Source organism: Labrenzia sp. 5N (assembly GCF_012395805.1).
Classification (GTDB): Bacteria; Pseudomonadota; Alphaproteobacteria; order Rhizobiales; family Stappiaceae; genus Roseibium; species Roseibium algicola.
Genome location: NZ_JAAZTM010000002.1, coordinates 343,576 through 389,142, shown reverse-complemented (window position 1 = coordinate 389,142; position 45,567 = coordinate 343,576). Strand labels below are relative to the sequence as shown.

Annotated in this window: 41 protein-coding genes (1 of these 41 only partly in view); 27 read left to right on the top strand and 14 right to left on the bottom strand. The window is 59.8% G+C overall.

What is annotated here, in order from left to right; translation table 11 throughout:
• Nucleotides 1-76: 76 nt before the first annotated feature.
• Nucleotides 77-1,297: a sodium/glutamate symporter gene (gene gltS / locus HEP89_RS02575; RefSeq protein WP_168691279.1), complete on the top strand. Its 1,221-nt coding sequence runs from the start codon at nt 77-79 to the stop codon at nt 1,295-1,297.
• Between the two features lie 9 nt (nt 1,298-1,306).
• Here the strand turns inward: gltS and HEP89_RS02570 are convergent, their stop codons facing one another.
• On the bottom strand, nt 1,307-2,749 hold the full coding sequence (locus HEP89_RS02570) for an EAL domain-containing protein (RefSeq protein WP_208993386.1): 1,443 nt from the start codon (nt 2,747-2,749) through the stop codon (nt 1,307-1,309).
• A 355-nt stretch (nt 2,750-3,104) separates the two neighbouring features.
• Here HEP89_RS02570 and glyS point away from each other — a divergent pair, with 355 nt between their 5' ends.
• Both glyS and HEP89_RS02560 read left to right on the top strand, forming a co-directional pair.
• On the top strand, nt 3,105-5,192 hold the full coding sequence (gene glyS / locus HEP89_RS02565; RefSeq protein ID WP_077290700.1) for a glycine--tRNA ligase subunit beta: 2,088 nt from the start codon (nt 3,105-3,107) through the stop codon (nt 5,190-5,192).
• A gap of 249 nt (nt 5,193-5,441) precedes the next feature.
• Nucleotides 5,442-5,849, top strand: coding sequence for a type II toxin-antitoxin system death-on-curing family toxin (locus HEP89_RS02560; protein ID WP_077290699.1), 408 nt, complete (start codon nt 5,442-5,444; stop codon nt 5,847-5,849).
• Nucleotides 5,850-5,898: 49 nt separating this feature from the next.
• Here the strand turns inward: HEP89_RS02560 and HEP89_RS02555 are convergent, their stop codons facing one another.
• On the bottom strand, nt 5,899-7,134 hold the full coding sequence (locus HEP89_RS02555) for an MFS transporter (protein ID WP_077290698.1): 1,236 nt from the start codon (nt 7,132-7,134) through the stop codon (nt 5,899-5,901).
• A gap of 462 nt (nt 7,135-7,596) precedes the next feature.
• On the opposite strand from HEP89_RS02555, the gene nadA reads away from it, so the two are divergent.
• From nadA to nadC, 3 genes are all read left to right on the top strand, one after another.
• On the top strand, nt 7,597-8,679 hold the full coding sequence (gene nadA / locus HEP89_RS02550) for a quinolinate synthase NadA (protein ID WP_055657911.1): 1,083 nt from the start codon (nt 7,597-7,599) through the stop codon (nt 8,677-8,679).
• Nucleotides 8,680-8,778: 99 nt separating this feature from the next.
• Entirely contained in the window at nt 8,779-10,380 is a 1,602-nt protein-coding gene (locus HEP89_RS02545) for an L-aspartate oxidase (RefSeq protein ID WP_077290697.1), read from the top strand.
• A 12-nt stretch (nt 10,381-10,392) separates the two neighbouring features.
• Nucleotides 10,393-11,256: a carboxylating nicotinate-nucleotide diphosphorylase gene (nadC, locus tag HEP89_RS02540; RefSeq protein ID WP_077290696.1), complete on the top strand. Its 864-nt coding sequence runs from the start codon at nt 10,393-10,395 to the stop codon at nt 11,254-11,256.
• Between the two features lie 209 nt (nt 11,257-11,465).
• Here the strand turns inward: nadC and HEP89_RS02535 are convergent, their stop codons facing one another.
• Nucleotides 11,466-12,059, bottom strand: coding sequence for a HupE/UreJ family protein (locus HEP89_RS02535; protein WP_077290695.1), 594 nt, complete (start codon nt 12,057-12,059; stop codon nt 11,466-11,468).
• A 285-nt stretch (nt 12,060-12,344) separates the two neighbouring features.
• Between HEP89_RS02535 and HEP89_RS02530 the strand changes: the two genes are divergently transcribed.
• Nucleotides 12,345-13,397 carry a GlxA family transcriptional regulator gene (locus HEP89_RS02530; protein WP_209014396.1) on the top strand — a complete coding sequence of 351 codons (1,053 nt, stop codon included), beginning with the start codon at nt 12,345-12,347 and terminating at the stop codon, nt 13,395-13,397.
• Between the two features lie 6 nt (nt 13,398-13,403).
• On the opposite strand, the gene HEP89_RS02525 is transcribed toward HEP89_RS02530, so the two are convergent.
• Nucleotides 13,404-14,060: a GntR family transcriptional regulator gene (locus tag HEP89_RS02525; RefSeq protein ID WP_077290694.1), complete on the bottom strand. Its 657-nt coding sequence runs from the start codon at nt 14,058-14,060 to the stop codon at nt 13,404-13,406.
• Between the two features lie 133 nt (nt 14,061-14,193).
• Between HEP89_RS02525 and dctP the strand changes: the two genes are divergently transcribed.
• From dctP to HEP89_RS02495, 6 genes are all read left to right on the top strand, one after another.
• Nucleotides 14,194-15,180 (top strand): TRAP transporter substrate-binding protein DctP, encoded by a 987-nt coding sequence (gene dctP, locus HEP89_RS02520; protein WP_023001933.1) that lies wholly within the window; start codon nt 14,194-14,196, stop codon nt 15,178-15,180.
• 75 nt (nt 15,181-15,255) lie between these two features.
• Entirely contained in the window at nt 15,256-15,804 is a 549-nt protein-coding gene (locus tag HEP89_RS02515; protein WP_077290693.1) for a TRAP transporter small permease, read from the top strand.
• Entirely contained in the window at nt 15,804-17,120 is a 1,317-nt protein-coding gene (locus tag HEP89_RS02510) for a TRAP transporter large permease (RefSeq protein ID WP_023001931.1), read from the top strand. Before HEP89_RS02515 ends, HEP89_RS02510 begins: the two co-directional genes overlap by 1 nt.
• Nucleotides 17,120-18,385: a malonyl-CoA decarboxylase gene (locus HEP89_RS02505; RefSeq protein ID WP_077290692.1), complete on the top strand. Its 1,266-nt coding sequence runs from the start codon at nt 17,120-17,122 to the stop codon at nt 18,383-18,385. The genes HEP89_RS02510 and HEP89_RS02505 overlap by 1 nt, the downstream gene beginning before the upstream one ends.
• Before the next feature lie 92 nt (nt 18,386-18,477).
• On the top strand, nt 18,478-19,995 hold the full coding sequence (locus HEP89_RS02500) for a malonyl-CoA synthase (protein WP_077290691.1): 1,518 nt from the start codon (nt 18,478-18,480) through the stop codon (nt 19,993-19,995).
• Between the two features lie 125 nt (nt 19,996-20,120).
• Nucleotides 20,121-20,624, top strand: coding sequence for a YqhA family protein (locus tag HEP89_RS02495; protein WP_062491880.1), 504 nt, complete (start codon nt 20,121-20,123; stop codon nt 20,622-20,624).
• 87 nt (nt 20,625-20,711) lie between these two features.
• On the opposite strand, the gene HEP89_RS02490 is transcribed toward HEP89_RS02495, so the two are convergent.
• The 5 genes from HEP89_RS02490 to HEP89_RS02470 all read right to left on the bottom strand — a co-directional run bounded on the left by HEP89_RS02490 (nt 20,712) and on the right by HEP89_RS02470 (nt 25,420).
• Complete coding sequence (locus HEP89_RS02490; protein WP_209014394.1) at nt 20,712-21,881, bottom strand: cell wall hydrolase; 1,170 nt, start codon at nt 21,879-21,881, stop codon at nt 20,712-20,714.
• 313 nt (nt 21,882-22,194) lie between these two features.
• Nucleotides 22,195-23,238 carry an NAD regulator gene (locus tag HEP89_RS02485; RefSeq protein WP_075282304.1) on the bottom strand — a complete coding sequence of 348 codons (1,044 nt, stop codon included), beginning with the start codon at nt 23,236-23,238 and terminating at the stop codon, nt 22,195-22,197.
• Nucleotides 23,239-23,258: 20 nt separating this feature from the next.
• Nucleotides 23,259-23,765 (bottom strand): tyrosine phosphatase family protein, encoded by a 507-nt coding sequence (locus HEP89_RS02480; RefSeq protein WP_055659417.1) that lies wholly within the window; start codon nt 23,763-23,765, stop codon nt 23,259-23,261.
• Between the two features lie 54 nt (nt 23,766-23,819).
• Nucleotides 23,820-24,482, bottom strand: coding sequence for an HD family hydrolase (locus HEP89_RS02475; RefSeq protein WP_055657932.1), 663 nt, complete (start codon nt 24,480-24,482; stop codon nt 23,820-23,822).
• Nucleotides 24,483-24,505: 23 nt separating this feature from the next.
• Complete coding sequence (locus tag HEP89_RS02470) at nt 24,506-25,420, bottom strand: folate-binding protein YgfZ (protein ID WP_286201019.1); 915 nt, start codon at nt 25,418-25,420, stop codon at nt 24,506-24,508.
• A 195-nt stretch (nt 25,421-25,615) separates the two neighbouring features.
• On the opposite strand from HEP89_RS02470, the gene HEP89_RS02465 reads away from it, so the two are divergent.
• The 4 genes from HEP89_RS02465 to HEP89_RS02450 all read left to right on the top strand — a co-directional run bounded on the left by HEP89_RS02465 (nt 25,616) and on the right by HEP89_RS02450 (nt 30,616).
• Nucleotides 25,616-26,947 (top strand): dihydroorotase, encoded by a 1,332-nt coding sequence (locus HEP89_RS02465; protein WP_168691276.1) that lies wholly within the window; start codon nt 25,616-25,618, stop codon nt 26,945-26,947.
• 264 nt (nt 26,948-27,211) lie between these two features.
• Entirely contained in the window at nt 27,212-28,420 is a 1,209-nt protein-coding gene (locus tag HEP89_RS02460) for a L,D-transpeptidase (RefSeq protein ID WP_023001921.1), read from the top strand.
• 244 nt (nt 28,421-28,664) lie between these two features.
• Nucleotides 28,665-29,927, top strand: coding sequence for a DUF3419 family protein (locus HEP89_RS02455; protein ID WP_168686135.1), 1,263 nt, complete (start codon nt 28,665-28,667; stop codon nt 29,925-29,927).
• Nucleotides 29,928-29,959: 32 nt separating this feature from the next.
• On the top strand, nt 29,960-30,616 hold the full coding sequence (locus HEP89_RS02450; RefSeq protein ID WP_168691275.1) for a class I SAM-dependent methyltransferase: 657 nt from the start codon (nt 29,960-29,962) through the stop codon (nt 30,614-30,616).
• 48 nt (nt 30,617-30,664) lie between these two features.
• Here HEP89_RS02450 and HEP89_RS02445 read toward each other — a convergent pair whose 3' ends face one another.
• The 3 genes from HEP89_RS02445 to HEP89_RS02435 form a co-directional block, all read right to left on the bottom strand.
• The gene (locus HEP89_RS02445) at nt 30,665-32,170 is read right to left on the bottom strand and encodes a caspase family protein (protein WP_168691274.1); all 1,506 of its coding nucleotides are present in this window, start codon (nt 32,168-32,170) and stop codon (nt 30,665-30,667) included.
• A 7-nt stretch (nt 32,171-32,177) separates the two neighbouring features.
• Nucleotides 32,178-33,260 carry an OmpA family protein gene (locus tag HEP89_RS02440; protein WP_168691273.1) on the bottom strand — a complete coding sequence of 361 codons (1,083 nt, stop codon included), beginning with the start codon at nt 33,258-33,260 and terminating at the stop codon, nt 32,178-32,180.
• A 162-nt stretch (nt 33,261-33,422) separates the two neighbouring features.
• A complete protein-coding gene (locus HEP89_RS02435; RefSeq protein ID WP_023001916.1) occupies nt 33,423-34,391 on the bottom strand; it encodes a LysR family transcriptional regulator in 969 nt (322 codons plus the stop codon).
• 108 nt (nt 34,392-34,499) lie between these two features.
• On the opposite strand from HEP89_RS02435, the gene HEP89_RS02430 reads away from it, so the two are divergent.
• The 10 genes from HEP89_RS02430 (at nt 34,500) to HEP89_RS02385 (ending at nt 43,801) form a co-directional block, all read left to right on the top strand.
• On the top strand, nt 34,500-35,366 hold the full coding sequence (locus HEP89_RS02430; RefSeq protein WP_031269698.1) for an ABC transporter permease: 867 nt from the start codon (nt 34,500-34,502) through the stop codon (nt 35,364-35,366).
• The gene (locus HEP89_RS02425) at nt 35,366-36,151 is read left to right on the top strand and encodes an ABC transporter permease (protein ID WP_077290682.1); all 786 of its coding nucleotides are present in this window, start codon (nt 35,366-35,368) and stop codon (nt 36,149-36,151) included. The genes HEP89_RS02430 and HEP89_RS02425 overlap by 1 nt, the downstream gene beginning before the upstream one ends.
• A gap of 52 nt (nt 36,152-36,203) precedes the next feature.
• On the top strand, nt 36,204-37,343 hold the full coding sequence (locus HEP89_RS02420; protein WP_168691272.1) for an extracellular solute-binding protein: 1,140 nt from the start codon (nt 36,204-36,206) through the stop codon (nt 37,341-37,343).
• A gap of 86 nt (nt 37,344-37,429) precedes the next feature.
• Nucleotides 37,430-38,515 (top strand): ABC transporter ATP-binding protein, encoded by a 1,086-nt coding sequence (locus HEP89_RS02415; protein WP_168691271.1) that lies wholly within the window; start codon nt 37,430-37,432, stop codon nt 38,513-38,515.
• On the top strand, nt 38,512-39,867 hold the full coding sequence (locus tag HEP89_RS02410; protein ID WP_168691270.1) for an aspartate aminotransferase family protein: 1,356 nt from the start codon (nt 38,512-38,514) through the stop codon (nt 39,865-39,867). The genes HEP89_RS02415 and HEP89_RS02410 overlap by 4 nt, the downstream gene beginning before the upstream one ends.
• 10 nt (nt 39,868-39,877) lie before the next feature.
• Complete coding sequence (locus tag HEP89_RS02405) at nt 39,878-40,807, top strand: 3-keto-5-aminohexanoate cleavage protein (protein ID WP_062490162.1); 930 nt, start codon at nt 39,878-39,880, stop codon at nt 40,805-40,807.
• Between the two features lie 2 nt (nt 40,808-40,809).
• Nucleotides 40,810-41,298 (top strand): N-acetyltransferase, encoded by a 489-nt coding sequence (locus HEP89_RS02400; protein ID WP_168691269.1) that lies wholly within the window; start codon nt 40,810-40,812, stop codon nt 41,296-41,298.
• Complete coding sequence (locus HEP89_RS02395; RefSeq protein WP_168691268.1) at nt 41,295-42,317, top strand: histone deacetylase family protein; 1,023 nt, start codon at nt 41,295-41,297, stop codon at nt 42,315-42,317. The genes HEP89_RS02400 and HEP89_RS02395 overlap by 4 nt, the downstream gene beginning before the upstream one ends.
• Nucleotides 42,314-43,414, top strand: a complete 1,101-nt coding sequence (locus HEP89_RS02390) for an FAD-binding oxidoreductase (protein ID WP_168691267.1) — start codon at nt 42,314-42,316, stop codon at nt 43,412-43,414. The genes HEP89_RS02395 and HEP89_RS02390 overlap by 4 nt, the downstream gene beginning before the upstream one ends.
• A 36-nt stretch (nt 43,415-43,450) precedes the next feature.
• Nucleotides 43,451-43,801 carry a RidA family protein gene (locus HEP89_RS02385; protein WP_023001906.1) on the top strand — a complete coding sequence of 117 codons (351 nt, stop codon included), beginning with the start codon at nt 43,451-43,453 and terminating at the stop codon, nt 43,799-43,801.
• Between the two features lie 323 nt (nt 43,802-44,124).
• Here HEP89_RS02385 and HEP89_RS02380 read toward each other — a convergent pair whose 3' ends face one another.
• Nucleotides 44,125-44,304, bottom strand: coding sequence for a hypothetical protein (locus tag HEP89_RS02380; RefSeq protein WP_023001905.1), 180 nt, complete (start codon nt 44,302-44,304; stop codon nt 44,125-44,127).
• Nucleotides 44,301-45,567, bottom strand: the 3' portion of a protein-coding gene (locus HEP89_RS02375; RefSeq protein WP_168691266.1) for an FAD-dependent monooxygenase. Its footprint extends 341 nt past the window's final position; 1,267 of the gene's 1,608 nt are visible here — the last part of the coding sequence; its start codon lies off the right edge, out of view; it ends in the stop codon at nt 44,301-44,303. The genes HEP89_RS02380 and HEP89_RS02375 overlap by 4 nt, the downstream gene beginning before the upstream one ends.

The window sequence follows — 45,567 nt, the reverse complement described above, 5'->3', positions numbered from 1 at the left end:
GAGGATCGTCAGCTCCGCCTTGCGCAAGCTGCTTCGAACGGCATAGTGGAAGCATCAAGCAGGAGCGGGGGTGCGGATGGCCGGCGAAACAATCACGCTAACGGAGTTTGTCAGCTTCAATCTGGCAATCCTCGTCTATTTCCTGGGCGTGCGGCTGAACAAGAAGATTCTGGTTCTGGACAGGTTCAACATTCCGGAACCGGTATCAGGCGGCCTGCTTGTCGCGTTCCTGTCCCTCGTAGTCTACCTGGGGCTTGGAACGGAAATCGGGTTCTCCCTGCAGTCGCGTGATTACCTGCTGTATTGCTTCTTTACGGCAATCGGCTTGAACGCCCGCTTCATGGACCTGGCCAAGGGGGGCAAGCCGCTTCTGATCCTGCTGATGCTCACCGTCTGTTACATGCTGCTGCAGAATGCTGTCGGCTCAGGCATTGCGGCGGCGCTGGGTCTGCCCACAGGGTTCGGCCTTCTTGGAGGCACCATTTCGCTGGTTGGCGGCCACGGCACGGCAATTGCGTGGGGGCCGAAGCTGGCCACCGACTATGGCGTTCCAGGGGCGGTCGAGATCGGTGCTGCGACGGCGACGCTCGGCTTGATCGCCGCCAGCCTTCTTGGCGGTCCGGTGGGCAAGTTTCTGATCGAAAAACGGGGTGGCAAACCGGATCCGAACCGCCCGGAAGAAGCCCCCATGATCGGCCTTGAGATGGAACGAGAGGCAGACACGAGCGTGACCCACACCGGGCTGATGCGCTCGCTGCTGGTTCTCAATATTGCCATTGGCCTCGGCGTCGCGCTTCAGGAAGCCTTGAGCGCGGGAATAGGCCTCGATCTGCCGGTCTTCGTCTGCTGCCTCTTCTGTGGCATCGTGCTGTCAAACACCGTGCCGCTGGTCTTTCCGAAAATGACCTGGCCAGCCCGGTCCAAGTCCCTGGCGGTCTTGTCGGACCTTGCACTTGGCATCTTTCTGACGATGTCACTCATGAGCCTGCAGCTCTGGACCATCGCGGGACTGGCAGGGCCGATGTTGCTCATTCTTTTCACGCAGGTCGTCGTTGCGGCCGCCTTCATCATCCTGGCGCTTTATCCGTTGATGGGCCGAAACTACAACGCGGCGGTGCTGGGTGCGGGCTTTGCAGGGTTTGCACTGGGCGCGACACCGACGGCCATTGCCAACATGACCGCAATCACCAAACACTTTGGCCCGGCAACCCAGGCATTCCTGATCCTGCCGCTCGTGTCCGCATTCTTCGTGGATCTGGCCAATGCGGTCATCATCCTTCTGTTTCTCGGAGGATGAGGGGCGCGGTCAGGCGGCGTCTGTCTTCTCGCTGAAGGGAAACCGTCCGTCGACCTGGGATTCCAGCAGGCTGCAGGCTTCGTCTGAAGTAACGGCCGCGGCGTAAAGGAAGCCCTGACCGTAGTGACAGCCGTTGGAATTCAACGCGTCATGGACCGCGCTTTCCTCGATCCCTTCCGCGACGGCGTCGATGTCGAGACCCTTGGACAGAACCAGTATGGCCTCGACGATGGCGGCACACTGCTTGTCTTCCAGCATGCGTTCGGTGAAGGACTTGTCGATCTTGACCTTCTTGATCGGGAAATCGCGCAGATAGCTCAGGCTGGAATGGCCTGCGCCGAAATCATCGAGCGCAATGGAAATGCCGGCTTCCGTCAGCTCGGTCAGGATGCGTTTGGCCGATTCCGGGTTCTTCACCAGCGACGTTTCGGTGATCTCCAGCACCAGCCGTCTGGGCGGAAATTCGAATTTCTTCAAGATGGCATTGATCTGGGTCGGCAAGGCCGGATCCTGCAACTGCACCGGCGACAGATTGAAGGACAGGTAGAGATCGTCCGGCCAGGTGGTAGCGACCTTGCAGGCGTCCTCCAGCAGATGCTGGGTCAGCTCGGAGATGATGCCGCAGTCTTCGGCAATCGGGATGAACTGCAGCGGCGGTACCTTGCCGAAATCGGCATCGGTCCAGCGTGCAAGGGCTTCGAAGCCTGCGATGCGGCCGGAATCCATGTCCAGGATCGGCTGGTAATAGGCCTTCACCTCATGTTCCGAAATTGCGCGGCGCAGACGCTGTTCCAGTAGCGTGCGATGCAGGATCGAGGCATCCATGTCGACCTCGAAGAACCGGTAGGTCGAGCGCCCCGAGGATTTGGCCCGGTAAAGGGCAATATCGGCCCGGCGCAATAGCTCGGTGACCGCGTGGCCGTCATGGGGGTAGAGGGCGATGCCGATACCTGTGCCGATGGAAATCTGGCGGTCGCCGAACTCGAAACGATCGTTGATCCGCGTCAACAGTCGCCTGGCGAAGCCGGCTGCCTCGGATTTGTCCTTGAACACAGGGGAGACGATGGCAAATTCGTCCCCTCCGAGACGGGCGACAATGCCTTCCTTGCCGAGAGTTTCGGCCAGTCGGTCGGCAAAGCTTCGCAGCAGATTGTCGCCAAAGGCATGACCATAGACGTCGTTGATCGGTTTGAACCCGTCGAGGTCGAGCATCATTACGGCACGAAAGCAGTCAGGCTTCACCTCACGGGTCAGATCGGCAAAGGCCTCCAGCAGCCGGCGGCGATTTGGCAGCCCGGTCAGCGGGTCGTGCTGGGCAAGGGCCAGGGCTTCGGAATGAGCCGACGATCTTGCCTTCAGCTCCTTGCGCAAACGGCGCGTTGCCCACGTGCCATATCCCAGACTGAAGATGGCGATGCCCAGAAGGAGGCTGGTGACCACGTCGAACGTCATTTGCGAATTATGAATTTGGTAGGTCGGGAAAAGTACTGGAAGGACCTTAACCCCAGTAAAAATGACAAGAACTATCGCAAGTAACGCAACTATAGATCGTGTCATATATCTGTTGTCTGCAACTTCCCGGTTCGCCACAAGGTCGGTCCCAATACATACAACTGCTAACAAGTCGCGCAGTTTCACATGCAATCCTTGAAGAAGAGTGAAACAAAGCAGACGGACTGGCGTCAAAATGGGCAGGTCGCCCGTTGTCCGGTTCCGCGAAAGGGGGTGACAAGTCTCCGTTGTCTTGGTAACGGACGGCGCAAACCGTTTCCGGTGTTATTCCACCAGACCAAAGGTCCAGATATCCATGCCCGATCTTCTGCTTGAACTTTTCAGCGAAGAGATTCCGGCCCGCATGCAGCGCAAGGCGGCCGAAGACCTGAAATCTCTCGTGACCAATGCCCTGGTGGATGCCGGTTTGCCCTATGAGGGTGCCAAGGCCTTCGCGACCCCGCGGCGTCTGGCCCTGCATGTTGCCGGCGTTCCCGCCGGTTCTGCCGCCACACGTGAAGAACGCAAGGGACCGCGCGTCGGGTCTCCCGAAAAGGCACTGGAAGGCTTCCTGAGAGGCGCAGGGCTGACGTCGATCGATCAGGCAACCATCCAGACGGACCCGAAGAAGGGCGATTTCTACGTTGCGGTGATCGAAAAGCCTGGCCGTTCGGCGATCGACGTCATTGCCGAGTTCATGCCGGGCATCCTGCGCAACTTCCCCTGGCCGAAAGCCATGCGCTGGGGCACCGGATCCACACGCTGGGTGCGGCCGCTGCACTCAATCGTCGCGACCTTCGGTCCGGAAACGGAAGAACCGGACGTGGTTCCGTTCGAATTCGATGGCATCAAGGCCGGCAAGACTACACGCGGCCACCGCTTCCTGGCGGATGAGGCCTTCGACGTGCGCCGTTTCGACGACTATGCGCCTTCGCTTGAGAAGCACAAGGTCGTGCTGGATGCCGACCGCCGCAAGGACATCATCCAGAATGACGCCAAGGATTGTGCGCTGGCGCTAGGCCTCGATCTGGTGGAGGATCCGGGTCTTCTGGAAGAGGTTGCCGGGCTGGTAGAATGGCCTGTGGTGCTGACGGGCAGCTTCGACGAGGATTTCCTGACGATCCCGGACGAGTGCATTCAGCTGACCATCAAGGTCAACCAGAAGTGCTTCGTGCTGAAGAACCCGGCCACCGGGCGCCTTGCCAACAAGTTCGTGCTGATTTCCAACATCATTGCCGACGATGGCGGCAAGCTGATCGTGGCCGGCAACGAGAAGGTTATCCGCGCACGCCTGTCCGATGCCCGCTTCTTCTGGGAAACCGACCTGAAGTCTAAACTGTCGGACAACCTGCCCAAGCTGGATGAAGTGAAGTTTCACGAAAAGCTCGGCAGCGTTGGCGAACGGGTGAAGCGCCTTATCGCGCTTTCGGCCGAACTGGCCACGGTCGCCGGGGCGGACGAGACCAAGGCCAGACGCGCGGCGGAACTCGCCAAGGCGGACCTTGTCTCCAACATGGTGTTCGAATTCCCGGAATTGCAGGGCCTCATGGGCCGCTACTACGCAACAGCCCAGGGCGAGGATGCGTCGGTGGCAACGGCTATCGAAGAGCATTACAAGCCGCAGGGACCAAGTGACAGCGTGCCGACCGACCCGGTCGCCGTTGCCGTGGCCCTTGCCGAAAAGCTGGACCTGCTCGCAGGTTTCTGGGCGATCGACGAAAAGCCGACCGGCTCCAAGGACCCTTACGCGCTTCGCCGCGCGGCTCTGGGCGTGATCCGGATCATTCTGGAAAACAACCTCAGGATCAGGCTGGGCGATGCCATTCGTTCCGCTCTGGACCTTCAAGGTGTTGAAGCGAGTGATCCCGCAGCTCTTGTTGCCGATCTGCTGTCCTTCTTCGGCGATCGCCTGAAAGTCCACCTGAAGGATGAAGGCGCGCGCCACGATCTGATCGACGCGGTCTTTGCATTGGAAGGCCAGGACGATCTCCTGATGGTGGTGCGCCGTGTCGAGGCGCTTGGCAAGTTCGTATCGTCCGACGACGGCACCAACCTGCTGGCTGGCTACAAGCGTGCGGTCAATATTCTGAAGGCCGAGGAAAAGAAGGACGGCAGCCCTGTTTCCGGCAAGCCGCACGCCGACCACTTCCAGGAGCAGGCCGAAATCGATCTGGCCGCTGCCATCGATGTGGCCCGGGCTGAAGCGGCCGACGCCGTGGCAAGCGAGAACTTCGAAGGGGCAATGGAGGCGCTGTCGAAATTGCGTGCTCCGGTCGACCGTTTCTTCGACGATATCCTGGTCAATGCCGAGGACGCCACGCTGCGCATGAACCGCCTGCAGCTCCTTGCTGAAATCCGCGATGCGACCCACGTCGTGGCGGACTTCTCGAAGGTGGCGGGATAAGCAAAGGATTGAGAATTTTGGGATTGGATTATTTTGCGTTATCCTATTCCAAATAGAAGTAGGGATATTTGGGTTGATGGAAACGAGATCGGACGGTCGAAGAAACGAACCGATGCAACCTGAGGAAGCTTTCGCTGAAGGAGAGAAAACGTCTCCCGCAAGCAATCAAGCAACGAGGCGTCGTACTATTCGCGAAATGGTAGTTGATAACAACACCCGGTTCGCGGCGACAATGAAGTCCCTTGGTGAATGACAAGACTGATTGAGCCGGTCTGGTTGTCACTTGATGAAACAGAAGAAATAATTCAAGCAGTTGGGGACCTCTATCCGAAGCATCGGGTCGAATTGGTGCGGCCAAACGAATTGGCTGCTGCATTGGAGCGCCCTGTAAATCGGTTTCATTATGCAGGCGAAACCAACCTCTTTATGCTCTCGTGTGAATATGTTTATGGTATCGGCAAGGCGCATGCCTTAGTGGACGGCAATAAACGTATAGCTTTTATGGCAGCACTAGTTTTTCTTGAATTTAACGGCATCAAGCTCAATGAGCCGGCTGACGAGTTTTTTGCCGTCTATATAAAAGCTTTGATGTCAGACAGAATAAACCTGCAGATGCTTGCGACAGTGTTTTCTGTCTTTTCAGTACAACTTTCCTGAATGGCCGCGCTTCCATTAAGTGGAAGCGCGGCTTCTTGGATGCAGCGCCTCACTCGGCAGGTGCAGCAGCGAGCCGGTCAACTGGTTTTTCCTGGATCGGCCAATGCACGATGGCGGCGAAGATGCCGAGGGCGATGCCCAGCCACCAGATGGCGTCATAGGAGCCTGTTTCGTCGTAGATCTTGCCGCCGAGCCACACACCCAGGAACGAGCCGACCTGGTGCGACAGGAAGACGAAGCCGAACAGGGTTGCCATGTAGCGCGGCCCGAACATGACGGCGACGAGGCCCGATGTCGGTGGCACGGTCGACAGCCACAGGAGACCCATCACGCCGGAGAACACGAGTACCGAGGCGGGCGTGACCGGCAGCATGATGAAGGCGAAAATCGCGACGGCGCGGCCGAGATAGATCAGCGACAGGAAGATCGGCTTGGAATAGCGGCCGGAAATGTATCCTGACAGCAATGAGCCCGCGATGTTGCAAAGACCGATGAGGGCGATGGCCGTGGCACCCCAGGCGGGGTCAAGGCCAAGGTCGGCGATATAGGGCGGCAGGTGAACCGTGATGAAGGCGACGTGAAAGCCGCAGACGAAAAAGCCGAAGGTGAGCAGGATAAATCCGCGTGTTCCGAAGGCTTCGGAAATGGCGGAGGACAGTTTCTGGTCGTTCGCCGGATTGCTATCTTTCGGCAGCTCCGACTTGCCCCTGAGCGCGATCGCCAGAAGTGGAACAATTGCCACAAGGCCGGCGAAGACGATGAGGGTCTGCTGCCAGCCGATGCTGGCAATCAGCGTGCCGCCAAGTGGGGCAAACAGGAACTGGCCGAGAGATCCGGAGGCTGTGCCGATACCAAAGGCCAGTGTTCTCTGTGAAGGCGAGACGGCACGGCCGAAAGCCGCCAGAACCAGCGAGAAGGACGAACAGGCAATGCCGAGCCCGATGAGCACACCTGCGGAAATGTGCAGGGCGACGGTGCTTTCCGCGTCGATCATCAGCAAAAGGCCGGCACAGTAGAGGACTGCGCCAAGTGTCATGGTCTTCCAGGTTCCGAACCGGTCGGCCATCATGCCGGCGATCGGCTGTCCGATGCCCCACATAAGGTTCTGGATCGCCAGTGCCAGTGCGAAGATCTCGCGGCTCCAGTCCCTGGCCTCGGTCATGGGCTGAAAGAACAGGCCCATGGCAGAACGTGGCCCGAACGAAATGAGGGCGATCAAACAGCCGCAGGAAATCACCAGCGGGATATTCGGGCCGACCCGGCCGGTGGAGGAAGCTGTTGTCATGGACGTGTCTCTGATCGTGATATTACGATAGGAATAGTCTGAAGTGAGCCAATCTCAAAACGCGTATTTTTGATGGATTGATCAGCGTTGCAAATGGAACGGAAAAACTTCGATCATGTCAGCAAGTTGCACGTTGTGGTGGAAACACAGTAACAGATGTTGCGAGAGCACGGTTGGTTTTGCCGTTTGCATCTCGTATGTGAAGGCGATAATTGTTAGCCGGCTTTCCGGAAACGGAAAAGTTGCGCCTTAAGCTCAGGAAAACAAAGGCAAATCGGATTCCGCGCGAGAATTTTTCGGATTTTTGTAGATTTTCGATTTGCTCATGACTATATAAACTCCGAAAGAGCAAAAGTATGGGCATCACCGCCCGTTTTCTTTTGTCTCTGATATGCTCAAGTTGAGTATAATTAAATAGCGGCACAAAATACCCTTCGCGCCGCGCAAAAAAGGGAGGTCGCCATGACCATTGCCCAGACCAAAGCACCGGTTGGAGCACCGATTGCCGCCGGACTGACGGCACTGGAGCGTTTCGGCAAGCTGGAGCGCCCGGACCTGCGTTATACGCCGGAGGTCGCAGAGGCGACTGCGCCGATCTACGAGAAGGTCAAGCACATCATCCCGGCCATTGAATGGCCTGCTCTGGCGCCGACCATCCATGCGATCAACAAGCTGAAGAAGCAGCGCAACGCGGTTATCCTGGCGCACAACTACATGACGCCGGATATCTACCATGGTGTTGCCGATATCGTTGGCGATAGCCTGCAGCTGGCCATCGAGGCGACCCGCACCGATGCGGAAGTCATCGTCCAGTGCGGCGTGCACTTCATGGCAGAGACCTCGAAGATCCTGAGCCCGGAAAAGACCGTGCTGATCCCGGACATGCGTGCAGGCTGCTCGCTGGCTGAATCCATTACCGGTGCCGATGTGCGGGCCCTGCGCGAGCGGAACCCCGGCATCCCGATCATCACCTATGTGAACACGTCTGCCGACGTGAAGGCGGAATGCGACATCTGCTGCACGTCTTCCAACGCGCTGCAGGTCGTGGAAAGCTTCGGCGTCGACAAGGTGTTCCTGATCCCGGACAAGTATCTGGCCGCAAACGTCGGCAACAAGACCGACGTCGAGGTTCTGGTCTGGGACGGTGCCTGCGAAGTGCATGAGCGCTTCACCGCGGAAGAGCTGCGCGACTATCGCAAGATCGAACCGAATGTGAAGATCATTGCCCATCCGGAGTGCCCGCCCGAAGTGGTCGCGGAAGCCGACTTTGCCGGTTCCACCGCGCACATGATCGACTGGGTCAAGACAAAGCGTCCGGAAAAGGTGATGATGATCACCGAGTGCTCCATGGCGGACAATGTTGCCAGCGAAACGCCGGGTGTCGACTACATCCGCCCTTGCAACCTTTGCCCGCACATGAAGCGGATCACGCTGAACAAGATCCTCGACACTCTTCTGGAGATGAAAGAGGAAGTGGTCGTCGACCCGGCGGTGGCCGACAGGGCCCGCACCGCGGTCGAGCGGATGATCAACTTGAAAATCTGACCGGCTTCGGTCTAAACCGCATCTATGCGATTGCTTCCGGGCCTGCCGGCCCGGGAGTTTCTTTGGGGCTCTTGCCCCGTCTGTTCCAGGAAGTTTCCCATGGCCGTGTCGGTTGAGGATTTTGCACCTGCCTATATAGGCAAGGATGTGGATGATGTCGTCATTCTGGGGGGAGGTCTGGCAGGCCTTTTCTGCGCGCTGAAGCTCAGCCCGCGCCCGGTCACCGTCATCACCAACGCTCCGATCGGGCAAGGGGCGTCCTCTGCCTGGGCGCAGGGCGGTATTGCCGCTGCGATCTCCGAGCAGGACTCGGTGGAAAAACACCGCGACGATACGCTGGCCGCCGGCTGCGGCATTTGCGAGGAAAAGATCGTCGAAGAGATGACCCGCGAAGGCAGTGCCCGGGTTCATGACCTCTTGTCCTATGGCGTTCCGTTCGATCAGGATCTTGAAGGCCGGCTGAAGTTTTCACGCGAAGCCGCCCATTCCCAGAGCCGGGTTGTACGTGTGCGCGGCGACATGGCAGGCCGGGCGATCATGGATGCCCTGATCGCAGCTGTTCGCAAGACGCCGTCGATCCGCATTCTGGAAGGCTACATCGGCGAAAGCTTCATTGGCGAAGGACGGTATGTAACCGGGGTCCTGGCGCGCCGGCGTGGCGGTCTGGAACGGCTGATTTTCCCGGCAAAGGCCGTGGTGCTTGCTTCCGGCGGCATCGGTCACCTCTACGAACTGACGACCAACCCGCACGAAGCCAACGGTCATGGCCTTGCCATGGCGGCCCGCGCCGGTGCGGTGATTGCCGATGCCGAATTCGTGCAGTTTCACCCGACCGCGCTTGATCTCGGCAAGGATCCGGCACCGCTGGCAACCGAAGCCCTGCGCGGCGAGGGAGCCACCCTCGTCAACAAGGACGGCGAACGCTTCATGGAAGGTGTTCACCCGGAATTGGAACTGGCGCCGCGCGACATCGTTGCCCGGGCCATTCACCGGGAGGTGTCCGAAGGCCGGGGGGCCTTCCTCGACTGCCGGACAGCGATCGGCGAAAGGTTCAAGGACGATTTTCCGACCGTCTTCGCGGCAGCCTCCGCAGCGGGCATCGATCCGGCAAAGGATCTGCTGCCCGTGGCGCCCGCGGAGCATTACCACATGGGCGGGGTCCTGACCGATGCCAACGGCCGGACGTCGCTTGACGGTCTGTGGGCCGCGGGTGAAGTGGCTTCAACCGGTGCCCACGGCGCCAACCGCCTGGCATCCAATTCGCTGTTGGAGGCGGTCGTTTTTGCCGCGCGCATCGCGGAAGATATCCAGGGCCTGATGCCGACCCCGCGCAGCGCCTACTGGAACGAGATGGACGATGCTCCAGGCTTGCCGAGCCAGCGCAACGTCGAGGAGCGGGAAGCGATCACCGTTCTGCGCAAGACACTGGCGCGCAATGTCGGCGTGCTGCGTGACGCGGCCGGCCTCAAGACGGCCCTTGCCGATATTGCGCAGGTTGAACAGAATTGCGTGCGCCAGTCGATCCTCAACATGATGGTCGCCGGGCGTATCATCACCGCGGCGGCACTGAAGCGCGAGGAAAGCCGTGGCGGGCATTTCCGCAAGGATTTCCCGCAGGAAAACCCTGACATGGCAAGCCGCTCCTACACCACCTTGAAGGAAGTCGAAGCCATCACCGCTGAGGCCCTGGAAACTGCCTGACCGGAGAGGCGCATGACCCGTAGATTTTTGCCCGAGCTGCCACGCCTGATGGTGGATGAAGCCGTCAAGGCCGCTCTTCTGGAAGACTGGGGCCGGGCGGGTGACGTCACCAGCCAGGCAACGCTGCCACCGGATGCAAAAGCCTCCGCCGTGATTGCCGCGCGCAAACCGGGGGTTCTCGCCGGATTAGCCTTCGCCGAAAGCGCCTTTCGTCAGACGGATGCCGGTTTGCATTTCGAGGCCGTTCTGGCAGATGGTGACCGGTTGTCGCCCAAGGCAGTTGTCGCCCGGATCGAGGGGCCAGCCCGCGCGCTTCTCGCTGCCGAAAGGGTGGCATTGAACTTCCTGGGTCACTTGTCAGGCATTGCGACGGCTACGTCGAAATTCGCCGATCTGATCGCACACACCAAGGCGGACATCGTCTGCACCCGCAAGACGACACCGGGTCTGCGTGCGTTCGAGAAATATGCGGTCAAATGTGGCGGCGGTTCCAACCATCGCTTCGGTCTCGACGATGCGATCCTGATCAAGGACAACCACATCGCGGTCGCCGGCGGTGTGACGCAAGCCATCGAAGCCGCCAAGGCTTTCGCCGGTCATCTGGTGAAGATCGAGGTGGAAGTCGACACGCTGGAACAGCTGGACGAGGCACTTGCCGCCGGTCCTGACGTGGTCATGCTCGATAACATGCCGCCCAAAGTCCTGAAGCAGGCTGTTGCAAAGGCCGGAGGCAAGGTTCTGCTGGAAGCATCCGGTGGAATAGAGCTCGATACGGTCAAGGCCGTCGCCGAAGCCGGGGTTGACCTGATCTCCTCAGGCTGGATCACCCATTCGGCTCCGGTTCTGGATCTGGGTCTGGATATCGAGATCGGCTGAGATCCCTTTACCGGCTACCCGTTCGGTGTTCTGCCCTGTCTGCCATCCCGTCTCTACGTCATCCTGAGAAGGACCGTCAGGTCCATCTCGAAGGATGGGCCGCTTGCTCTGAAGTTTGCCGGCCATCCTTCGAAACAGCGCTGCGCGCATGCTCAGATGAGGGGGAGCAGTGGGACGACAGTCGCGTCTGTTTTAATCAGTCACCGAACTCACGCTGCTGCAAGATACAGCCCGCCGAGTGCCGTCAGCACACCCAGGCTGCGAATGATGCGTGGTGCCCACGCGGGATCGTTCCGGGTGGCCACATTGGCGCCGTAGCCAATCAGGAGCCCGGCCGCATGCAGGAGTGCGGTCGCCAAAACAAAGCCACCGGCATAGGAAAGTTCGCCAGCCGAGCCGATTTCACCGCCGTGGGCATGGCCGTGACAAATGCCGAACCCCCCCACCAGTGCCGCACACACGCCAAGTGGCAGGCGCAAGGCAAGGGCGACGACGACACCAAGAACCACGACCGATGTCAGAATGAACGGTTCGACGTAGGGCAGCGGAACGCCGGCAAGCGAGAGCAGGAAACCGACGATCATCGCACCGACGAAGGCGGTCGGCAGAGCCCAGACGGCGCGCCCGCCAAGAAGGGCGGCCCAAAGGCCAACGGCAATCATCGCCAGCACGTGATCGGTACCGAACAGTGGATGCGTGAAGCCGGCGGCAAAGGAGCCGTGTTCTGACGGATCCAGATGGGCAAGGGCGGGAGAGGCGGTCAACAGGCCGAATGCGGTGGCAAGGCCGAGGCGGTAGAGCATGAAATGTTCCTTCGGTTGGTCACTCCGGTGCCCCGGGATGGGTCGCACCGTTCATGAAGAGCTCAAGACCCGTGTACTATCGATGATTCTGGGAGCCTGTAAACCACAACGGCGGTCTCTTTCGTGAGGCGTGTGCCGGGTAGCGCACCGGAAGAACTGCGACAATGTAGTCCGGTTTCCCGATAGGGAGCAGCTTTTCAGGCTGCTAAATTTCCGGCTGAAGGTTCTTCAAGATCGGTTCGAGCCGATCAAGATGGTGAAGGCAGGATACCTGTGAGCGCTAGATTGGACGAAGCACAAATTTCCCCAGGGCAGAAATCCTCTCCGGCACCCGGCCGAAGCGAAGGGGATGACGGCGGAGAGGCGCTTGCCTCGCGAACCGTCGAGATCTGCTTTCTGCTCATGAGAAATTTTTCCCTGCTCTCCTTTGCCTCTGCAATCGAGCCTCTGCGGATCGCGAACAAAGTGTTGAAACGCAAGGCCTTCACATATCGATGCTGCAGTCTGGACGGCAGCGATGCCATTGCCAGCAACGGCAGCACCATACGGGCCGACTGCGCCATCGGCGATGTCGAACGGCCGGATCTTCTTGCGGTCTGCAGCAGTGATGATGTGGAACGCATTGGGCTGACACTGGCCCAGAAGGTTGCCATCCGGAAACTGGCCAACCGCTCCAGCCGGATCGCAGGCATCTGCACTGGTGCCTATGTGTTGGCCGACTTCGGCCTGCTGGACAACAGGAACTGCACGATCCACTGGGAATATGCCGATTTCTTCAAGGAGCGGTTCCCCGATGCGCGGCTGGTGGACAGTCTCATTCAGACGGACGGCAAGTACATGACCTGCGCCGGGGGAACCTCCGCGCTCGATCTGATGATCGGCTTCGTGGCCCAGGTCCACGGTGGCGCGGTTGCTGCGGATGTTGCCGAAATCGCCCTTCATCACGACTGGCGCAGTGGCAATGAGCGGCAGCACAAGCACATGCGTGATGATCTGGAAACCGTCTCGCAACGGGTGCGCAGCAGCATCGCCCTGATGACGGAGAACGTCGTCGAGCCGCTTTCCTTGCAGGAAATCGCGCAGAAACTGGACGTCAGCCCCCGCCAGTTGCAGCGGGAATTCCAGAAATATCTCAAGTGCAGCCCGCAGGAATATTACGCAAAGGTTCGTCTGGACATTGCCCGCCAGCTCGTCTGCCGCACCTCAATGCGCATGATCGACATCGCGATGGCCTGCGGCTTTGCCAGCGCATCCCATTTTTCGAAACGCTACCGGTCAGCCCTCGGCACAAGCCCTGCCGCGGACCGTCAGCAGCATGGCCGGGTTTTCGAGTTCTAGACGGACTTACTCGGCTGCGGGCTTCAGGCTTGCCATCAGGTGATGGAATTTCTCGCCCTGCACGGAAACGTGCCGACGGATGGCAGCCGCCGCCCGATCACCGTCGGCAGCCTCGATGGCGGCAACGACGTCTTCATGTTCGGCCATGGATTGTTTCATGCGCCCGCGCACGCGCAACTGCACCCTTCGGAAGGGCTGCAGACGCCGTTGAAGGCGAAGGCATTCCTGCTCCAGAAAACGGTTGCCTGACTGGCGGTAGATGATGGCGTGGAATTGTTCGTTTTCCAGATAGTAGCCATCCGTGTCCTGCGCCTCGACGGCGTGTTTGCAACGCTCGTTCGCAGCGTGAAGATCGGCAAGGGCAGTTTCGGAAATACGCGCGGCAGCCAGGCGCGCACTCACGGCTTCCAGCTCTGCCATCACTTCGAACATTTCGATCAGTTCCACCGGGCCGGGTTGCCGGACGAACACACCGCGGCGGGGTATCTGCACGACCAGACCGGACTGGGAAAGCCTGTGAAGGGCTTCCCGGACCGGTGTTCTGGAAACCGAAAACCGGCCCGCAAGCTGAACCTCGTCCAGCCTGTCGCCATCGGCGAAAGTGCCGTCGAAAATCAGCCCTTCAAGCGCATCCGCGATGCGGTCGGATCGTTTTCTTTCCATGTTTCGCATTTAGCATAGGAGTTTTTCGCGCGCAATATTGTCGGTCTTGTATACAAAATGACTTGACAGAAAAACATCACATGAGGGTAAGATCGAATTCCGGTTCCCGTCCGGAACCATCAGGGAGGAAAAAATGAACTTCAAATTCTCAGCGTCGGTTGCTGCCGTGACGCTTTTCGCCAGCGCGCTCACCGCCAACGCGACCGAGCTGCGCCTGTCTCACCAGTGGTCCACCGGCGACGTTCGCCACAAGGTGGCCCAGATGGTTGCCGACGACGTGGCGGCGGCCGGTGTCGATCTCGACATCAAGATTTTCCCGTCCCAGTCGCTTTTGAAGGCGCGCGAACAGTATAAGCCGCTGTCTCGCGGTCTGCTGGACATGACCGTTCTGCCGCTCAGCTATGCCGGTGGCCAGCAACCTGCCTATAACCTCACCCTGATGCCGGGTCTGGTGAAAAACCATGACCATGCGGCCCGCATGAACGAAAGCCCGTTCATGGAGGCCATTGAGGGAATCATGGCCGAGGACGATGTGATCGTGCTGGTGCACGGTTATCTGGCCGGCGGCTTTGCAGCCAAGGACAAGTGCATCACCAAGCCGGAAGACATGCCGGGCCTTCAGACCCGCGCTGCGGGCAAGGCCTTTGAGCAGATGCTTGCAGGCGCAGGCGCTTCGATTGCCTCGATGGCGTCTTCGGAAGTCTACAATGCCATGCAGTCCGGTGTTCTGGACGCGGTCAACACCTCGTCCTCGTCCTTCGTCAGCTATCGCATTTACGAGCAGGTATCCTGCTACACCCCGGCTGGCGAATATGCGCTCTGGTTCATGTACCAGCCACTCCTGATGAACAAGGCCAAGTTCGAAAGCCTCACCGAAGACCAGCAAAAAGCGCTGCTGGCGGCTTCTGAAAAGGCGCAGGCTTTCTATCTCGAAGAAGCCAAGAAGGAAGATGCGGCCTCTGCAGAAGTCTTCCGTGAGAACGGTGTCGAAATCGCCGAAATGACCGCAGCGGACTTCGATGCCTGGCGGGCTCTTGCCAAGGAAACCTCCTACAAGGCGTTCGTGGAAGAAACCCCGAACGGTCAGCAGCTTCTCGATCTGGCATTCGCCGTCGAATAAGCGACTGAACTTGCGGGGCGGCCTGAAAGCCGCCCCGAAACCTGTTCCAAAGGACCTCATTTCAAGGAGTGACCCATGGCGGGCCACAGTACGGCTGCGGTAGCGCATGCCGGCAGCAACCCCTTCTTGCGCGTTGTCGCAGCGATTTCGACCGTGGCCGGCTGGTGTGCGGCAGCGATGATCGTTGTCGCCGTCGTCGTCACTTGCCAGATGATCTTCGTGCGCCTCGTGCTCAACGCTTCCACCGTCTGGCAGACCGAAACGGTCATTTATCTGGTCATCGCCGCAACCCTTGTGGGGCTGCCTTACGTTCAGCGGCTTCGGGGGCACGTCAATGTCGACCTGTTTCCCCTGTCGCTGGCACCACGTGCCCGCTTCGTGCTGGCCTGCATCACGCTGTCAATCTCGATCCTGGTCATGGCGATGATGCTCTTCTACGGCACTGAATTCTGGTACCTCGCCTGGTCGAAGGGCTGGACCTCAGACACAGTCTGGGGCGTCAGGCTCTGGATCCCGTATCTGTCGATCCCCGTTGGGTTCGGACTGCTGTTGCTGCAGCTCGCCGCAGATCTTTACGCGGTTCTCATCGGTGTCGACAAACCCTTCGGTCTGGAGGATAAATAATGGATCCCTTGCTGCTCGGCGCCCTGGTGGCGGTCGCCACCATCCTGGTCCTCTTCTCCGGCATTTCCGTTGCGATCGGTCTGTTGATCGTTTCCGCGGGCTTCCTGCTGGCATTCGACGGCTTCCGGTCGCTCGAACTGATGCCCGAAATCCTGTTCGGTAAACTTGATAACTTCGCCCTTCTGTCGATCCCCATGTTCATCATCATGGGCGCCTCCATCGCCTCCACTCGGGCGGGGGCCGATCTCTACGAAGCTTTGGAACGCTGGCTCACCCGGGTACCCGGTGGACTGGTCGTCTCGAACCTCGGTGCATGCGCCCTGTTCGCTGCCATGTCCGGGTCTTCACCCGCCACCTGTGCGGCCATCGGCAAGATGGGTATTCCGGAAATGCGCAAGCGCGGTTATCCGGACGGTGTCGCCGCCGGCTCCATCGCCGCGGGCGGCACGCTCGGCATCCTGATCCCGCCGTCCGTCACGATGATCGTCTACGGCATTTCAACCGAAACTTCGATCGGTCGTCTGTTCCTGGCAGGTGTTATTCCCGGCCTGATGCTGATGGGCCTTTTCATGGCCTGGTCGCTCTATTCGACCTGGCGCAGCGGCAATGCCAGCGTGCTCAGCGCGGGCAACTATTCCTGGGCGGAAAAGTTCGAGATCCTGCCGCGCGTCCTGCCGTTCATGCTCATTATTCTGGGTGTGCTCTATGCCATGTACGGCGGCATCGCGACACCGTCTGAAACCGCTGCCGTCGGCGCTTTGCTCTGTCTGCTGATCGCGGTCATCATCTACCGGCTCTGGAGCCCGAAACTGCTCTGGACCGTGCTGCGCGACAGCACGCGGGAAAGCGTGATGATCCTCTTCATCATCGCGGCAGCCGGTGTCTTTTCCTACATGCTGTCGTCGCTTTTCATCACGCAGGCGATTGCAGAATGGATCGGCACGCTGTCCGTCAACCGCTGGATCCTGATGGCGGCAATCAACGTCTTCCTGCTGATTGCCGGTTTCTTCCTGCCGCCCGTCGCGGTGATCCTGATGGCGGCACCGATCCTGCTGCCGATCATCACCACAGCCGGCTTCGATCCGATCTGGTTCGCGGTTGTCCTGACCATCAACATGGAGATCGGTCTGATCTCTCCTCCGGTCGGGTTGAACCTCTACGTGATCAACGGCATCGCTCCGGACATTTCCTTGAAGACGATCCTCACCGGGTCCCTGCCATTCGTGGCGTGCATGTTCGTGGCGATCGTCATCCTCTGTCTGTTTCCGGAACTGGCCACCTGGCTGCCGGACGTGGTGATGGGAGAAGCGCGGTGATGTTTCTGGCCGATCTGCTGACGACCGTTTTCGAACGAAGATACCTGTCGAAGGGGGCGGACAAGGCGGATGACCGTCCGCTCGAGGCGCTCGTCGCCGATTTGATCGGTGCAACCGGGGAGGTCTCCGGGCAAAATCTTGCCCGGCAGATCCTCAGCCGGTATGGCGCTCTCAATGACGAGGAAAAACGTGCCTTCTTCCGTCATCTCGCGGAAGGTCTGGCCGTATCGGCTCCGGCTGTCAGATCGGCGTTGGAGCATTATGAGAAGGGGCAGTCGAAGGCCAGTTACCGAGAATTCATGGAGGCTGTCGAACCTCCGCGGCAGGAACTGATCCGACGGCTCAACCAGGTTCCGGACGCAACCCGGCTTCTGGTCGGCATGCGCGAGGACCTGTTGCGCCTCAGCAAGGGCGATGATGTCCTTCAGGCGCTTGATCTGGACTTCCGGCATCTGTTTGCCAGCTGGTTCAACCGCGGGTTCCTGGTGCTTAGGCCGATCAATTGGGAAAGCCCGGCCCAGCTTCTGGAAAAGATCATCGCCTATGAAGCCGTTCACGCGATCGACAGCTGGAGCGATCTTCGCCGACGTCTGGAGCCTGTCGACAGGCGGTGCTTCGCGTTTCTGCATCCGGCAATGCCGGATGAGCCGCTGATCTTCGTCGAAGTTGCCCTGACAAAGGGCATTCCAGGCTCCATCCAGGGTCTTCTTGCCGAAAACAGAACGCAGATCGAAGCAGATACGGCGGATACCGCGGTGTTTTATTCGATCTCCAACTGCCAGGCCGGCCTTGCAGGGATATCCTTCGGCAACTCGCTTATCAAACAGGTGGCCGCGGATTTGTCGCTTGAGCTGCCCAAGCTCAAGACATTCGTCACCTTGTCGCCGATCCCGGGGCTGGTCCGCTGGCTGGACGGCGAGGGGATCGATCACGGCTCTGCCGACGAGGATACCTTGCGCAAGCTTGCTGCCCGGTACCTGATGACCGCAAAGCGCAAGGACGGTCTGCCGCTGGACCCTGTCGCCCGCTTCCACCTTGGCAACGGTGCATTGGTCCACCAGGTGCACGCAGGCGCGGATCTTTCCGACAAGGGAATGAAGCAGTCTGCCGGCGTCATGGTCAATTATCTCTACGATCTGGAGAAGGTAACCCAGAACCATGAGAGGTTCGCTTCGATCCGGACAATTGCCGCTTCATCTGAAATCAAATCACTCAGCACTGCTGGAGAAAATGCGTTCACTTTAGAGCTATCCGCACTGAACTGAATGCGGCTAATAAGCTCTAACAATATAGAATCGATCAGCTTTTTGGCCTTGCAAGGTTAGATCGAAAGCCTGCTGATCCAGGAGCCCCATAGATGACAAACCCACTCTACGACCAACTGTTCGGAAAGCATGCCGGCAAGAACACTCCCTTTCTGATCTTTCAGGACGGCTCCATCCTGACCCATGCTGCGTTTCTGGAAAGCGCGGCGCAGATTGCCCATGTTCTGACCGACAACGGCATGGTGGCTGGCGACCGGCTCGCCGCCCAGGTCGAAAAGTCAGCCACGTCTCTGGCTCTTTACGCGGCCTGTGCCCAGGCGGGGATCGTGTTCCTGCCGCTCAATACGGCCTACACTGTCGATGAGCTCAGCTACTTTATCGAAAACAGCGGTGCCAGGACCGTGGTCTGCGACGGTGGCAGCAAGACCTTGCTGGACCCTGTCGTCTCGAAACTCGGCGCCCGCCTCGAGACGCTCAACGCTGACGGAAGCGGGTCGCTGACGGATCAGGCCAAAGCCAAACCCTCCGAATTTGCAACGGTGGAACGGGCGCCGGACGATCTGGCCGCTTTCCTTTACACCTCCGGCACGACAGGGCGGTCGAAGGGGGCAATGCTGACGCAGGCGAACCTGTTGTCGAATGCCGCCACCCTGGCGGAACTCTGGCGCTTCACCGACAAGGATGTGCTGCTGCATGCCTTGCCGATCTTTCACACACACGGGCTTTTCGTTGCGACCAACGTGTCGCTGGCTGCTGGTGGCGCCATCCTGTTCCTGCCGAAATTCGATCTCGACGCCATGATCGAGCTGATGCCCAAGGCAACGACGATGATGGGCGTGCCGACCTTCTATACCCGACTGCTTCAGGACGAGCGTTTTACGGCGGACCTCACAAAGGGCATGCGGCTTTTCATTTCCGGAAGCGCGCCACTGCTTGCCGAAACGCACCGGCAGTTCGAGGAAAGGACCGGTCACCGGATCCTGGAGCGATACGGCATGACCGAAACCAACATGAATACCTCCAACCCGTATGAAGGCGAACGCCGCGCCGGGACGGTCGGTTTCCCGCTCCCGGGCGTGGAACTGAAGATCACGGACCCCGCGACGGGCGACACGTTGCCGGCCGAAACGGTTGGCCAGATCGAGGTGCGCGGCCCGAACGTCTTCAAGGGGTATTGGCAGATGCCGGAGAAGACCGCTGCCGAATTGCGGGAGGACGGCTTCTTCATCACCGGTGATCTCGGGATGATCGACGCAGACGGCTATGTCCATATCGTCGGGCGCAACAAGGACCTGATCATTTCCGGCGGCTACAACATCTACCCGAAGGAAATCGAGTTGATCCTGGATGCCCAGCCCGGGGTTCGGGAAAGCGCCGTCATTGGTGTGCCGCATTCCGATTTCGGAGAAACAGTGCTGGGCCTGGTGGTGCCGGATAGCCCGGAAACGCCCGATCTGGACGCGATCCTTGCTGTTGCCGGAACATCGCTCGCCCGTTTCAAGCATCCGCGGAAGCTTGTTCTGGTAGACAGCCTGCCGCGCAACACCATGGGCAAGGTCCAGAAGAACGTTCTTCGCGAGCAGTTCAAGGACACTTTCGCAACCGCTTGATCTCAACCGTTTGATCCGGCCGGCGTTAGATGCCGGCCGTGAATGCAGTTTGCAGGCCGACCTTCCGGGTTGGTCTGCAATCCATACTCGTGCTAGCTCTGAAGAAGGACAGTCGGGGCAGGCACATGAGTGAACGTGAGAACGAAGACCGCAAGATCTCGGCAAGCGATCCGGTAATCAGGCTGACCCGCTACGCGCAGGTTCCGATCCTGGCCGGTCTGTCTGTTGCCATGGTGCTGTTTCTCGTCACCTTCTTCGTCGATATCTACGACGCGATCCAGAGCTTCGAGTTTCTGGACCGCAAGAAGACGATCCTGCTGATTCTCAATCTGCTCGACATGGTGTTCATCGCCAATCTGGTGATCATGGTGGCGACCAACACCTACAACACCTTCCGGCTGAAGGCCCTTGTGCAGGGCGATGACTACATCCAGCAGGGCGAGAAGGCCTACAGGCGGATGAAGCACCGGATCGTTTCGACGATCATCATCATCTCATCGATCCACGTATTGAGCGAACTTCTGGAATTTTCCCAGACCACACCGCTTCAGGTTGCCGCCCTTCTGGGGTTTCATCTCGTCCTTCTGGCAACCTATGTGGTCACCAACGTCTTCAAGTCGAGCGACTGACGGGAAAGCACGGGCCACAGGCATCTGAGGACGCCTATGGCACGAGCAGGCCGAAGAAGGACGTGGGGAAGGCCCCGGGCGGCAGGATCAGTTCCAGCCGCCGGCGTAGGTCTTGTAAAAGATGTGCAGGCCGACTTTGCCGCGTTTTGCCATGGACTTCGCCCACCGCGGGTTGACGTAGGTCGCATGATAGTGGGTCGAAGCGTCGACCATCTTCGAATAGCGCTTGCCGTCAGCGACATCCCTTGCCAGCTTCTGGGCGGTTGCCCAGGCGGTCGGGCTGGAAATGCGATCCTTGATACCATCGCAGGCAAAGGAGAACTGGCAGCGGTTGCGTTTGTGGCGGTTCTGGTAAACGACGCCGCAGATGCTGTCCGGGTAGGCCGGGTTCTTGACTCGGTTCAACACGACCTGCGCGACGGCCACCTGGCCATCTTCGCTTTCACCGCGAGCTTCGAAGTAGATGGCCTCGGCAAGGCAGCGCTGCTCTTTCTTGTCTCCAACGGACAGTGGGAGGGGCTTTTGCGCCCACCAATGCGGGTTGTCGGGATCTTCCGGCGGCGGCAGCTCCTGCTCGTACATGGCAGCGCCGAACAGCGCGTCGAAGGGTTCCTTGGTTTCCTTCACGCTTTCAGGAGCGTAGGCGGAAACGAGGGAGAAGCTGGCGGCAGCGGCATTGCGCGCCATCATGACCTTTTGCAGGTCCAACGGCCCACCTTCCGGGAAACCATCCTTGCCGTTGCTGGCGAGCATGCTGGTTTCCTGGGAGTTGAGCGGCTGTGCCTTGACGAAGGCGACGCGCGGCAGATCCTCGTGTTTCTTCTCCGTCGAGATCAGGCTCGACATGGCGTAGAGATTGCCGGCTGCCCTGTCGACCATCTGGCGGTCCGGCGCCATCGTGATCAGGCGGTCGCTTTTGGCGGTGCTGTTGGTGAGGATCGTATCGGGCACTTCGGTCGGCCTGGCGTTCATGGCGACCTCTTCAAAACCGACGAGTGGCCTGGCCTCGAAATCTTCATCTGCCGACGTCAGTGTCAGGATCGGTGCAGAGATATGGTCGGGTACCGGCGTCGTGCCGAGCGCCAGTTTCGGTGCAACCTTCGTCGTGAAATTCGCTGGCTCAAGATACATCATCCAGCGCGGCGATTCCGTCTTGCGCGAGTTGACGAGCGAAAAGATGTCCTGGTTTCCAACCGATCCGCCGATACCGAGCCAGACCAGTGGGCAGGCAACAAGAACATATTTGAGCCGGCGCATACGCGCACGGACCGGGCCGAAATCTTGTGTCACTTTAGAAGAAAACCGCTTTCCGTTGCGGGACTTAAGGCCAGACATACGCAGCCAACTCCAACTCGTTACACATCGTCCCGAAAACGCCGGACGAACAGCGTGAACGCTGTGTAAACAACGACGCTGAAATTGAAGATGTCTGCTTAACCTTGAAAGAGCGTTAATAAGACTGGAATTCGTGGAAAATCGTGGAAGTTTTCGCGCCGATAGGAGGAGTTATGGTTAATATTACTAAGGACTTAACTTTAATGGCCGTGTCGAAAAAAATCGCAGAAAGCCGTCAGCGCCCGCCTACACGAAGCCCGGGGGCAGGCCGTTCGCTCAACAATTGGTGGCGGAACCGGAACAGGGCGGCCGGGCGGCCCCCGGTCGCGGTCGACGTTGCACCGGTCGGTTCGACAAGGTCGGCGTTTTCTACCAGGCGGCGGAAATTCTGCTTGTGCAGATGGCGTCCCGAAATGGCCTCGACAGAGGTTTGAAGCTCGGTGAGCGTGAAGGTCTCCGGCATCAGTTCGAAGATCACCGGTCGGTATTTCAACTTGCCGCGCAACCGGGAAATGGCTGTCGCCAGTACCCGGCGATGGTCGAAGCGCATCGACGCGCCGAGAAAAGGCAGGTTTGACCGCCGCAGGGCCGCTGGCCGTCCATCGGTCCGGGCTTCTTCGACGAGGCCAGCCTCATAAAGAAGTTCGAACCGCTCCAGCGCCCTTTCTTCATCCCAGGAAGTCCCGCCGGTGCCAAAGGCAAGGCGCACCCGTTCCTGACGCCCAAGTGGTTTGGGCGGCTCACCCGAAGGCGGTGGTTCGCTGGACCAGGCGTCGAGAGCAGGCAGGATGTCCCGATCCAGGACCTCGGGACGCCCGGTGCGCCAGTCTTCCCAGGGGAAATAGTCGTACCAGGAACGCCATGCCGAATCGTGCCGCAGAAGCATGCTTTCCGAATCCGGGGTCTGACGTGTCAAAGCCAGATACCCGACCGAAACCACATGCGGTCCTTCATCACCGAAGACCCGGTGCCGGCCACGGTCGCCGAAAGTGTAAAGCTGTTCGACATATCCCAACCTCAGCGCGGTCTGGTTTTCCACCCAGGAACGCAGGCCGATTTCGAAGGTGCGGTGACGGATCGGGTCGAATGGACCAAACGGAAGGCTGTCGAGTGTTGCCTCACCCGGCGCGTTCGTGCCGCTCTCTGCTCCGGTTTGCTGGCCTGTCTGTGTACTGGCCTCCTTCGCATCGTTCACGTGAACGATCTGGGGCAGGCCTCCGGCAACCGATACGATGACGGCATTCAATCCGATTTCAATATTGGCTTGCCGGTGGGGCATTGCGTCTCCGTGGTTGGTCGTCAGTCGATCGGCATGACAAAGGGGTTGCCTTCAAAGGCATTTGCACCGCGGCCGATGCCCCGGATGGCGTCGATCATGCGGCCATCACGGCCGAGGATCTTGTCGCCCATCGCAACAATCCGGGCGTTCGGTGTGGCCGACGGCGACCGCGCCCGAAGGATCTTCGCAAGATCGTATTCATCCGCATTCGGGTTGAGCGCACAAGCTGCCACATAGGCACCGGCCGTCGAGCGGCTGATGCCTGCCCAGCAGTGTATCACCAGTGGTTCCTGCCGGTCCCAGGATCTCACGAAGGACAGAAAAGCCTCCACTTGCCTTTCACTGGCCGGAACCAGCCCCTTCACCGGCGTTACAATGTCGTTGAAGGCAAGAAACAGATGGCGTTCCGGCAAGATACCGACGGGTGTCGGCACGCTCATTTCGGCGTTGATCAGGGTGATCACGGATTTGGCGCCGGTGGAGACCACCGTTTCGGGCAATTTCGACAGGGAACAAACGTGCAGCATGACAGAACCGGTTCTTCGCATCCGTCAATAAACTAGGGTCATTCGTGGGCAAGGTCACCCGTTAGCTTGTCTGCTTTTCGGGTTGTTCCCAGCTTCGCGCAGGGCTTCGATCTCTTCAAAGCGCTGCATGAACATTTCCTGGGCAGATTTCACCGGCAGAGGCTCAAGGCCGTAACGCAACTTGCCGTTCGCATCGAGCGGAAAACCACGTGGCTTGCCGAATATCTTGGCAGCTTCGTCTTCGTCGAAACCGGCCAGTTCCACCGCCTCGAAATAGGCACAGATGATGTCGGCGCGCTTTGCGAGCTTCTTCACGGCCACGGGAATTGCTGCGGGCAGACCGAACCGCAAGTGGATTGCCCCCTGCAGGCGTGATTCCACCCCCTTGTAGGCTTCACCGATGACGGACTTGAAGGGGGATATCATGTCACCGATGACATATTCCGGTGCATCATGGAGCAGAACAGCCAGGCGCCAGTGCGGCGGCAGGTCCGGTTTCAGCATCATGGCGATGTCTTCAACGATCAGCGAATGTTCCGCGACCGAGAAGGCATGGTTGCCATAGGTCTGTCCGTTCCAGCGGGCGACACGGGCAAGGCCATGGGCGATGTCGGAGATCTCGACGTCGAGCGGTGAGGGGTCCAGAAGATTGAGCCGTCTGCCGGACAACATGCGCTGCCAGGCGCGCGGGGGCTGGTCGGTTCGGGCAGAGGCCATCGGTCCTCAAAGGTCTCGCGGTTTCAGTCCGCGGTGCTGGGCTCCGGCAAGGAAAACGATGCCCAGTCGGGCACCTTGACCAGAATCTCCGCGTCACCGCATTGCAGAGGGATGCCGTTGTCCTTGGCTTGGGCTACCTTGTCAAGACGGAGCAGGGCAAGGCCCACAGCGCTGTCACCGGTACCGGCACTGGACCCGAGCGCCCCGACGGATTTGCCGCCGGCCATGATATCAGCACCCTTTTCAGGAAGCATCGCGCCGCTTTCGATCTGAACGAACCGCTTGCGGGCGCTGCCCCGGTGCTGCATGCGCGAAACCACTTCCTGACCGACGTAACATCCCTTGGAAAAGGAGACACCGCCAAGCTGATCTAGATCGGCATCGTGAGGGAAAATATCCGAGTAGTCGTAGTCTTTCAGACCTTCCGGCACGCCTTTTGAAATGCGGTGAAGATCATAGGCTGCAACGTCCGCGGGTGAACCGTCGAGCATTGCGGAAACATCAGCCACTGAACCGGAAATGCGCATCCCGAGCGCTGGCAGCCGCGGATCCGTGACGCAGGCCAGGGCAGCTTCCAGACCAAGGTTCGAAGCGTTGCCCGCTTCCGAAGCGTCATCCCAAACCGCAATCACACCGATGTCTTCCGGCAGCATTTCCAGTTCCACCTTTGCCCGCAGCCGATAGAATGTCAGCCGTTTCAGAAGGTCAGCTGCCGTTTCTGATGGGGCATCCAGCAGGTACCCGGTTTCGACGCGGTAAATCAGGAAATCGAACAGGATCTTGCCCTGGGGCGTCAGCAGGGCACCTGCGCGAGCGCCACCTTCCGTCATGCCGTCGATATCTGCCGTCACCAGGTTTTGCAGGAAATGCTGTGCCTCGGCACCGCCAACGCGGATCAACGAGCGGTCGGACAGGTGGGCATAGGACAGGGTCGACACGGCAGGCTCCATGGAACGGATGACTGATTCAGACAGGTTGACTGGCCAGTTTCACTTGAATGCCACATAGGCGCTTTCCCCACCGTGGGCAAGGTTCTGAATCTGTCGACCCCTGTCTGGTCCTTTGCCGCCGGGCCGCGTATAAGCCCGTTAAATAGACCTGCCGATAGACCCGAATTAACGCGGAGGAGCCACATGAGCGCGACCTATGACCTGATCCTGAAGGGCGGAACCGTAGTCAATCAGGACGGCGAGGGGCAGCGTGATGTCGCTGTTCGCGGCGGCCGGATTGTCGGCATAGGCTCCTTCGACGCTTCACAGGCAGGCGAAACGCTCGATTGCACGGGGCTGCATGTCCTGCCGGGCGTCATGGACACCCAGGTGCATTTCCGCGAGCCCGGTCTCGACCACAAGGAAGACCTGGAATCCGGTTCCCGTGCTGCCGTCATGGGCGGCGTCACCGCGGTCTTCGAGATGCCGAACACCAATCCGCTGACGACTTCCGAGGCAGCCCTTGCCGACAAGGTGCGGCGCGGACACCACCGCATGCACTGCGACTTTGCCTTCTGGGTTGGCGGAACGCGGGATAACGTCAAGGACATTCCTGACCTGGAACGACTGCCGGCGGCAGCGGGCATCAAGGTGTTCATGGGGTCTTCCACCGGCGACCTTCTGGTGGAAGACGACCAGGGCGTGAAGGAAATCCTGTCCGTAACCCGCCGCCGGGCGGCCTTCCACTCCGAGGACGAATTCCGCCTGCGCGAACGTCAGGGAGAACGTGTTGAAGGCGACCCAAGCTCCCATCCGATCTGGCGTGACGAGATCGCAGCACTTCAATGCACTCAGCGTCTTGTGGGCATTGCGCGCGAAACCGGCGCCAAGATCCACATTCTGCATCTGTCTACGGCAGAGGAGGTCGATTTCCTGATCGACCACAAGGATGTCGCCTCCATCGAGGTGACACCGCACCACCTGACATTGACGGACGAAGCCTACCACCGGCTGGGTACGCTGGTTCAGATGAACCCGCCGGTGCGTGCACCGCGCCACTCGGAACGTCTCTGGTGGGCCTTGCAGCAGGGCATTCTCGACATCTTCGGTTCCGATCATGCCCCGCATCTTCTGGAAGAAAAGCAGAAGCCCTATCCGGCGTCCCCGTCCGGAATGACCGGTGTGCAGACGCTGGTTCCGATCATGCTGGATCATGTCAACGCAGGCCGCCTCAGCCTCGCGCGTTTTGTCGACATGACCAGTGCAGGCCCGGCCCGTCTTTTCCAGACGGCGCTCAAGGGCCGGATCGCAGTCGGTTACGATGCCGACTTCACCGTGGTCGACATGAAGCGCAAGGAAACGATCCGCAACGAGTGGATTGCCTCCAAGTGCGGCTGGACACCTTATGACGGCAAGGACGTCACCGGCTGGCCGGTTGGGACTGTTGTCCGAGGGCAGCGCGTCATGTGGCACGGCGAGCTGACGACACCCTCGCGTGGCGAACCCGTCCGTTTCCTGGACGGACTGAAAGCCTGAGAAAAGCCGCTCCTGCGGGAACCGTTGGCGTGAATGGGCCGTTTCCCCCATTCAGGCCCCGTTCACGTTGTGGCTGCTAGCTGTACAAAATGTGATGTGAATAACAGCCGCGAGCTGGGTAATGTGCGACTTTGCGGCTGAAAGGTCGAAGGAAACCAATAAGTAACCGTGTTTCCTAACCCGATCTACACAGATGTTGGTTACAGTTTTAATCGAGCTTTATGGGTATTTGCGTTGGGGAGCTCAGGGATGTTGTCATTGGAAATGAATAGCCGGAGCAGGCACAAGCGCTCGCTGCTCAACTTGACCGGTGCCGCAGTTATTTCGTTCGCCGCCATGTCGGCCGCATTCGCGCGTGACGCCGCTCCGGAAACGGATGTGGCAAGCGAACCGCCATTGCACATGCTGGTGTCGCTGGACGAGCAGAAGATCAAGGTCTATCGCGGCCTGGATCTGATCGAAGTGTCGTCGATTTCCTCCGGGAAGCGCGGTCACAGCACACCGACCGGTGTGTTTTCCATTCTGGAAAAGAGGCGCAAGCACTTTTCCAACCTCTACGACAATGCGCCGATGCCATTCATGCAGCGTCTGACATGGTCGGGTATTGCCTTGCATGTCGGAAGGTTGCCCGGCTATCCGGCTTCGCACGGTTGCATTCGTCTTCCGAAAGCCTTTGCACAGTCACTTTACAGCATGACCGAGCGCGGCATGCATGTTGTCGTGACACGGGGCGAGGCGAACCCGCTTGGTGTGCATCACGCTGTATTGCCGCAGCCCTATGTGCCTGAAACCGAGGTCGCAAGCCTGACGGATGAGACCATTGCAGCCGATCCGGCTCTGCGTGGTGCCATTCAGGAAGCGCCCCTGCAGGCTAACCTGCCGGCAGTACAGCCGGAAAATCCTTATTTCGATCAGCCTCTTCGGATGATCATCACGCCGCAGAAAGCACCAAGCCGCATTCAGGTGCTGCAACAGCTGCTCAACCAGATGGGCTTCAATGCCGGTCCGGAAGACGGTGTCATGGGCCGCAAGACCCGTGCAGCAATCAGCCTGTACCAGGAAGGTGCCGAACTGCCGGTAACCGGTCAGCTGACCAATGCGCTTGAGTTCCGCATCCATGCCGATGCCGGATACGAAGAGCCGAAGAATGCAACGCTGCGGATCCGTCGCAAGTTCCGCGATGTCTATTCCGCCCCTGTCTCGATCAAGGATATCGACCAGGAAATCGGAACGCACGTTTTCACTGCCATGGATTTCAAGCCAGGAGACTCGTCGGTCGAGTGGATGGCGGTATCTGCCGAAGGTGAACGCGGTGGCGCGTCGATGGACGTTCTCGACCGGATCGAGATGTCCAAGAAGGTCGCGCTTGAAGTTTCCAGGATGCTGACCCCGGGTTCGTCCCTGACGGTCACGGACCGAAACTTCACCCGCAACACGGGTCTTGGCACCGACTTCGTGGTTATCACGCGCTAGGTTCGGATCTCCCAACGGTCCGGACGGAAACACAGCCCCCGCTTCGGCGGGGGCTTTTTTGTTTCGTTTCCGCTGGGGAGGAAGGCTTCCCCTCCACGAAGGCACTCCTGGACTGCTGAGGCAGGTCTTCACTGGCGGTTTATTATCCGGATAACGGCTCGATTCTCCGCAAACGTCACCAAACTGTCGCGTCCGTCACGTATCGGAAGGCAGTTTATTGGCGCAGGTGACTCGGGAGAAAGACATGGCGCAGAGCACGCTTACCGCATCGAAGAAACGTCTCAAGAATGCGGTTCACCGTTCCGAAGCCACCTCCAAGGACGGTTTTCTCGAGCGCCTGTTCACGTTCGCTTTCAAGGGCCTTGTCTATCCGCAGATCTGGGAAGATCCGGATGTCGACATGAGGGCTCTTCGCCTGACTCCAGACTCCCGAATGATTACGATCGCGTCGGGCGGCTGCAACGTCATGTCCTACCTGACGGCAAATCCGGCCGAGATCACTGCGGTGGACCTCAACCGTGCACATGTGGCGCTGGGCCGGCTGAAACTGGCGGCAGCCAAGCATCTGCCGAATTACGAGGTCTTCTACAGGTTCTTCGGCGAAGCAGACGAAAAGGCCAATGTTGCCGCCTATCAGCGGTTCCTGAAAGACAAGCTCGATCCTGAAACGGTCGCCTACTGGGAAGGCCGTGACATGGCCAATTGGGGCCGCAAGAGGATCACGCTGTTCTCGCGCGACCTCTATCATCACGGTCTGCTGGGCTATTGCATCGGCGCGGGACACCTGGTCGCAAGGCTCTATGGCATCGACCCGAAGCACATGGTCAAGACAAGGTCGCTGGAAGAACAGCGCACTTTCTTCGATACCGCACTGGCGCCGCTGTTCGACAAGCGTCTGGTGCGCTGGGCTACGTCCAAGAAGATGTCGCTCTACGGCCTCGGCATTCCGCCGGCGCAGTATGACGCCCTGGTATCGGCCAGTGCCGAACGCGACATGTCTGCGGTTCTGCGTCAGCGGCTTGAGAAACTCGCTTGCGACTTCTCCATGCAGGACAACTATTTCGCCTGGCAGGCCTTCGGCCGTGGCTATGCTCCAAGCGGTCAAGACAGCACCGGTCCGGCCGGGCCTTTGCCGCCATACCTAAAGCGCGAGCATTTCGAGGAAATCCGTCAGCGTGCGGGCCGTGTCCGTGTGCTCAATCGCAATTTTACCGAACACCTTCAGTCGGTTCAGGACAATACGCTTGACGCCTATGTGCTGCTGGACGCCCAGGACTGGATGACAGACCATCAGCTCAATGCACTCTGGACCGAGATAACGCGGACCGCGCTTCCAGGTGCCCGGGTCATCTTCCGCACCGCTGCCGAACCGACACTTCTGCCGGGCCGCGTATCCGACCAGATCCTGAACCGCTGGACCTACGAGGAAGAGGAAAGCCTGGAGCTTGGCCGTCAGGACCGCTCCTCCATTTATGGCGGCTTCCATCTTTATGTGTTCAACGGCTAAGCTGGCCGTCCTGCGTACGGAAACATAGCGTCATGACCCAAGCCGTCGAAACAGCCCGGCTGATGGATGCCGTCTATCGCCATCAGCGCCATTTTTACGACCTGACCCGCAAGTTCTACCTGCTCGGGCGCGACAAGCTGATCCGAGAGCTTCAGCCGCCGCGAGACGGCGTCGTGCTGGAACTTGGCTGCGGCACCGGCCGGAACCTGATTGCGGCAGCAAAAGCCTATCCGGACGTTCGTTTCTACGGCCTCGACATTTCCAGGAACATGCTGGAAACCGCCCAGAAGAACATCGACAAGGCAGGCCTGACAGACCGGATCACGCTTGTGGAAGGCGATGCCGCAAACCCGGCGGCAACGGAAGGTTTTGGTGTTCCGGCTTTCGACCGCGTCTTTTATTCCTATACGCTGTCCATGATCCCGATCTGGCGCGAAGCATTGGTGGCAGGTGCCGCGCGGCTGACGCCGGACGGGCGGATCCACGTGGTCGATTTCGGTCAGCAGGAACGCTTGCCTGGCTGGTTCAAGCGCGTCCTGTTTGCCTGGCTCAAATCCTTCCACGTGTCTCCACGTGCTGACCTGGAAGGCGAGTTGAAAGCCCTGGCTGCCAGCATCGGCGCAGTTGCCTCTTTCCATCGCCTTTACGCCGGCTACTCCGACTATGCGGTGATCTCGAAATCGCGGTAACCGACGCACGCGAAAACACGACGGATCGCTACGGAACCGGCGTCGAAGTTACGGACACCCCTGTTCGGCCCAAAGCCGCAACGCATTCTTGAAAGTGCCGCCATAGGGGTGCTGTTTCTCGATGGTTCTGGACTTGTCTGCGACATAGGTCTTGGCCTGGTCGCACAGGTTCGCCTGCTCCCATTGATGACAGGCGGCACAAGTCTTGTCCTTCCAGACCGCTTCCGGCAGGCCCTCGATCGGCGGGAATTTCGGCGATCCGGTGATCAGCTCCGAAATGCTTCGGGTGGCGATATCCGGCTCTCCCATGGCAAGGGGGGCGTTGAATGCTATGACGGCTGACGGTTCCCCCGGCTCGGCGGCAGGTGAGCCTTGCTCGGCGATGGCCGGCGCGTCTTCCTGCTGCGGCTGACTGGCGACCGGATCCGTGCTCTGCTCCTTGTTGACGATCGTTTGCAGCTCCAGGCGTGCGAGTTCGGCAAAGGCACCGTTCGGATATGCGTCAAGATAGGTTTGATAGGCGCTTGCGGTTCCCTCTCGGCGCGCTGTTTCGATCATGTCACGCTCGCTTGTCTGGGGCGTGGCAGGTTCGGTTTCCTGTTGTGGGGCAGGTGTCGCTTGCGCGGTGGGCTGCGTTTCCTTCTCCATCAGAGCCGTCAGGAGTTCCCTGGCTTCTGCGGAGTATCGGCTGTCCGGGTGCGCGCGCAGGAACAGGAGGACCTGCAAGGGGTCCTTGCTGAGTTTCACCGTGTCCCAGATCTGGCGCAGCTCGACTTCCTCGGCAGAGGGAGCCTTGGCCGGGACAAACTGAAAATCAACGGTGAGGGAGGAAGTGTCCCACGGGGTCTGCTGGTTGCCGGTCTCCTTCAGAACATCGACCCGCACCGCCTTGAAAAGGGTTTCGACGGGCATGCCAGGTGTCGGCATGTGCCGGGCCAGCGCTTCGGTGAAGGGGCTGTTGCCGCCGATACCATCAAGCGCGATGTCGCCCGGTGCGGTGGAATACGAGAGGAAGGTGCCTCTGGGGGCCTTCATTTCTGCCAGACCGTTGTCGCTGAGGTCCGGGATGGAAACGAACGGATTGTTTCGGCAGGCATCCAGAATGACGATGTTGGTCCGGTTCCGTGCCGAGAACATCTGCCGCAGAACGGCCTGCGCAGGGACACCGACCAGGCTGAGGTCGGCAGCGTCCTGAAGTTCGATATCGACCGGAAGGAGAAAGTTTGCACCGAACGATTGCACGCCGTGGCCGGCATAATAGAACAGCCCGGTTGCGTCCTCGCCCGCGGCCCGCAACTTGCTGCCGAACTGCGAAATCGCCGAGATCATCTCGTTCTGGCTGGAGTCGGTGACGAGGGTTACCTCGAAGCCGACCTTGCGCAGAGCGTCGGCCATCAGGCTTGCGTCGTTTACCGGATTGTCCAGTGGCGTCACGGTCGTGTAGGCGCCATTGCCGACAACCAGAGCCAGCCGCGGTTCCGCGTGAGCCCTCTCAGACAGCGCGCCGATGGTCGCTGTCAGTGCCAGGAGGATTGCGATTGCAAAGCGGTTCATGTTGGACCTATTCGACAACGACAAACTCTATCCGCCGGTTGCGTTGCTTTCCTTCCGCAGAGGTGTTCGGAGCGACGGGACGGCTTTCGCCATACCCGACACTCCTGATCCTGCTGTCGGGAACGTTCTTGGAGACAAGATACTGCTTGACCGCGCCCGCCCGGCGTTCGGACAGGGCCAGGTTTGATGTATCGCTGCCATCACTGTCGGTATGTCCTCCGACTTCAATGGTCAGCTCCGGGCATCTCATGATGATGTCAACGAGGCTGTTCAGGAGTGGCTGGCTTCGCGGATCAAGCTGCGAACTGCCGCTTGGAAAGTAAATGTTGTCCGTGCGGGACAGGATCTCGAACCGGCCGGTGCAAGCCTCGTTGTCCAGGTTGCCTTCCGGCTCAAGCGCGGTGCTTGCAGCTGGCTGAGAAGCGGCCGCCTGCTGGGGCTGGTCGTCGGCATCATCCTCGTCCGTTTCGCCCGATTTGCGGGCGAAGACGAAATCGAAGGAGACCGTTGCCGATGGCACGATGACGACGCCGGCGGCTTCCTCGAGCTTCTTGATACCGCCACCGAGGGCGAAGTCGGAAGCTGCAACAGACACCGGCGCGGTGCTCGAAACGGCAACCAGGTCTTCGCTCAGATAGGTCACCGTAACATTGGCCTCGAACGGTTTTGAGACGCCGTGAAGGTCGAGATTGAAGGCAAGCGGGATCGTCTTGCGTTTGACGGTCGGAAGATCAGCCAGGGCTGACGCATCAATTTTCGTCGAGATGACGGCTTCAGGGAACTCGAACGTTTCGAAGAAGAGAAACCGCATGCGCACGTTTCTGAGGTCGATTTTCGTATCGATCGAGTCAAGAAAGACGCGGACCCTGGCGTTGCCGGTATCGTCAATGCCGCCTTCAAATTCCGCGAAAGAACTGGATTCAACGATTGTCAGGTTCTTGACCGACTGGAACCGCAGGGAAGATGCATCCCGTTGCAGGGTCCAGCCGCCTTCAAAGAATTCTTCCGATGCATTGGCAGGCGACTGAATAAGGACCACTGTTACCAGCGCAAGGAAGAGCATTTTCCAGGCGAACCGCACACCATTCATCTTCCTACCCCTTCAACCCGGACGGCGTTGATCGCCAATTTTCGTAGCGTCCTGAAAGTTTTACAACGTCAGCGGGGGAATGCAACGGGCCGCTGCCGGGTTTCCCGTATTGGTCGCTCGGGTTGGTAAAGAAGCCGGCAGGCCAATGCTCCGCGATATGTGTCAGCGATAGGTCCGCTCCTCTATCGGCGTCAGCCTTATCTTTTCCAGCAGCATGTCCAGAAGAGCCTGTTCGGCGCGGTTCAGTTTCGCCTTCGGGTTCCAGACCACATGAACGTCGATCTCCGGCAGCGCGTCATAGGGTGGGAGTTGCCACAAAAGACCCTCTCGAATATCCCGCTTGGCAACGTGGACAGGCAAGGGGCCGATGCCCAGTCCGGCAATGATCATGCGCCGGACTTCTTCCAGGTTGGCCGATGTGCCGACGATCCGGTCTTCAAGATCCGCTTCCGCCCGCATCAGCGTTACCGGACGAAGGGCGTCTTCCAGCCGGTCGGTCACGAAGCTGACGGCGGACTGACCGGCAAGATCGGCCTTTGTCAGGTTGGTCTTGCCGTAAAGCGGGTGAGGCGGACCGCAGAAGAGGCCGAAAAACTCCCGGAAAAGGCGCAGGTACTCAAGCTTTGGATTGCGTTCGCGCACCAGGCAGACGGCGAGCGAAGCCCGGCGGGACGTGACGGCTTCCAGTGCGTCCTTGCTGGCCGAAACGTTGATGGTGAGTGTTGCGGCCGGGTGCCGTTCGTGAAACTCGCGCAGGGTGTCGTCATAGAGCGGCGAAACCACGTGACTGGCCATGGCGATTTCGACGTGGCCGCGGATCTCGTCGGTGACGTCACGCATCAGGGTCCCGAGCCTCAGGATGGAACCCTGGATCTCGATGGCTTCCTTCAACAGCAATTCGCCGGCTTCCGTCAGCTCGAACTGACCCGGCTTGCGATTGATGAGCTTGCGTCCCAACCGGTCCTCCAGCCGCTTCAGTGCGCTGGAAACGGTGGGCTGCTTGAGGCGCAGTCTGTCTGCCGCCCGCGTCACACTTCCGGACTGGGCCAGGACGATGAAGGTTCTCAGCAGGTTCCAGTCCAGTTCGCGGGCAAGCCGTTCCGCCTGGATCGGGCGTAATCCATCAGCCATTGATTAGATCTATAGTTATAATTTTCATTATCTATTTGATCAATGAACACCTGCCTGCGACGCTGAAGTCAAGCAATTTTGACAAGGCATCTGGCAGGGTTTGAGCGCATGAGCGTCGAGGCGCGGGAAAAACGACAGCCATGGATACTCCTTTCCCCTGCGCTCACAGCAGTGGGACTGCTGCTTTTCGTGCCGCTCGTTTTTATTGTCGTCTATTCGTTCTGGCTGCGCACGGCCACAGGCGCTGACCAGGCGGGCTTTTACCTGGACAACTGGAACGAGGCGCTGACCGATCCCTTCTATCGGGACATCCTGCTCGGTACCCTGCGGATTGCCGCCATCACCACATTTGCCTGTGCCGTCATGGGCTATCCGGCGGCTTATTTCATTGCCCGTTCGCGTGGCAACAAGGCCTTGCTGCTGCTGTTGCTGATGCTGCCGTTCTGGATCAGCTACATCATCCGGACCATGTCCTGGATCAACATCCTGGGTGTATCCGGTGCGGTCAACTGGGCCCTGCTCAACCTCGGCATCGTCTCCGAACCGGTCCAGATGCTCTACAACGAGCCGACCGTGATCCTCGGCCTCGTGCATTTCCTGCTGCCGTTCATGGTGTTGAACGTCTATGTGGCGCTGGAAGGGATCGATGTTTCGCTGGAGGACGCGGCCTGTTCCCTCGGCTCCACCCGCTGGCAGGCATTCCGGGAAGTCACCTTGCCGCTATCCCTGCCGGGGCTCGCCGCGGGAGGTCTGCTCTGTTTCGTGCTGAGCGCCGGCACCTACATCACGCCGCTGGTTCTGGGTGGTCCGACGGACGCCATGTTCGCCAATCTCGTTTTCGAGGCGATCATCACACAGCTCAACTGGCCGCTCGGCTCTGCGCTCTCGCTCATGCTGCTCGCCGTCCTCGGCGCCCTGGTGCTGATCTACAACCACTATCTCGGCATGGGCCAACTGATGAAGGGGCTTGGCTGATGGGGTGGCAACTGATCCGGGCCTACACGCTGCTGGTCTATCTGTTCATGTTCCTGCCGGTCGCGGTGGTGGTTCTGCTCAGCTTCAACGCCAGCCAGTTCGGCAGCTTTCCGATGACCGGCTTCTCGTTCCGCTGGTTCGTCGAACTGGCCGGAAACGACGCTATCCTGCGGGCGTTCCAGACCTCGATTGTCCTTGGTGCCCTGACCGCGCTGATCTCCACGACACTTGGCGTTCTGGCAAGTCTTGCCCTGGTGCGCTACGAGGTACCCGGCCGCAACCTGATCTCCACCCTCCTGATTGCGCCGATCCTGGTGCCGGAGGTGGTGCTGGCGGTCGCCTTGTTGCTGTTCCTGAATTTCCTGTCGATCAACAAGAGCTTCTTCCTGCTCCTGATGGGGCACGTCATCTTCACGCTGCCCTTTGTCATCCTTGTGGTGCAGGCCCGTCTTGTCGGCATCCGCCGCGACTACGAGGAAGCCGCACTCAGCCTTGGCGCAAGTCCCGTGCAGGCCTTCTTCCAGATCACGCTGCCGCTGCTGGCCCCGGCGGTCTTCGCCGGTATGCTCTTCGCGTTCACCATCAGCTTCGACGATATCACCGGCACCTTGTTCTGGAAGCCGGGCGGTGTCGAAACCGTGCCCACCCAGATCTTTGCCATGCTGCGCAATTCCATCTCCCCGGAGATCAACGCGCTCGGCACCGTGATGATTTTCCTGACCGTCGGCCTGCCGCTTCTCGGGCTGGCAATCGCCCGGCGGATGGCCATGCAGCGCGGCGGTTAGAACCGCGCGATCAAAGCAAGAAACCGACACAAGAACCAGAGTGGAAAACAAGATGGACAATACCAAACGCTATGAGCGTCTGCGCGAACGCTATCTCAACGGTGATCTCGACCGCCGCAAGTTTCTCGGTCTGATCGGGGCAGCCGGTCTCGCCTACGGTGTGCAGACACCCTTTGCCCGCCATGCCATGGCTGCGACGGAGGAAGTCCGCTTCGACGGCTGGGGTGGGGTCGTCTCGGAAGCCTTCCGCAAATATGCCTTCGATCCCTATACGGAAAAGACCGGCATCAAGGTTGTCGACGGAACGTTCGGCGGCGGTGATGAATATCTGTCGCGCGTCAAGGCCAGCCAGGAAGGCGAATACAATATCGCGCACCTGTCAGGCGTCTTCGACTACGCACGCTATGTCAATCTCGGGCTGAACTCGACGCTCAACGAGGACAACATCCCGAACCTGAAATACGTGATCCCGAAACTCACCGACGTCTTCCGCGGTGTCACCGACGGCAAGCTGTCCTGTGTGCCTTATGACTACGGCACCACAGGCATTGCCTATAACCGGAAATACATCTCCGACGACGAAGCCAAGGAAAAGGGTGCAAAGCTCCTGATCGACGAAGCCTACAAGGGCAAGATCGGCGGCTGGTCCGACTGGCGCACCCGCATCTGGTACGCATCGCTGCAGACCGACCAGGATCCGAACAACGCAACGGATATGGATGCCGTCTGGCAGGCTGTGCGCACCAACCGCGATCTGCTGTTGAAATACTGGCAGTCCGGTGCGGAACTGATGAGCCTTCTGGCCGAAGAGGAAATCTACGTTACCGAGGGCTGGTCCGGCCGGATCTACGCCCTTCAGGAGCAGGGCCATGACATCGGCTATATCGATCCGCCCAACGGTTTCGGCTGGCAGGAATGTCTGTTCGTGATCAAGGGCTCGCCCATGGAAGCTTGCGAGGAACTTCTGAACTTCATGCTGGCGCCCGAAACCTCGATCGCGGTCGCCGAAGGCCAGAACTACCCGCCAGCGCTTGACCCGACAAAGGTTGATCTCGGCAAGAAGATCCCGACCCTTCCGGCGTTCGATCCGACCGGCACGCTTGACGGTCTGACCTTCGCCAATCCGGAATACTGGAACAGCCGCGAACAGGACTGGTCCAAGATGTTCGGGCGGATCCAGAAGGGGTACTGAGCCCGGTATGGCCCCATCACTGACCCAGTACCTTCCGGCAGCAACTGCCGGAAGGTCGTCTTCTCCCCAGGACCTGGAGAATTTGCGTGAGCGCGGTTTCCCTCAACAATATCGTCAAGAAGTTCGGTGGCTTTACCGCCGTTCACCGGATGAGCATGGACATCCCGGACGGAAGCTTCGTAACGCTGCTCGGCCCTTCCGGATGTGGCAAGACGACCACCCTCAGGATGATCGCCGGTCTCATCGACCCTTCCAAAGGCGACATCACCATCAAGGGTCAACGCATCAACGATGTGCCGATCCACAGGCGAAACCTTGGTCTCGTCTTCCAGAACTACGCGCTCTTTCCCCACAAGACGATTGCCGAAAATGTGGCTTTCGGCCTGAAATATCGCGACATCCCGAAGGCGGATGCCGAAAAGAAAGTGCGCGATGCGCTGGAACTGGTTCAGCTGCCCCATGTCAGCGACCGCTATCCCAAGCAGCTTTCCGGTGGTCAGCAGCAGCGTATCGCGCTGGCGCGGGCCATCGTCATAGAGCCGGACGTACTGCTTCTGGACGAACCGCTGTCCGCGCTCGACGCCAACCTGCGCGAGGACATGCGTGTTGAGCTGAAACGCATCCAGCACCAGATCGGCATCACCACCGTCTTCGTTACCCATGACCAGTCCGAAGCGCTCGCCATGTCCGACCGGATCGTGGTGATGTCCAACGGACGGGTGGAGCAGATCGGCACGCCGCAGGAGGTTTACAACACACCTGCAAGCGAGTTCGTTTCGCGCTTCCTGGGCATCTCCAACATTCTGCCAGCGACGTGCCAGGCGGTGAACGGGCAGGAGCTGTCCCTTGAACTGCCTTACTTCGGCAAGATCAATGTGCCGAGGGAAAAGGCCCCCAATCTTTCGCAGGCCGGTCCTGCACAGCTTGTTATCCGGGCTGAAAAACTTCTGCTGGCGGAAAAATCCTCTCCGGCGGATGATCGCATCGCGCTCGACGGCAAGGTCGAGGCGGTGGACTACCAGGGTCAGGCGGCACGGTATTTCGTACGTGTCGGCGACCAGCAACTTCAGGTGATCAACATGATCGATCAGCACCCTTTCGAGGAAGGCTCGGACGTCTCCGTTCGCTTCCGTCCGCGCGACTGCGCAGCCCTGCCTGGAGCTGCTTCATGAGCCGTCCGCAAACCTCTCATCTGTTCTATCAGTCTCGTCAGCGCCGGCCTGTTCTGGACCAGGCGCGCGGCGTCTACATGTGGGACGTCGACGGCAAGCGCTATCTCGACGGTTCGTCCGGGGCGATGGTCTGCAACATCGGCCATTCCAACCCGCGCGTGCTGGAGGCAATGCGCAAGCAGATGGACAAGTCCACCTTCGGTTACCGCCTCCATTTCGAGACAGAGCCTGCGGAGCTGCTTGCCGCCAGGACCGCCGCACGGGCACCCGAGCGACTGGAAAAGGTCTTCTTCGTTTCCGGTGGGTCGGAAGCGGTGGAGAGCGCCATCAAGCTGGCCCGCCAGAACGCCATCGCGATCGGCCAGGCGCAGCGTTACAAGATCATCTCGCGCGAACCGAGCTATCACGGCTGCACGCTCGGCGCTCTGGCCCTGACAGGCTACGCACCCCTTACCGCGCCGTTCGACCCCATGATGCGGCCGATGCCGAAGATTCCGGCACCGCGCGCCTATCTCGACGGGCTGGACCCGGACGACGAGGCAACGGGCAGACACTACGCCGACATGCTGGAGGCGAAGATCCTGTCCGAAGGCCCGGAAACGATCCTGGCCTTTATTGTCGAGCCGATCGGTGGCGCCTCCACCGGCGCGCTCGTGCCGCCGAAGGGGTACATGCAACGCATTCGCGAGATCTGCACGCGTTACGGCGTCCTGCTGATCCATGACGAGGTCATGACCGGTGGCGGGAGGACCGGAAAGTTCTTCGCCGGTGAACACTGGAATGTCGATCCGGATATTCTGGTGATCTCGAAAGGCTTTGCTGCTGGTTATGCGCCTCTGGGCGCCATGATTGCGCATAAGGACATCGTCACCAACGTGCTCGACAATGGCGGTTTCCTGCATGGTTTCACATATGCCGGCAATCCGCTTGCCTGCTCTGCCGGTCTGGCGGTGCTGGAGGAGATCGAGCGGGAAAACCTGTGCCAGAACGCGGCCGAGACAGGGGCGCTCCTGAAGAGCGAACTGAAGAAGCTGATGGACCGCTATTCGATCATCGGCGACGTACGCGGCGAAGGGTTGTTGCTGGCCTTCGAGCTGGTCGAGGACCGTGCAAGCCTGAGACCGCTTGCAAAGGAACTGAACGCCTTCAACGAACTGGTCGATATTGCTTATGAGAATGGCCTTATCATCTATTCCCGCCGGACGCGGGGCGGCTACAGCGGCGACCACTTCCTGATTGCGCCCCCCATGATCTCGACACCGGATCATGTTGCCGAGATCATCGAAGGTCTCGACCTTTCTCTCCGCCAGTTTCTCGACAGGATTTCGCAGCAACGGGCCAGAGCCAGCTGACATTCAAGACATGACAGACAAGATCATCATCACCTGTGCCGTCACGGGCTCCATTCATACACCCACCATGTCGCCTCACTTGCCGGTGACGCCTGCCGAGATTGCAGGCCAGGCGATAGGCGCTGCCGAGGCGGGCGCCGCAATCCTGCATCTTCATGCCCGAAATCCGGAAACCGGCCAGCCGTCGGCGCGGGAGGCCGACTTCATGGCCTTCCTTCCGGAGATCAAGGCGGGCTGCGGCGCGGTGCTCAACCTGTCCACCGGCGGCAGCGCCATCATGAGCCTGGAGGACAGGCTTGCCGGTCCGCTGAAGGCAGAGCCGGAAATGTGCTCACTCAACATGGGCACGATGAATTTCGCGCTCTATCCGCTGGCCGACAGGTACGACGCGTGGGTGCATGACTGGGAGCAGCCTTTCCTGCGCGGAACGGATGATCTCGTCTTCAAGAACACACCGCGGGATATCGAATTCGTGCTGACGCAGATGGGCCAGCAGCGCGGTGCGCGTTTCGAGTTCGAATGCTACGACGTCGGGCATCTTTACATGCTGCGCCACTTCGCCGACCGGGGTCTCGTCAAGCCGCCGTACTTCATCCAGTTCGTCTTCGGCGTTCTGGGCGGTATCGGTGCGGACCCGGAAAACCTGCAGCACATGAAGCGGATGGCGGACAAGCTTTTCGGCGACGACTATATCTTCTCCGTTCTTGCGGCGGGCCGACAGCAGATCCCTTTTGCCACCATTGCTGCCAGCATGGGCGGGCACGTCCGTGTCGGGCTGGAGGACAATCTCTACATCGCCAAGGGTGAGCTGGCCCGCTCTAACGCGGAGCAGGTCACCAAGATCCGCAAGATTGTCGAGGAACTCGGGCGAACGGTCGCAACACCGGAAGAAGCCCGGCAGATGCTGGGCCTCAAAGGGGCCGGCGAGACGGCCTTCTGATCATGAGCAACATAACGATCAGGCGGGCGGAGCGGGGTGATGCCGAAAGGCTTCACGCAGCGCTGTTCCAGCTTTCTGCCGATATGGGCGACACTCACGTCGCCAGTCTTGATGATGTGATCCGCCACGGTTTCTCGGAAACCCCCGCCTTCTTCGCGCTGCTAGCGATCCGGCCGTCTGACGACCGCACGCTCGGCGTATTGCAGGCCTCGCCTGTCTTTTCGACGACGCGTGGCGGCACCGGTCTCTATGTTTCCGATCTTTGGGTCGATGGAAAAGCGCGCGGAGAAGGGCTGGGCCAGCGCCTGCTTGCCGCCAGTCTGGATCTTGCGCCTGATAGCTGGACGCCGGTCTTTCTGAAGCTCGCCGTTTATCACGACAATCCGGATGCACGCCGTTTCTATGAACGGCTCGGTTTTGCGCCTCGGGAAGGCGAAACCGTGTTCGATCTGCGCGCACCGGCACTCGACAAATTGAGGGACCGCTCATGAAAGCCATTTTTGACGACCGCCAATGGGTTCACGATCCCAAGCATTTCATGGCGAACGGCACCAGGCTGGCCAATCCGGAACAGCCGAAGCGCATCGAGGTCCTGACCGAAGGTGCAAAGGAAGCGGGCTGCCGTTTCGAGGTGCCGGACGACCATGGACTCGGCCCGATTGCGGCCCTCCACTCTGCGGAATACCTCGTTTTTCTTCAGACCATCCATGAACGCTGGAGCCGGATCGAGGGAGCATCCGACGAGGTCATTCCGAACATTCATCCGGACCGGCGCACGGCAAGTTATCCGCGCTCCGCAGTCGGTCAGGCCGGGTTCCATCAGGCCGATACCAGTTGTCCCATCGCAGCCGGCACCTGGGAAGCGGCCTACTGGTCTGCCCAAAGTGCGATCCACGGTGCGGACATGGTGGCGGCCGGGGAACAGGCCGCCTATGTGCTGTCGCGCCCTCCCGGTCACCATGCATTCGCGGATCTGGCGGGCGGCTTCTGTTTTCTCAACAACTCCGGCATTGCGGCCGAAAGGCTTCTGAAGGCAGGCAAGCGTCCGGCAATCCTCGACATCGACGTCCACCACGGCAATGGCACGCAAGGCATCTTCTATGAGCGCGGTGACGTTCTCACCGTTTCGCTGCATGCCGATCCGGTGCGGTTCTATCCGTTCTTCTGGGGCCACGGCCATGAGCGCGGCGAGGGCGCGGGACGGGGCTGTAATCTCAACCTGCCCCTGGCACGCGGCACCGGGGATGACGAGTACCTGAAAACCCTGGAAACGGCCTTCGACCACATTCGGGCCTTCGGCACCGATATTCTGGTAGTTGCCCTGGGGCTCGATGCGTATGAAAAAGATCCTCTCAAGGGACTCGCCATCACCACACCCGGGTTCGGACGGATTGGTGCTGCCATCGCGAAGCTCGGCCTGCCGGTGCTGTTCGTGCAGGAAGGCGGTTACCTGTCGGAAGAACTCGGCCAGAACCTCACCAGTTTCCTGAAAGGGTTCCAGGACGCATGATCGAGACATCGGATTTTCTGATCATCGGCGGCGGCATTGCCGGCACCGGGGCTGCGGCACGGCTTGCGCCGGACGCAAAGGTCACCTTGCTGGAAATGGAAGATGCGCTTGGCCGGCACGCGACCGGTCGCTCCGCCGCCATCTTCATCCGCAACTACGGCAATGCCACGTTGCGGGCCTTGAATGCAGCTTCGGAGCCGGTTCTGAAGAACCCGGAAGGGATATCGGAGGAAAGCCTGCTGTCACCCCGTGGTGAAATGCTGATTGCGACCGAGGACGAACTGGACGCGTTCAAGGCCTATCTGGACGGTGCCGACGGTATAGAAGTCCTGACGGCGGAAGAAGCTGTCGCCCTGTTTCCACTGCTTCGCAAGGAAACGATTGCCGCTGCTGCCATCGAGCGGGACGCACAGGATATCGACGTCGACAGATTGTTGCAGGGCTTTGCCCGGCTTGCACGAAAGGTCGGGGCGCGGTTCGTCACGGAAGCGCCCGCGCAGCGCATTCTCAGAAGCGGCGGGCAGTGGCGTGTCGAGACGCCCAAGGGGGCCTTCGAAGCGCCGGTCCTCATCAATGCAGCCGGGGCCTGGGCGGATCAGATCGCGGGTCTCGCAGGCGTTCGCAAGGTCGGCCTGGTGCCCATGCGCCGTTCGGCGGCCATCGTGCCGCCGCCAGATGGTATCGATGTCACGAAATGGCCGCTCGTCGCCAGCGCGTCGGAGCAATGGTATGCCAAGCCGGATGCCGGCAAGTTCATGGTTTCGCCTGCCGATGAAGACCCGGTGGAGCCGCACGATGCCTGGGCAGATGACATGGTTCTGGCTGAAGGTCTGCACCGGTTCGAGCAGGCCGTGACGATGCCCGTCACGCGAGTCGAGCGCAATTGGGCAGGCCTGCGCAGCTTCGTTGCGGACCGCACGCCTGTGGTTGGATTTGCACCGGATGCGGAAGGGTTTTTCTGGCTTGCCGGTCAGGGCGGCTACGGCGTACAAACGGCCCCAGCGCTCTCCCGGCTCGTTGCGGATCTTTGTCTCAAGCGTCCGAGCGAACTGCCCGAGAAGGTAGTGGCTGCTCTCGATCCCGCCCGCTTGTTCTGAGCGGGCGTCTCTTTCAAGACAAGAAGGAATTCAATCATGTCCGACATCAAACGGCTGGAAGTTGGCCCGCGCATGAGCCAGGCTGTTATCCACGGCGGTCTCGTTTATCTTGCCGGTCAGGTCGGCAATCCAGGCGACACCGTTACCAACCAGACTCAGACGATCCTGGAGCGCATCGATGCCCTTCTGGAGCAGGCTGGCAGCAACAAGAGCCGCATTCTCCAGACCACTATCTGGATGGACGACATGAAGGACTTTGCCGAGATGAACAAGGTCTGGGACGCCTGGGTCGATCCGGCAAACCCGCCGGCACGCGCTACCGGTGAAGCCAAACTGGCAGCCCCGGAGTACAAGGTCGAGATCATCGTCATCGCGGCACTCGCTTAAAGCGAGGTTGGCCGGTTCGAAGTCAAGGCCTCCGGTTTCACCCACCGGCGTCATCCCGGCCAAGCGCAGCGCGAGCCGGGATCGGGGAGCCAAGGAGCTATCTTTTGAGGCCGCTCAAACGAGAGGCCCCGGCTCACCGGTCCCGGATCTCCGCTCCGCTGCGTCCGGGAAGACGTACCGAGGGCTGTCTTCAAAAGAATCCGCCGCTCAAAAGTGTCGGGCGGGTCAATCTGAATGACGCAAAAGGCTGTGCGTTAAAAAGAGAAAAAGCGTGTCGCCTGAATTCGAAAGATCGCGACACGCTTTATTTGTTGACGCTTACGTCATACTTCGAGATTGCTGGCAGCTTCGGCGACAAGCGAGCGCGCACGATTTGCGTCGGCGATCTCATGCGCCAGCAGCAAGGCGAGCTTGGCGAGGTAAAGCTCCCGTTGAGCGGATCCGATGGCATCGAGCTGTTCGGCCAAGGCCTCGTAAACGGTTTCCAGATCGGCGGGCGTCATGCTTTTCCTCCAGCGACTGCAAGCTCGAGAGCTTGGCGGATTGCCTCTGTTGAAGCGGTTTGCCAGCGCGCTGCAATGTGCATGTCGGGCCGGACAAGATAGGCGCTGCCGGCGGAAGCCGCGAGCACTTCAGATGCTTCCGAACCCGGCTGCAGCACGACCCGGGTAAAATCCAGGTCGGCGAGACGATCCGCCACCTCTTTACTGAAGGCGATCAGCGAGAACCCGTCACCGAGCAAGTCGGACAGGAACCCGTCACCAACGCGCGCGTTCGGCAAGACAGCGCCGGGTTTTGGCCCACCTTCGAAGTTTTCGTCGTCCGGGGTAACAACCGGACTGTCGGCATAAGTATAGGGTGTCATCTGGCGCGGGTTGGCGAGCTCTCCCGCAAAGGAGTGGCTGAGCGAAAGATTGAGAGCAGCGTCGCGCATCAATTGCCAGCCTGCCGTCGGAGGTGTCATGAAACGGGCGGACTTGGAGGCGTTCCGAAACACATCCAGGGTCGCCCCACGCCGCTCGGGCGTGTAGCTGTCGAGGAGATCCGGACCGGCCTTGCCGTTCAGCACCCAGGCGAGTTTCCAGGCAATGTTGTGGGCGTCGGCGAGACCGTTGTTGAGGCCACGTACTCCAAAGATCGGCACGATGTGCGCGCTGTCGCCGATGAAAAACACCCGGCCGTCGCGGTAGTCATCCAGCGCCAGGGTGTTGGCCGAATAGATGCTCCACCATTCCAGGTCCCAGTCCCCGTCATAACCGATTTCCGTCAGAACCGCGGCCACTGAGGCACGCACGGTGTCCTCGCGGATGGCTTCGGCTTCGTCCTCGCCATCGCGAAGCTGATAGTCGATGCGCCAGATGTTGTCGGGCTGCTTGTGAACAAGGATCGTTCCGCCCCGGCGACAATCCGGATCGAACAGGGCACGTCGGATCGTCGGGTAATCATGCTCCATCTGGACGTCGGCAATCACGTAGCGGCCTTCAAAATTCTCGCCCTTGAGCCGCAGACCGCGCAAGTTCCGGACGGTGCTGCGAGCACCATCCGCCGCTAGCAACCAGTCACAGGTCATCTGGTAGGTGCCATGCGGATCCTCGATTGCCAGTCGCACACCCTGCTCAAGATCGTCCAGACCGCAGACCCGGCTTTGCCATCTCGTTTCGATCAGCGGCTCCCGCTGGATCGCATCCCACAGGTACTGCTCGATATATTGCTGTTCGAGGTTGTACATTGGCCGGTATTTCTCGCGCGGACTGTCCGGCATTTCA

Bases quoted from the DNA above. Each gene is read 5' to 3' on its own strand.
- dctP (WP_023001933.1), top strand. From the start codon at position 14,194: ATGAACTTCAAATTCTCAGCGTCGGTTGCTGCCGTGACGCTTTTCGCC.
- HEP89_RS02555 (WP_077290698.1), bottom strand. From the start codon at position 7,134: ATGACAACAGCTTCCTCCACCGGCCGGGTCGGCCCGAATATCCCGCTG.
- HEP89_RS02395 (WP_168691268.1), top strand. From the start codon at position 41,295: ATGAAAGCCATTTTTGACGACCGCCAATGGGTTCACGATCCCAAGCAT.
- HEP89_RS02510 (WP_023001931.1), top strand. From the start codon at position 15,804: ATGGATCCCTTGCTGCTCGGCGCCCTGGTGGCGGTCGCCACCATCCTG.
- HEP89_RS02410 (WP_168691270.1), top strand. From the start codon at position 38,512: ATGAGCCGTCCGCAAACCTCTCATCTGTTCTATCAGTCTCGTCAGCGC.
- glyS (WP_077290700.1), top strand. From the start codon at position 3,105: ATGCCCGATCTTCTGCTTGAACTTTTCAGCGAAGAGATTCCGGCCCGC.
- nadC (WP_077290696.1), top strand. From the start codon at position 10,393: ATGACCCGTAGATTTTTGCCCGAGCTGCCACGCCTGATGGTGGATGAA.
- HEP89_RS02460 (WP_023001921.1), top strand. From the start codon at position 27,212: ATGAATAGCCGGAGCAGGCACAAGCGCTCGCTGCTCAACTTGACCGGT.
- HEP89_RS02425 (WP_077290682.1), top strand. From the start codon at position 35,366: ATGGGGTGGCAACTGATCCGGGCCTACACGCTGCTGGTCTATCTGTTC.
- HEP89_RS02465 (WP_168691276.1), top strand. From the start codon at position 25,616: ATGAGCGCGACCTATGACCTGATCCTGAAGGGCGGAACCGTAGTCAAT.
- HEP89_RS02480 (WP_055659417.1), bottom strand. From the start codon at position 23,765: ATGCTGCACGTTTGTTCCCTGTCGAAATTGCCCGAAACGGTGGTCTCC.
- HEP89_RS02445 (WP_168691274.1), bottom strand. From the start codon at position 32,170: ATGAACCGCTTTGCAATCGCAATCCTCCTGGCACTGACAGCGACCATC.
- HEP89_RS02560 (WP_077290699.1), top strand. From the start codon at position 5,442: ATGACAAGACTGATTGAGCCGGTCTGGTTGTCACTTGATGAAACAGAA.
- HEP89_RS02570 (WP_208993386.1), bottom strand. From the start codon at position 2,749: ATGACGTTCGACGTGGTCACCAGCCTCCTTCTGGGCATCGCCATCTTC.
- HEP89_RS02385 (WP_023001906.1), top strand. From the start codon at position 43,451: ATGTCCGACATCAAACGGCTGGAAGTTGGCCCGCGCATGAGCCAGGCT.
- HEP89_RS02535 (WP_077290695.1), bottom strand. From the start codon at position 12,059: ATGCTCTACCGCCTCGGCCTTGCCACCGCATTCGGCCTGTTGACCGCC.
- HEP89_RS02435 (WP_023001916.1), bottom strand. From the start codon at position 34,391: ATGGCTGATGGATTACGCCCGATCCAGGCGGAACGGCTTGCCCGCGAA.
- HEP89_RS02525 (WP_077290694.1), bottom strand. From the start codon at position 14,060: ATGGAAAGAAAACGATCCGACCGCATCGCGGATGCGCTTGAAGGGCTG.
- HEP89_RS02380 (WP_023001905.1), bottom strand. From the start codon at position 44,304: ATGACGCCCGCCGATCTGGAAACCGTTTACGAGGCCTTGGCCGAACAG.
- HEP89_RS02495 (WP_062491880.1), top strand. From the start codon at position 20,121: ATGAGTGAACGTGAGAACGAAGACCGCAAGATCTCGGCAAGCGATCCG.
- HEP89_RS02475 (WP_055657932.1), bottom strand. From the start codon at position 24,482: ATGGCCTCTGCCCGAACCGACCAGCCCCCGCGCGCCTGGCAGCGCATG.
- HEP89_RS02390 (WP_168691267.1), top strand. From the start codon at position 42,314: ATGATCGAGACATCGGATTTTCTGATCATCGGCGGCGGCATTGCCGGC.
- gltS (WP_168691279.1), top strand. From the start codon at position 77: ATGGCCGGCGAAACAATCACGCTAACGGAGTTTGTCAGCTTCAATCTG.
- HEP89_RS02440 (WP_168691273.1), bottom strand. From the start codon at position 33,260: ATGAATGGTGTGCGGTTCGCCTGGAAAATGCTCTTCCTTGCGCTGGTA.
- HEP89_RS02500 (WP_077290691.1), top strand. From the start codon at position 18,478: ATGACAAACCCACTCTACGACCAACTGTTCGGAAAGCATGCCGGCAAG.
- HEP89_RS02505 (WP_077290692.1), top strand. From the start codon at position 17,120: ATGTTTCTGGCCGATCTGCTGACGACCGTTTTCGAACGAAGATACCTG.
- HEP89_RS02545 (WP_077290697.1), top strand. From the start codon at position 8,779: ATGGCCGTGTCGGTTGAGGATTTTGCACCTGCCTATATAGGCAAGGAT.
- nadA (WP_055657911.1), top strand. From the start codon at position 7,597: ATGACCATTGCCCAGACCAAAGCACCGGTTGGAGCACCGATTGCCGCC.
- HEP89_RS02430 (WP_031269698.1), top strand. From the start codon at position 34,500: ATGAGCGTCGAGGCGCGGGAAAAACGACAGCCATGGATACTCCTTTCC.
- HEP89_RS02450 (WP_168691275.1), top strand. From the start codon at position 29,960: ATGACCCAAGCCGTCGAAACAGCCCGGCTGATGGATGCCGTCTATCGC.
- HEP89_RS02420 (WP_168691272.1), top strand. From the start codon at position 36,204: ATGGACAATACCAAACGCTATGAGCGTCTGCGCGAACGCTATCTCAAC.
- HEP89_RS02485 (WP_075282304.1), bottom strand. From the start codon at position 23,238: ATGCCCCACCGGCAAGCCAATATTGAAATCGGATTGAATGCCGTCATC.
- HEP89_RS02455 (WP_168686135.1), top strand. From the start codon at position 28,665: ATGGCGCAGAGCACGCTTACCGCATCGAAGAAACGTCTCAAGAATGCG.
- HEP89_RS02400 (WP_168691269.1), top strand. From the start codon at position 40,810: ATGAGCAACATAACGATCAGGCGGGCGGAGCGGGGTGATGCCGAAAGG.
- HEP89_RS02405 (WP_062490162.1), top strand. From the start codon at position 39,878: ATGACAGACAAGATCATCATCACCTGTGCCGTCACGGGCTCCATTCAT.
- HEP89_RS02490 (WP_209014394.1), bottom strand. From the start codon at position 21,881: ATGCGCCGGCTCAAATATGTTCTTGTTGCCTGCCCACTGGTCTGGCTC.
- HEP89_RS02515 (WP_077290693.1), top strand. From the start codon at position 15,256: ATGGCGGGCCACAGTACGGCTGCGGTAGCGCATGCCGGCAGCAACCCC.